48 protein-coding genes and 1 tRNA gene (1 of these 49 running past the window's edge) are annotated in these 57,671 nt (G+C 46.2%); 25 read left to right on the plus strand and 24 right to left on the minus strand.

All coding sequences use genetic code 11. The features are described from left to right. The first annotated feature begins 432 nt into the window (after window positions 1–432). The 14 genes from rsmH (at window position 433) to NBH14_RS18795 (ending at window position 17,708) form a co-directional block, all read left to right on the plus strand. Window positions 433–1,365 carry a 16S rRNA (cytosine(1402)-N(4))-methyltransferase RsmH gene (gene rsmH, locus NBH14_RS18730; RefSeq protein ID WP_009859919.1) on the plus strand — a complete coding sequence of 311 codons (933 nt, stop codon included), beginning with the start codon at window positions 433–435 and terminating at the stop codon, window positions 1,363–1,365. A 65-nt stretch (window positions 1,366–1,430) separates the two neighbouring features. Beyond that, window positions 1,431–1,784: an FtsL-like putative cell division protein gene (locus tag NBH14_RS18735; protein ID WP_009859918.1), complete on the plus strand. Its 354-nt coding sequence runs from the start codon at window positions 1,431–1,433 to the stop codon at window positions 1,782–1,784. A 2-nt stretch (window positions 1,785–1,786) separates the two neighbouring features. Next, window positions 1,787–3,955 (plus strand): PASTA domain-containing penicillin-binding protein, encoded by a 2,169-nt coding sequence (locus NBH14_RS18740; RefSeq protein ID WP_128132985.1) that lies wholly within the window; start codon window positions 1,787–1,789, stop codon window positions 3,953–3,955. Window positions 3,956–3,998: 43 nt separating this feature from the next. After that, window positions 3,999–5,471 (plus strand): UDP-N-acetylmuramoyl-L-alanyl-D-glutamate--2,6-diaminopimelate ligase, encoded by a 1,473-nt coding sequence (locus tag NBH14_RS18745; protein ID WP_128132984.1) that lies wholly within the window; start codon window positions 3,999–4,001, stop codon window positions 5,469–5,471. A gap of 90 nt (window positions 5,472–5,561) precedes the next feature. Further along, window positions 5,562–6,821 (plus strand): phospho-N-acetylmuramoyl-pentapeptide-transferase, encoded by a 1,260-nt coding sequence (gene mraY, locus NBH14_RS18750; protein WP_044215089.1) that lies wholly within the window; start codon window positions 5,562–5,564, stop codon window positions 6,819–6,821. Window positions 6,822–6,836: 15 nt separating this feature from the next. Beyond that, window positions 6,837–8,171 (plus strand): UDP-N-acetylmuramoyl-L-alanine--D-glutamate ligase, encoded by a 1,335-nt coding sequence (gene murD, locus NBH14_RS18755; protein ID WP_128132983.1) that lies wholly within the window; start codon window positions 6,837–6,839, stop codon window positions 8,169–8,171. A gap of 170 nt (window positions 8,172–8,341) precedes the next feature. Next, window positions 8,342–9,646 (plus strand): FtsW/RodA/SpoVE family cell cycle protein, encoded by a 1,305-nt coding sequence (locus NBH14_RS18760; RefSeq protein WP_046146136.1) that lies wholly within the window; start codon window positions 8,342–8,344, stop codon window positions 9,644–9,646. Beyond that, a complete protein-coding gene (gene murG, locus NBH14_RS18765) occupies window positions 9,643–10,752 on the plus strand; it encodes an undecaprenyldiphospho-muramoylpentapeptide beta-N-acetylglucosaminyltransferase (protein ID WP_186960625.1) in 1,110 nt (369 codons plus the stop codon). The genes NBH14_RS18760 and murG overlap by 4 nt, the downstream gene beginning before the upstream one ends. A gap of 10 nt (window positions 10,753–10,762) precedes the next feature. Next, window positions 10,763–12,148, plus strand: a complete 1,386-nt coding sequence (gene murC / locus NBH14_RS18770; protein ID WP_128132982.1) for a UDP-N-acetylmuramate--L-alanine ligase — start codon at window positions 10,763–10,765, stop codon at window positions 12,146–12,148. Next, complete coding sequence (locus NBH14_RS18775) at window positions 12,145–12,873, plus strand: cell division protein FtsQ/DivIB (protein ID WP_186960626.1); 729 nt, start codon at window positions 12,145–12,147, stop codon at window positions 12,871–12,873. The genes murC and NBH14_RS18775 overlap by 4 nt, the downstream gene beginning before the upstream one ends. Before the next feature lie 5 nt (window positions 12,874–12,878). After that, window positions 12,879–14,225 (plus strand): cell division protein FtsA, encoded by a 1,347-nt coding sequence (ftsA, locus tag NBH14_RS18780; RefSeq protein WP_128132981.1) that lies wholly within the window; start codon window positions 12,879–12,881, stop codon window positions 14,223–14,225. A gap of 30 nt (window positions 14,226–14,255) precedes the next feature. Beyond that, window positions 14,256–15,623 carry a cell division protein FtsZ gene (gene ftsZ / locus NBH14_RS18785; RefSeq protein WP_128132980.1) on the plus strand — a complete coding sequence of 456 codons (1,368 nt, stop codon included), beginning with the start codon at window positions 14,256–14,258 and terminating at the stop codon, window positions 15,621–15,623. Window positions 15,624–15,644: 21 nt separating this feature from the next. After that, entirely contained in the window at window positions 15,645–16,097 is a 453-nt protein-coding gene (locus NBH14_RS18790; protein WP_186960627.1) for a GatB/YqeY domain-containing protein, read from the plus strand. Window positions 16,098–16,286: 189 nt separating this feature from the next. Then, complete coding sequence (locus tag NBH14_RS18795; protein WP_186960628.1) at window positions 16,287–17,708, plus strand: carbon starvation CstA family protein; 1,422 nt, start codon at window positions 16,287–16,289, stop codon at window positions 17,706–17,708. Between the two features lie 135 nt (window positions 17,709–17,843). On the opposite strand, the gene rprY is transcribed toward NBH14_RS18795, so the two are convergent. Together rprY and NBH14_RS18805 are read right to left on the minus strand one after the other, a co-directional pair. Next, window positions 17,844–18,575: a response regulator transcription factor RprY gene (gene rprY, locus NBH14_RS18800; RefSeq protein ID WP_005861388.1), complete on the minus strand. Its 732-nt coding sequence runs from the start codon at window positions 18,573–18,575 to the stop codon at window positions 17,844–17,846. Between the two features lie 2 nt (window positions 18,576–18,577). Then, entirely contained in the window at window positions 18,578–20,131 is a 1,554-nt protein-coding gene (locus NBH14_RS18805) for a sensor histidine kinase (RefSeq protein WP_009859905.1), read from the minus strand. 453 nt (window positions 20,132–20,584) lie between these two features. On the opposite strand from NBH14_RS18805, the gene glsA reads away from it, so the two are divergent. Both glsA and glsB read left to right on the plus strand, forming a co-directional pair. Continuing rightward, window positions 20,585–21,412, plus strand: a complete 828-nt coding sequence (gene glsA / locus NBH14_RS18810) for a lyso-glycine lipid O-acyltransferase GlsA (protein WP_128132979.1) — start codon at window positions 20,585–20,587, stop codon at window positions 21,410–21,412. A 12-nt stretch (window positions 21,413–21,424) separates the two neighbouring features. Beyond that, window positions 21,425–22,390, plus strand: a complete 966-nt coding sequence (gene glsB, locus NBH14_RS18815; RefSeq protein WP_009859903.1) for a glycine N(alpha)-acyltransferase GlsB — start codon at window positions 21,425–21,427, stop codon at window positions 22,388–22,390. A gap of 171 nt (window positions 22,391–22,561) precedes the next feature. Here glsB and NBH14_RS18820 read toward each other — a convergent pair whose 3' ends face one another. Then, window positions 22,562–23,155, minus strand: coding sequence for a DUF3109 family protein (locus NBH14_RS18820; RefSeq protein ID WP_128132977.1), 594 nt, complete (start codon window positions 23,153–23,155; stop codon window positions 22,562–22,564). Between the two features lie 121 nt (window positions 23,156–23,276). Continuing rightward, window positions 23,277–24,800: a 2,3-bisphosphoglycerate-independent phosphoglycerate mutase gene (gpmI, locus tag NBH14_RS18825; protein WP_186960629.1), complete on the minus strand. Its 1,524-nt coding sequence runs from the start codon at window positions 24,798–24,800 to the stop codon at window positions 23,277–23,279. A gap of 112 nt (window positions 24,801–24,912) precedes the next feature. On the opposite strand from gpmI, the gene NBH14_RS18830 reads away from it, so the two are divergent. After that, complete coding sequence (locus NBH14_RS18830; protein ID WP_009859900.1) at window positions 24,913–25,611, plus strand: M48 family metallopeptidase; 699 nt, start codon at window positions 24,913–24,915, stop codon at window positions 25,609–25,611. 53 nt (window positions 25,612–25,664) lie between these two features. Here the strand turns inward: NBH14_RS18830 and sov are convergent, their stop codons facing one another. The 7 genes from sov to NBH14_RS18865 form a co-directional block, all read right to left on the minus strand. After that, on the minus strand, window positions 25,665–33,167 hold the full coding sequence (gene sov / locus NBH14_RS18835; RefSeq protein ID WP_186960630.1) for a T9SS outer membrane translocon Sov/SprA: 7,503 nt from the start codon (window positions 33,165–33,167) through the stop codon (window positions 25,665–25,667). Window positions 33,168–33,223: 56 nt separating this feature from the next. Further along, a complete protein-coding gene (gene ruvA / locus NBH14_RS18840; RefSeq protein WP_186960631.1) occupies window positions 33,224–33,814 on the minus strand; it encodes a Holliday junction branch migration protein RuvA in 591 nt (196 codons plus the stop codon). Window positions 33,815–33,907: 93 nt separating this feature from the next. Next, window positions 33,908–34,795 carry an SMP-30/gluconolactonase/LRE family protein gene (locus NBH14_RS18845; protein WP_250817706.1) on the minus strand — a complete coding sequence of 296 codons (888 nt, stop codon included), beginning with the start codon at window positions 34,793–34,795 and terminating at the stop codon, window positions 33,908–33,910. A 12-nt stretch (window positions 34,796–34,807) separates the two neighbouring features. Continuing rightward, window positions 34,808–36,265, minus strand: a complete 1,458-nt coding sequence (locus NBH14_RS18850) for a TrkH family potassium uptake protein (protein WP_186960633.1) — start codon at window positions 36,263–36,265, stop codon at window positions 34,808–34,810. An 11-nt stretch (window positions 36,266–36,276) separates the two neighbouring features. Continuing rightward, window positions 36,277–37,614 carry a Trk system potassium transporter TrkA gene (trkA, locus tag NBH14_RS18855; RefSeq protein ID WP_128132973.1) on the minus strand — a complete coding sequence of 446 codons (1,338 nt, stop codon included), beginning with the start codon at window positions 37,612–37,614 and terminating at the stop codon, window positions 36,277–36,279. A 57-nt stretch (window positions 37,615–37,671) separates the two neighbouring features. Further along, window positions 37,672–39,576, minus strand: a complete 1,905-nt coding sequence (gene dxs, locus NBH14_RS18860; RefSeq protein ID WP_129696837.1) for a 1-deoxy-D-xylulose-5-phosphate synthase — start codon at window positions 39,574–39,576, stop codon at window positions 37,672–37,674. 119 nt (window positions 39,577–39,695) lie between these two features. Next, complete coding sequence (locus NBH14_RS18865) at window positions 39,696–40,268, minus strand: Crp/Fnr family transcriptional regulator (protein WP_128132972.1); 573 nt, start codon at window positions 40,266–40,268, stop codon at window positions 39,696–39,698. A 151-nt stretch (window positions 40,269–40,419) separates the two neighbouring features. Between NBH14_RS18865 and NBH14_RS18870 the strand changes: the two genes are divergently transcribed. Continuing rightward, on the plus strand, window positions 40,420–40,740 hold the full coding sequence (locus NBH14_RS18870; RefSeq protein WP_009859892.1) for a DMT family transporter: 321 nt from the start codon (window positions 40,420–40,422) through the stop codon (window positions 40,738–40,740). 78 nt (window positions 40,741–40,818) lie between these two features. On the opposite strand, the gene NBH14_RS18875 is transcribed toward NBH14_RS18870, so the two are convergent. The 7 genes from NBH14_RS18875 to NBH14_RS18905 form a co-directional block, all read right to left on the minus strand. Beyond that, window positions 40,819–41,664 carry an Rpn family recombination-promoting nuclease/putative transposase gene (locus NBH14_RS18875; protein WP_186960634.1) on the minus strand — a complete coding sequence of 282 codons (846 nt, stop codon included), beginning with the start codon at window positions 41,662–41,664 and terminating at the stop codon, window positions 40,819–40,821. 150 nt (window positions 41,665–41,814) lie between these two features. Continuing rightward, a complete protein-coding gene (locus tag NBH14_RS18880) occupies window positions 41,815–42,273 on the minus strand; it encodes a hypothetical protein (RefSeq protein ID WP_186960635.1) in 459 nt (152 codons plus the stop codon). A gap of 53 nt (window positions 42,274–42,326) precedes the next feature. Continuing rightward, the gene (locus NBH14_RS18885) at window positions 42,327–42,728 is read right to left on the minus strand and encodes a D-Ala-D-Ala carboxypeptidase family metallohydrolase (RefSeq protein ID WP_186960636.1); all 402 of its coding nucleotides are present in this window, start codon (window positions 42,726–42,728) and stop codon (window positions 42,327–42,329) included. Next, window positions 42,725–42,919, minus strand: a complete 195-nt coding sequence (locus NBH14_RS18890; RefSeq protein ID WP_186960679.1) for a TRADD-N-associated membrane domain-containing protein — start codon at window positions 42,917–42,919, stop codon at window positions 42,725–42,727. The genes NBH14_RS18885 and NBH14_RS18890 overlap by 4 nt, the downstream gene beginning before the upstream one ends. 29 nt (window positions 42,920–42,948) lie before the next feature. Then, window positions 42,949–43,158, minus strand: a complete 210-nt coding sequence (locus NBH14_RS18895) for a DUF4248 domain-containing protein (RefSeq protein ID WP_046146147.1) — start codon at window positions 43,156–43,158, stop codon at window positions 42,949–42,951. Between the two features lie 119 nt (window positions 43,159–43,277). After that, on the minus strand, window positions 43,278–43,733 hold the full coding sequence (locus tag NBH14_RS18900) for an HU family DNA-binding protein (protein WP_010800778.1): 456 nt from the start codon (window positions 43,731–43,733) through the stop codon (window positions 43,278–43,280). Window positions 43,734–43,856: 123 nt separating this feature from the next. Next, window positions 43,857–44,321 (minus strand): hypothetical protein, encoded by a 465-nt coding sequence (locus NBH14_RS18905; RefSeq protein ID WP_186960637.1) that lies wholly within the window; start codon window positions 44,319–44,321, stop codon window positions 43,857–43,859. Window positions 44,322–45,305: 984 nt separating this feature from the next. Between NBH14_RS18905 and NBH14_RS18910 the strand changes: the two genes are divergently transcribed. The 6 genes from NBH14_RS18910 to NBH14_RS18935 are packed head-to-tail and all read left to right on the plus strand — an operon-like array spanning window position 45,306 to window position 48,709. Next, window positions 45,306–46,004 (plus strand): amidase, encoded by a 699-nt coding sequence (locus tag NBH14_RS18910; RefSeq protein WP_186960638.1) that lies wholly within the window; start codon window positions 45,306–45,308, stop codon window positions 46,002–46,004. Between the two features lie 40 nt (window positions 46,005–46,044). Then, window positions 46,045–46,530, plus strand: coding sequence for a hypothetical protein (locus NBH14_RS18915; RefSeq protein WP_186960639.1), 486 nt, complete (start codon window positions 46,045–46,047; stop codon window positions 46,528–46,530). Further along, complete coding sequence (locus NBH14_RS18920) at window positions 46,530–46,790, plus strand: hypothetical protein (RefSeq protein ID WP_186960640.1); 261 nt, start codon at window positions 46,530–46,532, stop codon at window positions 46,788–46,790. Before NBH14_RS18915 ends, NBH14_RS18920 begins: the two co-directional genes overlap by 1 nt. Then, the gene (locus NBH14_RS18925) at window positions 46,762–47,082 is read left to right on the plus strand and encodes a putative endonuclease domain-containing protein (RefSeq protein ID WP_250817707.1); all 321 of its coding nucleotides are present in this window, start codon (window positions 46,762–46,764) and stop codon (window positions 47,080–47,082) included. Before NBH14_RS18920 ends, NBH14_RS18925 begins: the two co-directional genes overlap by 29 nt. A gap of 17 nt (window positions 47,083–47,099) precedes the next feature. Beyond that, a complete protein-coding gene (locus NBH14_RS18930; protein WP_250817708.1) occupies window positions 47,100–48,008 on the plus strand; it encodes a DUF4373 domain-containing protein in 909 nt (302 codons plus the stop codon). Continuing rightward, window positions 48,005–48,709: a hypothetical protein gene (locus tag NBH14_RS18935; RefSeq protein ID WP_186960641.1), complete on the plus strand. Its 705-nt coding sequence runs from the start codon at window positions 48,005–48,007 to the stop codon at window positions 48,707–48,709. The genes NBH14_RS18930 and NBH14_RS18935 overlap by 4 nt, the downstream gene beginning before the upstream one ends. A gap of 48 nt (window positions 48,710–48,757) precedes the next feature. Here the strand turns inward: NBH14_RS18935 and NBH14_RS18940 are convergent, their stop codons facing one another. The 6 genes from NBH14_RS18940 to NBH14_RS18965 form a co-directional block, all read right to left on the minus strand. Further along, window positions 48,758–52,027, minus strand: coding sequence for a type I restriction endonuclease subunit R (locus NBH14_RS18940; RefSeq protein WP_186960642.1), 3,270 nt, complete (start codon window positions 52,025–52,027; stop codon window positions 48,758–48,760). Then, window positions 52,014–52,667 carry an abortive infection family protein gene (locus NBH14_RS18945; RefSeq protein WP_186960643.1) on the minus strand — a complete coding sequence of 218 codons (654 nt, stop codon included), beginning with the start codon at window positions 52,665–52,667 and terminating at the stop codon, window positions 52,014–52,016. Before NBH14_RS18945 ends, NBH14_RS18940 begins: the two co-directional genes overlap by 14 nt. Further along, a complete protein-coding gene (locus tag NBH14_RS18950; protein WP_186960644.1) occupies window positions 52,667–53,833 on the minus strand; it encodes a restriction endonuclease subunit S in 1,167 nt (388 codons plus the stop codon). The genes NBH14_RS18945 and NBH14_RS18950 overlap by 1 nt, the downstream gene beginning before the upstream one ends. Further along, a complete protein-coding gene (locus NBH14_RS18955) occupies window positions 53,826–55,388 on the minus strand; it encodes a type I restriction-modification system subunit M (RefSeq protein ID WP_186960645.1) in 1,563 nt (520 codons plus the stop codon). The genes NBH14_RS18950 and NBH14_RS18955 overlap by 8 nt, the downstream gene beginning before the upstream one ends. A gap of 306 nt (window positions 55,389–55,694) precedes the next feature. After that, a tRNA-Lys gene (locus NBH14_RS18960) sits at window positions 55,695–55,767 on the minus strand. A 109-nt stretch (window positions 55,768–55,876) separates the two neighbouring features. Next, a complete protein-coding gene (locus NBH14_RS18965) occupies window positions 55,877–57,013 on the minus strand; it encodes an AI-2E family transporter (RefSeq protein WP_009859873.1) in 1,137 nt (378 codons plus the stop codon). 57 nt (window positions 57,014–57,070) lie between these two features. Between NBH14_RS18965 and dacB the strand changes: the two genes are divergently transcribed. After that, window positions 57,071–57,671 carry the beginning of a D-alanyl-D-alanine carboxypeptidase/D-alanyl-D-alanine endopeptidase gene (dacB, locus tag NBH14_RS18970; protein ID WP_186960646.1) on the plus strand. It continues 875 nt past the right edge of the window, so 601 of the gene's 1,476 nt are visible here — the first part of the coding sequence; it begins with the start codon at window positions 57,071–57,073; its stop codon lies beyond the right edge, outside the window.

The following is a 57,671-nucleotide window of genomic DNA, read 5'->3' on the forward strand; positions in this document are numbered from 1 at the left end:
TAATGCACGGTAAACTCGAGAACGACTTATACACAGTTTTTCTACTATCGCGGCGACTTCCAGGCCTTCTACTACACGAAGGCGATAAATCTCATGACACATCAGATGATGCTCTCTCTCTTGGTAATAATTCTTCTTTTTCATTGTTGATTCTTTAAAGAGTCAACCTTATTTACAAAAAGACACTCCCTGTTTGTTCCATTGCAGAACCACACTATTGTTTGGGTGCAGCCTTGATCTTTTGCCTACTTTTCTGTCAAGAGAAAAGTAGGTCTCCCTTACCTGTTGATAACTTTTTTGTACTTTTCTCATATATTTCTTGGAAGGTAATTTGATAAATGTTTAATTTTACCCACAAATATAGTAAAGTGCCCGTTGCCAACGAAGTAGGGTACTTTTGTTTAAGGGAAAGTTTAACGTGTAAAACAGAAAATGGAAGAGAAAGAGACTAGCTATCATGTACCGGTGATGCTCGATGAAAGCGTGAAAGGCCTGAATATTCAAGAAGGGGGTATCTACGTGGATGTGACCTTCGGAGGAGGTGGACATTCACGCGAAATCCTGAAACGGATGGATAGCGATGGCGAACTTTACGGATTTGACCAGGATGCCGACGCCGAACATAATATTCCTGACGACTCCCGTTTTGTGTTTGTTCGTAGTAATTTCCGTTATTTGTATAATTTTATGCGTTATCACGGCGTAGACGGCGAAGTGGACGGGCTATTGGCCGACCTGGGCGTTTCCTCCCATCATTTCGATGATAAAGACCGTGGTTTCTCTTTCCGTTTCGACGGAGCGCTGGATATGCGTATGAACACCCGTGCCGGCCAGACGGCTGCCGATATCGTAAACAACTATACGGAAGAAGCATTGGCCGACGTCTTTTACCTTTACGGCGAACTGAAAGTTGCCCGCAGGCTGGCCTCATTGATTGTCCGGACACGTGAAAACAAAAAGATAGAAACAATCGGAGACTTTCTGGAACTGGTTAAACCCTTTACCGGAAAAGACAAAGAGAAAAAGTTCCTGGCACAGGCATTCCAGGCCCTTCGTATTGAAGTGAACGACGAAATGCGTGCCCTGAAAGAAATGCTGCAACAAACCCTCCAGGTCTTAAAGCCCGGCGGACGTTTGGTTGTAATCACTTACCACTCTCTGGAAGACAGGTTGGTAAAGAACTTCCTGAAAACAGGAAATTTTGAAGGAAAAAGCGAACAAGACTTTTTCGGAAACGTACAAACGCCATTTCGTATGGTAAATAATAAAGTAATTGTGCCTTCCGACGAGGAGATTGAAAGAAATCCCCGGTCGAGAAGTGCCAAATTAAGAATAGCGGAGAAGAAAGGAAAAAAAGAGAATTGAAAATTATACGAACGCGAAGCTAATTTTCAATTCTTAATTTTCAATTTTCAATTAAAAAGGGAGTTATGGAGGAAAAACAACAACGTAAAAAGTCAAAGAAAAAAGAGAAACGTCTTTCTCTTTTGTATGTGCTGGGCGGTGGTATCCTGAACGAGGATTTTATCGTTAAACACACAAGAATGATTGTGCTTGTTGTGATAATGATATTTTTCTTCATCGGCAACCGCTACACCTGCATGCAGAAACTAAGGGAGATCGACCGCCTGCAACAACGTTTGCGCGACATTCGTTTCGAGGCATTGTCTATTTCATCGGAACTGACGGGCAACAGCCGTCAGTCGCAAGTAGAATTATTGATTGAAGAACAAGGTATTGAACTGGAAGGAGCCAAAACTCCGCCGTATGAATTATACAAATAAATATGGCAGAAGAGAATGAACCAATAGAAATCGCCCCGAAAAGTAACCGTATATTATTCTGTTACTTTCTTGTCGTGCTATTATTGGGGCTTATAGCAGTGGGCATATTGCTTCGCACGTTTGATACAGCTTTTGTGGAGAAGGAGAAATGGGAGAAGGTGGCCGAAAGCCAGAAACGCCCGAACCGTACGATATTACCCGGACGTGGGAACATCTATTCTTCTGATGGAAAGTTGATGGCTACCAGTGTGCCTCGTTATTATACCTATATTGACTTCCGTGCTGACGGATTTTCTGTCGATACGTTCCTGAGTTCGAAGGTGAACGGGGTGGATTCGCTGTCCGTTTATCTGTCACGTAAATTCAAGAACCGTACGCCGGCCGGATATAAGGCGCATCTGCTTCGCGGGCTGAAAAGCAAAAGCCGCCAGTATCCCGTTTATGAGGGGCGTGCTTCTTATACCGATCTGAAAGAGATGAAGAAATACCCGTTCCTCCGGCTGAGCCGTTATAAGAGCGGATTCTATACGAAGGAAATGGTGCAGCGCCAGAAACCCTTTGGGACACTGGCTTCCCGTACTATCGGAGATATTTACGGTGAGATTGAAGCCGGAGGTGTGACCAAGGGAAAGAACGGGTTGGAGTTGCAGTACGACTCTTTGCTTCGGGGTGAACCCGGGGTGAGTTCGGTTCGTCGTGTTGGTGGCGGATGGACGAATGTGGTCGAGATAGAACCGGTCGATGGTATGGATATCCGTACTACGATTGATATCAATATTCAGGATATAACCGAGAAGTCATTGGTCGATATGTTGAAGAAGATTGACGCCGAATCCGGAACAGCCGTTGTCATGGAAGTGGCGACAGGCGAGGTGAAGGCGATCACCAATATGGGCCGTATCCGTGAAGGTGCTTATGCCGAAACCAAGAACCATGCAGTAGCGGATGAGATAGAGCCGGGTTCGACCTTCAAAGTCGCCTCTATGATGGTGGCATTGGAAGACGGAATCTGCCAGCCAAGCGATACGGTAGATGTGGGTAAAGGTATTTATATGTATAAAGGTGCCCGTATGACCGACCATAATATGAATAAAGGCGGTTACGGTCGTATCTCGGCAGAACAGGCTATCTGGTATTCTTCGAATATCGGTGTGGCGAAGATTATTCTGAAAGGGTACGAAAAGAACCCGACTAAATATGTGGAAGGTTTGTATAAGCTGGGCCTGACTATCCCGCTGAACCTGGAAATCCCGGGAGCCGGACGTGCCAAAATACGTATGCCGAACGATACCGCCTTGTACTGGTCGAAGACAACATTGCCCTGGATGTCTTTCGGATATGAAACGCAGATACCGCCTATCTATACGCTGACATTCTTTAATGCCATTGCAAACGGTGGAAAGATGGTGCGCCCGATGTTCACCAAAGAGATTATGCACAACGGAAAGACGGTGCAGAGTTTCTCGACAGAGGTGTTGAAATCTTCCATCTGCTCGGATAACACACTGGCGATTATCAAAGATATGTTGCTGGGCGTAGTAGAGAAAGGAACCGGTAAAGCCGTTCATTCGGATATCATCCGTATAGCTGGAAAGACAGGTACGGCGCAGATTGCTTCGGGCGGTGTTTACCGTACAAGCGGGCACCAGGTTGCTTTTTGCGGATATTTCCCGGCCGATGAGCCGAAATATTCCTGCATTGTCGTTATCCGCCGTCCGCGTATCGGTTATCCGTCCGGTGGAACGATGTCCGGGGGCGTGGTAAAAGCCATTGCCGAGAAAGTATATGCCAGCCATATGTCGTTTGATGTGCGTGATATGGAGCGCGATTCATTAGCCGTGATATTGCCGGCAGCAAAGAACGGGAATCTGGAGGCACTGGAAAATGTATTGGATAAACTCGATGTCAATGTAAATACAGACAGTCTGGAGACGAAATGGGTTGTCGCAAAGCGTGAAGATGGCGAAGAAGAACTTCATCTGCGTGACCTGGCAATCCGTGAAGGCCTCGTGCCGAATGTGATCGGGATGGGCGCTAAAGATGCGGTTTTCCTGCTTGAAAGTGCCGGTTTGCGGGTAGTATTGGATGGAATGGGACGTGTTTCCGCCCAGTCGATGGGAGCAGGCACACGAATTGCCAAAGGACAGTCCATCCGTTTAACATTAAAATAAATAGAGGGAGAGGTTTCCGGACCTCTCCGTAAACAGATAGAATATGGAACTGAAGAAATTGATTCATGCGTTGGATGTACTGGAAGTCGTTGGAACAGATGATGTAAAAATCGCAGGTATCCAGTCTGATTCCCGTAAGGTGGAAGACGGCTTTTTGTTCGTGGCGGTAAGAGGCACGGCAGTCGACGGTCACGCTTATATTGACGGGGCCATAGCCAAAGGTGCCGTAGCGGTAGTCTGCGAGGAAATTCCATCCCTTTCGGAAGAAAATGGAAATCCTTCCGGGAGAAATGTCATTTTCATCCGGGTGAAAGATTCGGCAGATGCATTGGGTAAGTTGGTTTCGACCTGGTATGACAATCCTTCGGATAAATTGACGCTGGTGGGCGTTACCGGAACGAACGGCAAGACGACTATCGCTACCTTATTATATGAAATGTTCCGTAAGATGGGACATAAGGTTGGCTTGCTTTCAACCGTATGTAATTATATCGACGGTGAAGCGATCCCGACCGATCATACGACACCCGACCCGATCACCCTTCATAGCCTGATGACACGGATGGTGGAAGCCGGATGCGAATATGCTTTTATGGAAGTCAGTTCCCATTCGATCGACCAGAAACGTATCAGTGGTCTTTCGTTCGACGGTGGTATCTTTACCAACCTGACACGCGACCATCTGGATTATCATAAAACAGTGGAGAATTATCTGAAAGCCAAGAAGAAATTCTTCGACAACCTGCCAACCGGCGCTTTCGCACTGACGAATGCCGACGACAAATCAGGTCTGGTAATGCTTCAGAATACGGCAGCAAAGAAGCTGACCTATTCATTGCGTACATTGGCAGACTTCAAAGGAAAGATTCTTGAATCGCACTTTGAAGGAACTGAGATGATTATTAACGGCCGTGAGGTGGTTGTTCATTTCGTAGGCCGATTCAATGCCTACAACCTGCTGGCTGTTTACGGGGCTGCCGTTTCTTTGGGCAAAGATCCGGAAGAGACGCTGATTGTGTTAAGCACGCTTCATTCGGTTTCCGGTCGTTTTGAAACGATACAGTCTCCGAAGGGTTATACGGCAATTGTCGACTATGCCCATACGCCGGATGCCTTGACGAATGTGTTGAACGGTATCGATGAGGTGCTGAATGGCAGAGGCCGCATCATCACCGTAGTGGGTGCCGGAGGAAACCGTGACAAAGGCAAACGCCCGTTGATGGCAAAGGAAGCCGCCAAGCTGAGCGACCAGGTCATCCTGACTTCCGATAACCCCCGTTTTGAGGAACCGGACGATATCATCAACGATATGGTGGCCGGACTAAGCAAGGCGGATATGGAACGTACGCTCTGTATCACCGACCGTATGCAAGCCATCAAAACGGCAGCCATGCTGGCGAAGAAAGGCGATGTGATCCTTGTAGCCGGCAAGGGACACGAAGATTATCAGGAAGTAAAAGGTGTGAAACATCATTTTGACGACCGCGAAGTAATAAGAAATATATTTAATAGTTGACAGTTGACAGATGATAGTTGACAGTTAAATGTTCATCACAAATAACTGTCAACTGTCACTTGTCAACTGTCAACTGAAAACGAAGTTTTTATGTTGTATTATCTTTTTAATTATCTGGATCAGCTGGATCTCCCTGGGGCGGGGATGTTTAAGTATGTATCATTCCGTTCCGGACTGGCGTTGATCCTCTCTTTGTTCATCTCGACAGCGATCGGCCGCCGGATCATCGATCGTTTGCAGTTATTGCAGATCGGTGAAACTGTGCGTAACCTCGGACTGGAAGGGCAGATGAGTAAGAAAGGTACGCCGACAATGGGAGGTATCATTATTATCATTGCCATTTTGATCCCGACATTGCTTTGCGCCAAGCTGAACAATATTTACGTAATCCTGATGATGGTGACGACCGTCTGGCTGGGTGCTCTCGGTTTTGCTGACGATTATATCAAAGTCTTCCGCAAGAATAAGGAAGGGATGCACGGCAAGTTCAAGATCGTCGGACAGATCGGTCTGGGACTGATTGTCGGACTGGTGTTGTTTATGAGTCCGGATGTCGTAATTAAAGAGAATATGGAGGTGCGCCATGATAATGTGATTGAAGAAGTACATTATCATACGGTGGAAACAAAGTCGACCAAGACGACGATCCCGTTCCTGAAGAATAATAACTTTGATTACGCCCAACTGGTCAGCTGGGCGGGCGATTATAAGGAAGAAGCAGCGTGGCTGGTATTCGTGCTGATGACTATCTTTGTGGTGACAGCCGTTTCAAACGGGGCGAACCTGACCGACGGGTTGGACGGACTGGCTGCCGGAAGTTCTGCGATTATTGGGGTTGCTCTGGGGATATTGGCTTATATGTCGTCTCACTTCGAGTTTGCTTCCTTCTTGAATATCATGTTTATTCCGGGGGCGGAAGAACTGGTGGTCTTTGCTGCTGCCTTTATCGGGGCGACAGTCGGTTTCCTGTGGTATAATTCATATCCGGCACAGGTATTTATGGGCGACACGGGTAGTTTGACGTTGGGAGGTATTATAGCAGTGTTTGCCATAATTATCCGTAAAGAGTTGCTTATCCCGATTCTTTGTGGTATTTTTCTTGCTGAAAGTATTTCGGTGATGGCACAGGTTGCTTACTTTAAATATACAAAGAAGAAGTATGGCGAAGGTCGTCGCATATTTAAAATGACGCCATTGCATCATCATTTCCAGAAAGCAGGGAATGCAGGAATACAGGCGTTGATACAAAAACCGTTCAATGTAGTGCCCGAATCGAAGATCGTGGTGCGCTTCTGGTTGATCGGTATTATTCTGGCGGTTATTACGATCGTCACATTGAAGATGAGATAATAAATATATATAAACGTGGAAAGAATTGTTGTATTAGGGGGAGGAGAAAGCGGTGCAGGTGCTGCCGTGTTGGCGAAAGCGAAAGGATTTGACGTGTTCGTTTCCGACTTTTCGTCTATCAAACCCAAGTATAAGGAGATGCTGGACACCCACGGAATCCGTTGGGAAGAGGGACAGCATACTGAAGCCGACATTCTGAATGCCGACGAGATCATCAAGAGCCCGGGAATACCCGACAAGGCTCCGATCATCCAAAAGCTGAAAGCGCAGGGGACGCATATCATCTCCGAGATCGAATTTGCCGGACGATACACCGACTCGAAAATGGTCTGTATCACCGGTAGCAATGGGAAAACAACGACCACCATGCTGACCTACCACATCCTGAAAGAAGCCGGACTGGACGTCGGGTTGGCAGGAAACGTCGGTAACAGCCTGGCCTTACAGGTCGCAGAAGAACCGCATGCGGTCTATGTCATCGAACTGAGTAGTTTCCAGTTGGATAACATGTACGACTTCAAAGCGGATATAGCTATCTTGCTGAATATAACGCCCGATCATCTGGACCGTTATAATTACGAGATGCAGAATTATGTGGACGCCAAGTTCCGCATCATTCAGAACCAGACGTCTGAAGATGCATTCATCTTCTGGAACGACGACCCGATCATTGCCCGCGAGATCGCTAAGCACCATCCTGCGGCTACTCTTTACCCATTCGCCGAAACATATGAAGACGGCGTGAAGGGATATACGGATAATAAGCAAATAGTAATTGAAACCTCAAACGGAACATTTACAATGGATCAGGACTTATTAGCATTAACGGGTACACATAACCTGTACAATTCGTTGGCTTCGGGTATCGCCTCCAAGGTGGTCGATATCCACGATGAGAATATACGGGCTTCACTGAGTGACTTTACCGGGGTGGAACACCGCCTGGAAAAGGTTGCCCGTGTACGCGGAGTAGATTATATCAACGATTCGAAAGCAACAAACGTAAACTCTTGCTGGTATGCCTTGCAAAGTATGACTACCAAGCTGGTACTGATACTGGGCGGGACAGACAAGGGTAACGACTACTCCGAGATTGAAGAACTTGTGAAACAGAAAGTACGTGCCTTGATCTTCCTGGGTGTCGACAATGCCAAGCTACATGCCTTTTTCGATGGGAAAGTAGCGCAGATAGAAGATGCCCGCTCGATGGAAGAAGCGGTAAACAAAGCGTATAAAATGGCAGAAAAGGGAGATACGGTCTTGTTATCCCCGTGTTGCGCCAGCTTCGACCTCTTCAAGAGTTACGAAGACCGCGGCGACCAGTTCAAGGCCTGCGTGCGCAGTCTTTAATTTCCGGTTGTCGGAATAACGCTTTTCCGATGGTCGGAACAGTGCTCTTCCGATGGGTGGAACAACACTCTTCTGATGGTCGGAACAGTACTCTTCCGGTCATCGGAAATATAAATATCGGGAATCCGGAGATTGCCGTAGTTTTAATTTGAATAAAAGACAAGTATAGAATGGATCTGGCAAGTAAATTATTTAAGGGCGACCGGGTGATATGGATCATCTTCATGTTCCTGTGCCTGATTTCGGTTGTTGAGGTGTTCAGTGCCACGAGTACGATTGCCTACAAGAACGCGAATCATTGGGCGCCGATCGTTCGTCATGCCACTTTCCTGCTGGGCGGGTTTGTGCTGGTTTTGCTGTTGCACAATGTCCCGTGCCGGTTCTTTCCGGCGTTTATATTGTTGCTGCCCGTCTCGGTGCTGATGTTGCTTGTCACGCCCTTTGTCGGGATCAATGCTAACGATGCACACCGCTGGCTGGAGATATTCGGCATACAGTTCCAGCCTTCGGAGTTTGCCAAGCTGGCCTCCATTGTGTTTATCGCCTTCCTGCTCAGTAAGCGGAGCAGGTTTACCGACGACCAGATATTCAAATACATACTGATCGGGGTGGGGGTGACCTGTGTGTTGATTCTTCCGGAAAACTTCTCGACGGCGTTTATGCTGTTCGGGGTCTGTTTCCTGATGATGTTCATCGGCCAGTTGCCATTGATGAAGTTGGGGAAGCTGGCGGGTGTCCTGATATTGGCACTTATCCTCTTCGTTGTCTTGCTGCGGTTTACGCCGGCTGGGGTGACCCAATATTTGCCGGACCGTTTCAGCACTTGGCAGGGACGTTTGGAGCGTTTCTTCGACGGGCATGAATCGGATACCGACGAGAACGGAGTCTATAAGATTACCGACGATAATTACCAGGTCTCCCATGCAAAGATCGCGATTGCACGCGGAGGGGTGTTCGGACAGTTGCCCGGTCATGGTCAGCAGAGGGATTTTCTTCCGCAGGCCTATTCCGACTTTATTTATGCGATCATTATTGAAGAATTGGGTGTGGTAGGCGGTGTATTCGTGCTGATGCTTTATATCATGTTATTGGTGCGAGTCGGGATGATTGCGCGAAAGTGCGAGAAAGCCTTTCCCAAATACCTGGTGCTCGGGTGCGGCCTGTTGGTCGTCGTGCAGGCGCTTGCCAATATGGCGGTGGCCGTCAACCTGATACCGGTAACCGGCCAGCCGATGCCGTTGGTCAGCCGTGGTGGTACTTCGACGGTGATATCCTGTATTTATTTCGGGATCATCCTGAGTGTAAGCCGTTTTGGAGCCAATATGGGTAATGAGGAAGATGAACTTCCGGAAGAAGATGAAACCGAAGGCGCCGGTGCAGCCCCAGCCATCACGGAGGAAGAAATCTCCAACTGGGTGCCCGACACACAGCCTGAGACAGAAGAAGTAGTAACAGAGACAAAATCAAGAGAATGAAGGAACAGTACCGTATAATAATAAGTGGTGGCGGAACCGGAGGACATATCTTCCCGGCTATCTCCATTGCCAATACTTTCAGGAAACGTTTCCCTGATGCGGAAATCTTATTTGTAGGTGCGGAAGACCGGATGGAAATGGAAAAGGTTCCGGCCGCCGGCTATGAAATAGTAGGTTTACCGGTGAGCGGTTTCGACCGTGCCCACCTGCTCAACAATATAAAAGTGCTCAACCGTCTGCGTAAAAGCCTCGGACTGGCGAAGAAGACGATCCGCGAGTTTCGTCCGGACATTGCTGTGGGAGTGGGCGGCTATGCCAGCGGCCCGACATTGTGGATGGCGGCTTCGCTGGGCATTCCGACCCTGATACAGGAGCAAAACTCTTATGCCGGAGTAACCAATAAGTTGCTGGCAAAGAAGACCTCGAAGATATGTGTCGCCTACGACGGTATGGAGAAGTTCTTTCCAGCCGACAAGATTGTGATTACCGGAAACCCTGTCCGCAAGGACCTGGAAGAAGCGACCGACAAGAAAGAGGAAGCGCTGGCTTTCTTTGGTCTTTCTCTGGAAAAGAAAACGATACTGGTAGTCGGCGGTAGCTTGGGAGCCCGCACGATCAATCGCAGCATACAGGGCGACTTGGATAAATTGTTCGCTTCCGACGTGCAGGTGATTTGGCAGACGGGGCGTTATTATTACAGCGAAGCCACCAAGCATTTGAAAGCCTATCGCGGCATGCCCATCTGGTGCTCCGACTTTATCACCCGTATGGATTATGCCTATTCGGCTGCCGACCTGATCATCTCCCGTGCCGGAGCAAGTTCTATTTCTGAACTTTGCCTGTTGAAGAAACCTGTCATCCTGGTTCCTTCCCCCAACGTGGCGGAAGATCATCAGACGAAGAATGCCATGGCTTTGGTAAACAAAGATGCAGCGATCATGGTTTCAGATAAAGATGCTGAACAGCAACTGGTAACGAAAGCCCTGGAGGTTATCCACGATGACAAACGTCTGGCTCAGTTGAGCAGTAATATCGAACAGTTGGCCCAGCATCAGAGTGCAGACCGTATTGTTGACGAGATAGTAAAGATTATAGAGAAGAAATAAAGAAAACGATATGAATATAAATACGATAACGGCCGTTTATTTTGTCGGAGCCGGAGGAATCGGGATGAGTGCCCTGATCCGTTACTTTCTTTCAAAAGGAAAACAAGTAGCCGGATATGATAAGACTTCGTCCGACCTGACTGCGCAGTTGAACCGTGAAGGTGCCGTTATTCATTACGAAGATAATATCTCCTTGATACCGGATGCTTTTAAGGACCCGGCTAAGACTTTGGTTGTCTATACGCCCGCCGTTCCCGAGACGCATACGGAGCTGGCCTGGTTTCGTCAGAACGGTTTCGAGATCATGAAACGCGCCCGTGTCTTAGGCGAAATCACCAATTGTTCGCGTGGACTTTGCATTGCCGGAACACATGGTAAGACAACGACCTCTTCCATGCTTGCCCACCTGCTGAAACAATCACATGTCGATTGCAATGCTTTTCTGGGAGGTATCCTGAAGAACTATGACAGTAACCTGATGTTGTCCGATAAAAGTGACCTGACCGTGATCGAGGCAGACGAGTTCGACCGCTCTTTTCACTGGCTGACACCCTATATGGCTGTCATCACTGCCGCCGACCCGGACCATCTGGATATCTACGGCACGGCAGAAGCCTATCGTGAAAGTTTCGAACATTTCACCTCGCTGATCCGTCCCGACGGTTGCCTGCTCATGAAGAAAGGTATCAACGTAACGCCCCGGCTGAAAGAGGGGGTGAAACTCTATACTTATACCGGAGCAGAAGAAGCCGATTTCTATGCTGAAAACATCCGTATCGGAAACGGTGAGATCCACTTTGACTTCGTTGGCCCGGATATCCGTATTGCCGACATTCAACTGGGTGTTCCTGTTAAAGTAAATATAGAGAATGGGGTTGCCGCTATTGCTCTTGCCTGGCTGAACGGCGTGACTCCGGAAGAAATAAGAAAAGGCATGGCTTCCTTTGCTGGTCCGAAACGCCGTTTCGACTTCCATCTGAAGAAAGATGCTATCGTCCTGATCGACGATTATGCCCATCATCCGGCTGAACTGGCTGCCAGTATCCAATCTGTGAAGGAACTTTATGCCGGACGCAAGGTAACGGGTATCTTCCAGCCGCATCTGTATACCCGGACACGCGACTTTGCTCCCGACTTTGCCGCCAGCCTGTCGTTGTTGGACGAACTGATCCTGCTGGATATTTATCCTGCACGTGAAGAGCCTATTCCGGGGGTGACTTCGGAAATCATATTCGATGCTGTCACCATCCCAGCCAAGAAGCTGATTCGTAAAAGCGAACTGCTCGACCTGGTGGAGAAGGAGGCAAATACGTTTGAGGTTGTATTGATGGTTGGAGCCGGCGACATCGACCGGCTGATCGAACCTGTTAAACAAATATTGGATAAGAAATTGTGATTCGTATAGTTTCCATAGTAGTCGCTACACTGTTGTTTTGTTACATCGTGTTTGTATCCTTCTTCTTCCGTGAAATGAGGCAGGATAAGGTATGCCAGGACCTTCAGGTCGTGGTGAAAGACAGTCTCGACAAACATTTTGTAAGCGAAAGCGATCTGGTGACGATCCTTAAAAAGGCTGATCTGAACCCGATCAAGAAGCCTATGGATGCAATCAACACCGACAGGATAGAAACCGAACTTAAAAAAAACGAAATGATTGCCCGTATCGAAGCCTATAAGACACCTTCGGGGATCGTAAAGCTTGAAGTTGAGCAAAAAATACCTATCTTGCGTGTGATTAGCTCCCGGGGAAACTTCTACGTGGATAACCTCGGCACTACGATGCCGGTCAGTTTCCGTTACGTCGCCGATGTCCCTTTGGTAAGTGGATATGTCGAAAAAGAGCTGGCGGTAACCGACTTATACAAATTTGCATTATTTTTGCAGGAGAATGAGTTCTGGAATAATCAGATAGAACAGATTTATGTTCATCCTGACAACGAAGTGGAACTGATTCCCCGGGTGGGGAACCACCGTATTGTACTGGGTACTTTCGACGATTTCCAGGAAAAGCTGGATAATCTCCGGCTCTTCTATGACAAGGTCATACCGAAAGTCGGTTGGGAGAAATACAGTATAATAAATTTAAAATACAAAGATCAGATTGTTTGTACTAAAAGATAGATGATATGGCATACACAGACTTTATAGCAGCCATCGACCTTGGCTCTTCTCACATGGTCGGTATGGTAGGAACGAAGAGCCCGACGGGGGCCCTCTCGATTATTGCCTACGAAGTTGAGAACTCCGCTACCTGTATACGAAGAGGATGTGTATATAATGTGGAAGAAACAGCAAATAAGATCAAACGACTCATCCTGAAGCTGGAAAATAAACTTGGCGGTGCCCGCATCGGAAAGGTTTATGTCGGCATCGGCGGGCAGTCGTTGCGCTCTATCGACCATACCGTTCCCCGGATATTGGGTACCGACGGGGTGGTGACGGAAGAGGTCATCAGCGGCCTGTATGAGGAATGCTGCAATTATCATCCGGATATGCTGGATGTGCTGGCTGCCGTTTCTCCTACCTATTTTTTAGACGATAAACCTGAACCTAATCCGGTTGGCATTCCCTGTACCCGGATTGAAGCTCGCTATAAGCTGATTGTCGGACGGCCTTCGTTGAAACGTTATGTAATCAACAGTATTGCCGACCGTGCCAGAATAGAAATTGCCGACATTGTCGTTTCGCCGCTGGCTTTGGCCGATGTGGTGCTGACTGACAATGAAAAGGACCTGGGCTGTGCCCTGATCGGTTTCGGTGCCGGAGTGACTACGCTGACGGTCTATAAAGCCGGACAGCTGGTGAACCTCTCCGTCATTCCTTTCGGAGGCCATTTGATTACCCGCGATATCACCAGTCTCCATCTGGTTGAAGCCGAAGCAGAACGCGTAAAGCTGACCTACGGCAGTGCCTTGATGGAGAAAGACAACGACCTGAGCATTCAGGTAAGTTCTGCTGATGGCATGGGATTGCGCGAGATCAAACTCGCCGACCTCAATAATGTAATCGAGGCGCGTATGAAGGAGATTCTCGAAAATGTATATGCCCGCCTTGAAGCAACCGGCCTGATGAACTCGCTCGGTGCGGGGATCATCATCACCGGTGGCGGTGCCGCCCTGAAGAACTTGCCGGAGGTGATTCGCGAACGTTTGAAGATGGACGTGCGTTATTCTGCCGTGCGTAAGGGTATCGTGGAAAGCGGGGAAATGATTGCCAACAATCCCGAATATGCCGTTGCTGTCGGTTTGCTGGCAAGAGGAACAATAAACTGTGCCCTTTATATACCGCCCAAGGTAGATCCTATACCGGAGAAGAAGGTTGAGGAACCGGTTGAAGAGGGACCAAAGAAGGCTCCCGAGCCTCCTAAGAAGAAACCGGAAAAGAAGAAAGGCCCCGGATTGTTCGGACGCCTGACTAAGGGAATAGATACGTTTGGTAAAAGTCTCTTTGATGACGAAGACGATATAAAGTAACAACAGCGAATGTAATAAAACCGGAAGACAATGGACGACACAATATTAAGTTTCAATTATCCGACAGATACTCCTAAGATCATCAAAGTAATTGGTGTTGGAGGCGGTGGTGGTAACGCTGTTACCCACATGTACAAAGAAGGTATACATGATGTTACATTCGTTCTGTGTAACACCGACAACCAGGCGCTGAACCGCTCGGACGTGCCGGTCAAAGTTCCGCTGGGGCGTAACATCACCCAGGGACTGGGAGCTGGAAACAAACCTGAACGGGCCATGATGGCTGCCGAGGAAAGTATGGAAGATATCCGCAAGATGCTGAGCGACGGTACCAAGATGGTCTTTATCACTGCCGGTATGGGTGGCGGTACGGGAACGGGAGCCGCTCCGGTAATCGCTCGTTTTGCCAAGGATATGGGAATACTGACGGTCGGTATCGTTACAATCCCCTTCGTCTTTGAAGGTGAACGCAAAATCATTCAGGCGTTGAACGGGGTGGAAGAGATCAGTAAGAACGTAGATGCTCTGCTGGTTATCAACAACGAACGTCTTCGTGAAATATATTCCGACCTGACCATGACGAATGCTTTCGGAAAAGCCGATGATACCTTGACGATTGCCGCTAAGAGCATTGCCGAGATCATCACTCTTCCGGGTATTATCAATCTCGACTTTGCCGATGTCAATACCACTATGAAAGACGGTGGCGTAGCTCTTATGAGTAACGGTTTCGGTGAAGGGGAAGGTCGTGTGCGCCAGGCAATAGAAGATGCTCTGAACTCTCCGTTGCTGAACAACAACGACGTGTTCAATGCTAAAAAGATATTGTTCAACGTATCGTTTGGCGAAGAGGCTGAGTTGCGTATGGAAGAAATGAATGACGTACACGATTTCATGTCACGTTTCGGACGTGATATCGAAGTGATTTGGGGTACGGCAATCGACAATACATTAGGGGCGAAAGTCAAAATGACTATCCTTGCCACCGGTTTCGGTATGGAAGACATTCCTCAGATCGCCGAAAAACGTCAGATCGAGCAAGGCCGCATGACCGAAGAGGAGCTGCGTCTGGAAGAAGAACGCTTGAACAAGGAACGTGCCGAAAAAGACCTGATCGACAAATATTACGGAGCTTCCGGCCAGCGTATGCGCCGTGTGGCCGCCCGTGCAAAAGCGGTCGTGTTGAATCAGGATGAACTGGACGACGATGCCCTGATCGCCCTGATCGAAGATAATCCTACTTATAACCGTGACCCGAAAGTGATTGCCCGTGCCCGTTCCAAAGTGATGGGCGACGAGATCCCGGTTCCATCTTCTGCGACAACGACTCCTTCGGCGCCGCGTAGCGAAGGGAAGAAACCCGATACGGGCGGTAAGCAGGTGATAAGTTTCCGATAATTCTTAAAAAAGAAATTAGATATGGATTTGTTTGAAAAAGTCAGCGAAGACATTAAAAACGCAATGAAGGCAAAAGACAAAGTTGCCCTCGAAACATTGAGAAATGTAAAGAAGTTCTTCCTGGAAGCTAAGACAGCTCCGGGAGCCAACGATACCCTGACGGATGCCGATGCGTTGAAGATTATTCAGAAGCTGGTAAAACAGGGCAAAGACTCAGCTGAAATTTATACTCAGCAAAGTCGTGCCGATCTGGCTGAAGCCGAACTGGCGCAGGTAAAAGTGCTTGAAACTTACCTTCCGAAGCAAATGACAGCCGAAGAACTGGAAGTTGAGGTGAAGGCCATCATTGCCCAGGTAGGTGCCGCCGGCCCGAAAGACATGGGTAAGGTTATGGGCGTAGCTTCTAAAGCTCTTGCCGGTAAAGCGGAAGGACGTGCTATCTCTGAAACGGTAAAACGTTTGCTGAATAGCTGATATAGAAAATGTGAGTTATCAGTTTATAGTGATGGGAGTAACTGATTCCCCTCTTGAGAGGGGAACCGATTACAACCAGTTTTTAAATCAACACTCATATCTTATACTAACTAAACCATCAGGATATCCCGTTTGTGTATCGATAAATATCCTTTTCTGAATAGACCAACATTCTAATAACTCTTTATAATGATAACCTTTATCTGCTGCCTGGCAACTCTTATTGCCGGCTATTTTATCTACGGTTCTTTTATAGAACGTATCTTCGGGGTGGACCCTTCCCGTACAACCCCAGCTTACACCCATCAGGACGGAGTCGATTATATTCCGATGTCTTCCTGGAAAGTTTTTATGATTCAGTTTCTGAACATTGCCGGCCTTGGTCCGATCTTCGGTGCTATTATGGGCGCAAAGTTCGGTACGGCTTCTTTCCTGTGGATTGTCTTGGGGACGATCTTTGCCGGAGCTGTCCATGACTATCTGGCGGGAATGCTTTCATTACGTCATAACGGGGAAAGCCTCCCGGAGATTATCGGGCGTTATCTTGGAAATAACTTCAAGCAATTCATGCGCGGCTTCACTGTGGTCCTGATGATATTGGTCGGTGCCGTTTTTGTAGCCGGTCCGGCCGGTTTGCTGGCGAAACTGACACCGGAGTATCTTGATGCTACATTCTGGATATTCGTGGTATTTATCTATTATATCCTGGCTACATTGTTACCGGTTGATAAAATCATCGGAAAAATTTACCCGTTGTTTGCCGCAGCTCTGCTGTTTATGGCAGTCGGCATTCTGGTGATGTTGTTTGTGAACCATCCGCCCCTGCCTGAGTTGACGGACGGGTTAGCCAATAAGCATCCGGAGAATCTTCCTATTTTCCCGATTATGTTTGTAAGTATTGCCTGCGGAGCTATTTCCGGGTTCCATGCGACACAAAGTCCGTTGATGGCCCGTTGCATCAAGAGCGAAAAGATGGGACGTCCCGTCTTCTTTGGTGCGATGATTACGGAAGGTATTGTTGCCCTGATCTGGGCGGCTGCCGCAACTTATTTCTATCATAATAACGGAATGGGAGAAAGTAATGCTGCTGTAATTGTAGATAGTATCACTAAAGAATGGCTGGGTACGGTCGGTGGTATCCTGGCTGTCCTGGGAGTTATTGCCGCTCCGATCACTTCCGGTGATACGGCATTCCGTTCGGCTCGTTTGATTGTAGCCGACTTCCTGCATAAGGAACAGAAAAGCATGGTAAGCCGTCTGGTGATTTGTATACCTTTGTTTATTGTGGCGATCGGTATACTCCTCTATAGCCTGAAAGATAAGGACGGTTTCGATATGATCTGGCGTTATTTTGCCTGGACAAACCAGACGTTGGCTGTATTTACCCTTTGGGCACTGACTGTCTTTCTGGCACGTTCCAAAAAACTGTATATTATCACTCTGATTCCGGCCCTGTTTATGACAGCCGTTTGTTCGACTTATATCTTTGTCGCCCCTGAAGGTCTGGGAATGGATGTTACTGTTTCACAAACTATCGGTTGTATCATCACCGCTATAACTCTAGTGGCATTCCTTTGGTGGAAAAAGAAAAATAAAACAGTAGAGTATTAACTCAGACTGTTGCTTCCGGAGCAAGTATTCAATCAACATAAAAAAGGCATTGCCAACTCTTTCGAGCAGCAATGCCTTTCTTATTTTATCTTCCGAAGAACTGCTTTTGGCTAGTATTTCTTCGGGATATGTTCATTAAAGTACCTGGATACCTTCTTCGCGGGCCTGTTCTTCTCCTGAAGGAGTGATCAGTTTGTAACCCTTACCGTGGATGTTGATGATTTCGATTCCGGGATCATCTTTCAACAGTTTACGAAGTTTAGTGATATACACATCCATACTACGGGCATTGAAGTAGTTATCGTCTACCCAAATAGTTTTCAGTGCATAATTACGTTCCAGAATTTCATTCGCATGAGCGCATAACAGGCTCAGCAGTTCGCATTCTTTAGTAGTCAGCTTAGTCACTTTGTCACCGATAGCCAGTGTTTGTTTCTGCGTATCGAATAAGAAATTACCCAGCTTGTAGAAAGGAATGTCTTTCATCTTCTTGCCTTTCACACGGCGAAGGATTGCTTCGATACGAAGCAAGAGTTCTTCCATGCTGAACGGTTTTGTCAGATAGTCGTCTGCACCGATCTTGAATCCTTCCAGAATGTCTTCCTTCATCGTCTTTGCTGTAAGGAAAATAATTGGAATATCAGGATTTATAGAACGGATCTCCTGTGCAAGAGTGAAACCGTCTTTTTTCGGCATCATCACGTCTAATACGCAAAGATCATATTTGCCTTTGGTGAAACCTTTGTAACCAGCTTCTCCGTCAGAGAAAAGATCTGTTACATAACCTTTTGCCTGTAAGTATTCTCTTAATAGCATACCCAGGTTTTCGTCGTCTTCACAAAAGAAGATTTTCAGTTTTTCTTCCATAACTAACTTTTTATAAGAGGTAAAGTAATAATAAATTTTGTTCCTACATTTCCGGGGCCCATTTCAGCACGGATCGTACCTTTATGGTCCTCGATAATCTTACGGACGTAAGCCAGTCCCAAACCGAAACCTTTTACGTCGTGTACATTCCCTGTCGGTACGCGGAAGAAGCGGTCGAATACTTTCTTAAGGTATTCTTTCTTGATTCCTATACCATTGTCTTCAACGGAGATCAGCAACTTTCCGTTGTTGTCGTTCCAGGTTCTTACCATCAATGTAAGCGGCACTTCCGGACGGCGGTATTTCACTGCGTTGTCCATCAGGTTAAACAATACATTGGTGATATGCATTTCATCTACGTAGATGGACGAATCGGTTGCCTGCAAGTCAATGTCGAGTGAGCCATCATACTTTTCTACTTTCAGGACGAAGGTGTTCGCTACGCTGATCACCAGGTCGTTTGCATCTACTTCTTTCAGTTTGAATGCTGCTTTCTGCCGTTCGAACAACGACATTTGAAGCACTTTTTCAACCAGGAAGCCTAATCGCTTCGTTTCATCATTTATCACGCCTGATATATGTTTGAATACATCGGGGCTTTTCGTTATATCCGAGTCTTTCAACATCTGTGCTGCCAGCGAGATAGTGGAAACCGGAGTTTTCAGCTCGTGCGTCATATTGTTGATAAAGTCGTTCTTCATTTCTGACAGTCTCTTCTGGCGGAATACAATATATATGGTAAAGATAAATGTTACCAACAGTATCAGCGAGAAAAGAACAGACGGTACAATAAATGTTACAGAACTTGAAATATAGTCACCTTTTGTAGGGAAGTATACTTTCAGATAATTCAGCTTTGAGGGAGGATCGTTCGGGAACAATACGTACGTAATTATATCAGACGCAATAGGTTCCTTCTTTATTTCCCCACTCTGGTACACGGTTTTCCCGTCTTTGTTTATAACAAAAAATATGAACGGCAGGTTCAAACCATTGTTAATAAATTCTGATTTTAAGTAATTGTTCAACTTCTTAAAATCGACACGCTCCTGAATCGGTTTAAGGTTTGCCGTATTTAATATATTCACCAAAACTTCCTGCATCAAAGCATTCTGATATTTAAGACGGCGCATAAGCGTTTTTTGCAGATCCTGGGAAGTACTGATAATATTATTGGACGTTTGTTTTTTGTCCAGCGATGACAGCGGTTCGAATTTCTGACTGAAACTGTGTAGCTGATCTATTTGCAGTATATTACCGTTGGCGTCCTTTATTTGTAATTTCTGCTGGGTGATTGTCTGAGCAATCTCTTGGGGATCCTGGTTATTTTGCAGATAATAACTCTCGTCACGCTTAAGATCTTCTTCCAGATATCTCTGCGTTTCATCCAACTCCAGGTTTTTTGAGACCTGGTGCAGGCTTCTTTTGACTGTTTCATTGAATTGCTCGCTGCTTTTTTTGAGTATGATGCTCACGTACTTAACCTGTAGGAAAAGCAAACCAGCAAAAGCAAATGCCATCACAACTGCGAGTAACCAAATCGTAGATTTCCTCATTCTAAATACTTTCTCTTTTTAACAGAACAAATAACGCTCATTTTAGTTTAATATTTACACAAAAAAGGTAAAAATAGCAGGTTGTTTGTATTAAAAAAAGTTTATCGGGTGATCCCGTTTTCTTCTTATTGGCTTTTAAAACAACCGTTTATGCTAATTAACATCTGTCTGTGTATATATCTGCATCTTCATTCCTGTTTATAAAAACATAATTATTGATTATTTTGTTTCAACTTATGCAAAAAATATGAATTTAGATGGAAGAATTCGCATCTCCATATTCATGCATACGGGATAGATAATATAATGTATAACGGATACAGATACCCTTTTATTTTATGCGGCAGTAAAGAACATATGGCCTAAGTACTTGAAACTTCTTAAAAACTTTTGCCGAATGCATTCAAATTTAATTATTAGCTATATCTTTGCTGCTGACAAGAGTTATGCAAGATGGCACAAGAAGGTATTACACAAATTGATGTAAAACAGGTATTACAACAGAAAGCGCCCTCCGTGGCCGGTAAAATACCCGGTTTTATTGTCAATTATCTGATCCGTACCATTCATCAGGACGAACTGAATGATATCCTAACCCGTTATCATGATAAGGATGGGGTTGATTTTATGCAGGAACTGATCGGTTATTTTGACCTGACCCTGGAACTGGTGAACGAAGAGAACATCCCGGCGGAAGGCCGCTATATTTTTGCTTCCAACCATCCGTTGGGAGGGCTTGACGGTATCTGTCTCTCGGCAGTGATCGGACAGCATTATGACGGAAAGATCCGTTACCTGGTCAATGACCTGCTTCTCTACTTGTCAAATCTAAGGTCCATCTTTGTCCCTATCAACAAACATGGTGCGCAGGGTAAAAACAATGCACGGCTGATCGACGAGGCTTATGCTTCCGAAAATCAGATCGTGACGTTCCCCGCAGGACTTTGTTCGCGTAAGATAAACGGACAGATACAGGATACCGACTGGAAGAAATCGTTTATCCAGAAGGCAGTCGAACATCAGCGGGATGTCGTTCCAGTATATTTCGAAGGAAGAAACTCTAATTTCTTCTACCGGTTGGCAAATCTGCGCAAGAGGTTGGGTATAAAGATGAACTATGAAATGATTTATTTGCCGGATGAGATGTTCCGGTCTAAGCATAAAACGTTCCGTATCCATTTTGGCAAGCCTGTCCCGTGGCAGACTTTCGATAGCAGCAAGAAGCCGGTCGAATGGGCTGAGTGGGTGAAGGGGCTTGCTTATAATCTCAGGAAAACATAGACTCTATAATATATGCAAGACATTATTAAGCCGATTGATCGTGCTCTTCTGAAGTCGGAGTTGACGAAAGAAAAGAAACTTCGCAGCACGAATAAGTCAAACAATGAAATATATATTGTTACAGCCCACGACGCTCCCCACGTGATGCAGGAGATCGGGCGTCTGCGGGAAATCGCATTTCGTTACTATGGTGGGGGAACGGGGTTCCCGGTAGATATCGACGAGTTCGATACGATGGAGGACGCTTATCGGCAGTTGATTGTCTGGAGTCCGGAAGATGAGCAGATTCTGGGTGGTTATCGTTTTCTGTGCGGTTCGGATGTCAAGTTCGATGAGAACGGGAAGCCGATGCTGGCTACTTCGCATCTGTTCAATTTCTCGGAAAAGTTTAATAAAGAGTTCCTTCCTTATACGGTCGAGTTGGGCCGTTCTTTCGTTACCCTGGAATATCAGTCTACACGTGCCGGCGCAAAAGGATTGTTTGTGTTGGATAATTTGTGGGATGGATTGGGAGCCTTATCGGTAGTCGATCCGAGTTTGCAATATTATTTCGGGAAGGTGACGATGTATAATACGTATAATACGGAAGCACGTAATATGATTCTTTATTTTCTGGGGATGCACTTTCCGGATGCGGATAAACTGGTGACTCCGGTATATCCGTTAGAGACAGATACGGATATCGAGAAGATGAAGGAGTTGTTCCGTTATGATAACTTCAAGGACAATTATAAGGTGTTGAATCAGGAAGTACGTAAATTCGGTATCAATGTGCCGCCGCTGGTGAATGCCTATATGAGCCTTTCACCGAAGATGCGCGTGTTCGGGACGGCCATCAACCATGAATTTGGGGATGTGGAAGAGACTGGCATTCTGATTGCGATCAATGAGATCCTGGAAGACAAGAAAAAGCGTCATATAGAAACTTATCTGAAAGAGGAAGGCCAGACGGCTGACCTGATAAGAAAAGCGGAATAACCTAGGGATGATTTCTGTTCACGAGGGCCTCATAAATATTTTTGACGCCCTCGTGAATATTTATGAGGTCCTCGAAAATGTTTATGAGGACGTCAAAAACAGTCTTTATACTATAGTCTGACAGAAGACACGTTATCCGTGTTCCATAGACAGGCACATCTATTGTTGGCACTAACCCAATTTTTCCTGTTCCTTTTGTTTTCTCCACTCCTCAGCTACTTCGACCAGGCTTTCATACCATTTCTCGCCGAACTTGCGGATAAGCGGTTCTTTCAGAAACTTATATAAAGGTAGTTTCTCTTTTTGTCCTAATATTTCTGCCGCTTTACATATTTTCCAGCGGTCGTAGTTGACAGCCCGGAAGTCTTTGTATTGGGTTACACGGACAGGGTAGAGATGGCAGGATACCGGCTTGTAAAAGGACAGTTTCCCTTCACGATAAGCTTTCTCGATAGCACATTTACAAGTACCGTCGCTGTCATAACAGGTAAATACACAATCTTTGTTGTTAACGATGGAGGTGACGATATCACCTTCGCAGTCGATATAGGCTACGCCTTGTTTGTTGATAATTGCTTGGGCTTCGGGTGACAGGTCGTTCCATACGACCGGAAGCGCTTTCTCCAGTTTGGCAATCTCGCTTTTCTCAAGCGGGGCACCGGAATCACCTTCCACACAGCAGATACCTTTGCATTGGGCAAGGTCGCAGATGAAATTTGCCTCGATCAGGTCCAGGCTGACCAGAGTGTCGTCTATTTGGATCATTTTGTTATCAGGGAGAGGTAATAAATACCCCTCTTCAGGGAGGACATGAGGGTTTGTTATTGAAGTTTACACACCCTCTGCCCCCTCTCAAGAGGGGAAAAGTTACTATTGGTTACAATACTTATTTGATCAATGATTTTCCTGTCATTTCTTTCGGTTGCTTCAGACCCATGATATGAAGGATTGAAGGAGCAACGTCTGCCAGGATACCGTCTTCTACTTTAGCGTCTTTGTTTTCTGTTACATAAACGAATGGAACAGGATTCAAAGAGTGGGCAGTGTTGGGTGTGCCGTCTTCGTTCAAAGCGTGGTCGGCATTACCGTGGTCGGCAATGATGATTACTTCGTAACCATTAGCCTTAGCAGCTTCGACTGTGTCGTTCAGGCAAGCGTCGATAGTAACAACAGCCTTTTCGATGGCTGAGTAAATGCCGGTGTGGCCTACCATGTCGCCATTTGCATAGTTACAAACGATATAGTCATATTTCTTTGTGTAGATGGCTTCAACCAGTTTGTCCTTTACTTCGAAAGCACTCATTTCCGGTTTCAGGTCGTAAGTGGCCACTTTCGGAGACGGAACCAGGATACGGTCTTCACCTTCGAACGGAGTTTCGCGTCCGCCGTTGAAGAAGAAAGTAACGTGTGCATATTTTTCTGTTTCGGCAATGTGCAGCTGTGTTTTACCGACTGATGCCAGAAATTCGCCCAGTGTATTTTCTACATTGTCCTTGTCGAACAGGATATGAACGCCTTTGAAACTAGCATCGTACGGAGTCATACAGAAATACTGCAAGTTCGGAATAGTCTTCATTCCGGCTTCCGGCATATCCTGCTGAGTCAGGACGGTTGTCAGTTCTTTGGCACGGTCGTTACGGTAGTTGAAGAAGATCACAACGTCGCCTTCTTCGATAGCCGCTACCGGCTTGCCGTTTTCTACGTGTACGATCGGTTTGATAAATTCGTCTGTTACACCTTCTGCGTATGACTCTTCCATTGCCTGAACCATATCTTCGCAAGGTTTACCCGTGCCGTTCACGATCAGGTCGTAAGCCTCTTTTACGCGTTCCCAACGTTTGTCACGGTCCATTGCATAGTAACGGCCGATGATGGAAGCGATCTTTCCGCCTGTTGTTTGCAGGTGGTTTTCCAGCTGTTCGATAAAGCCTTTACCACTTCTCGGGTCCGTGTCGCGACCGTCCATAAAGCAATGAACATATGCTTTGTCGATTCCGTATTCTTTGGCGATGTCGGCCAGTTTGAACAGGTGTTCCAATGAGCTGTGTACACCACCGTCGGAAACCAGTCCCATGAAATGGATCTGTTTGCCGTTTTCTTTGGCGTAGCTGTAAGCACGTTTGATTTCCGGATTATCGAGGATTGTGTTCTGGCGGCATGCGATATTGATCTTCACCAGGTCCTGGTAAACGATGCGGCCGGCACCGATATTAAGGTGGCCAACTTCCGAGTTACCCATCTGTCCGTCAGGTAAACCAACGTTTTCGCCGGAAGCCTGCAACTGAGAGTTTGGGTATGTTTTCAACAGTTCGTCCCAGTAAGGAGTGGGAGTGTTGTAGATTACATCATCTTTACCACGGTCGCCGATTCCCCAGCCATCGCAGATTAGTAAAAGTGCTTTCTTGCTCATGATTGCCTTGTTTATATTGTTTATACTTATTAAATATCTAATACCGGGCGCAAAGATAAGCATTTCTGATGTAATATTATTTGCCTTTAAAGTATTACTTTTGCAGGTAGATATGGAAAAGAAGATATACGACAACGATCTGGGAACCATCCTTCTCCGTACTGCCCCGCGAGCTACCCGTTATACGCTGAAAATATCAAAGGGAATGATCACTGCCACTATGCCGGTCGGGGGTGATGAGGGGAGAATGTTGTCCTTTATTGAAGAGAACCGGCAAAAACTTCTGAACGCTCTGAAAAAGCATCCGGCACGTCCGTTGCTGAATGAAACTGCCAGATTGGAAACAACAACTTTCCTGCTACATATTTTCCGGACGGAACGTGCAAATTTTTATATGAAATTGGACAACAGCATCCTGCATATCGCCTGCCCTCTGGAAACCCGGTTCGAATCGGACGAGGTTCAGCTCATATTGAAAGGTTTTCTGGAGAAGGCATTGCGGCATGAGGCAAAACGTCTGTTGCCAGACCGTCTGAAGACGTTGGCAGACCGGTATAAATTGACTTTCACGAGCGTACGGATCATGAACAGCAAAACCCGTTGGGGAAGTTGCAGTACGCGTAAAAGTATCAATCTCTCCCTTTCGCTCATGTTGCTTCCCTGGCATCTGATCGATTACGTCCTGCTTCACGAACTTTGCCATACGGTAGAGATGAACCACAGCGACCGTTTCTGGAAACTCCTGAATGAGATAACGGAAAACAGGGCGTTAATGCTCCGTCAGGAGTTGAAGAAATACTCTATACTGTAACACCTTCCTCCTTCGCACCTTATGTGCCGGGAGGCACCGGTGTTGTATTGCGTTTACTGTGCCAGTGAGAACCGTAATGCAACACCGTAGTTGGAATTGGATGTCGGATAAGATGCATTTGAGATCAGCGGCTCATTGATCTGCAAGTCGTAGAAAGCACGCAGTGTCAGTGCACGGCTCAATCCGTAATCGGCTGAGAACTGGATCGTTTTGGCAATGTTACCGCTGGTTGCCTGTGTGAAGCTATCCTCGATCTTACGGATCAACGACTGCATCTTGTTGTATGAGAAGTCCAGACGCACGGTCAGGTCATTACTGAAATCACGCGTTTTCTTCATCTTCAATATCTTGTTGAACTCGGCGAACTTATATCCCAGTCCGATGGTGTACTTATTCGAAAGTGCTTCCACAATCTGGTAAGACGAGATATTCAGGTTCAGATTACGCGTAGTCGTGTAATCGGCACGGATCGTGATATTGTTCAACATGGTCGCATCCACTCCCAGCAACGGGCTGAAACTCTCCGTCAGACTGACGGAAGAGATGGAGTAAGGTGAAGACGGGGTAGGAGCTTCGGAAGCATTCTGTGTAAATCCGAGGTTATCACCCAGTCCGGCATCCACCCAGGTCGAATAGGTTTCGTAGGCACCGACATTGTAAGTACAGCGATACTGATGGGTCAGCATGACCGACTTGAAATGTTTCTTTATGGCCGGAATGCGGATCAGTCCGTCGTAGGTGATACGCCAGTTCGGCAGCATGCTGCGGATGGCCGGGAACGGGGAGGATGAAATCTTATTAGGATCTTTCCCTGTATAAGCGGCCAGGAAGGCCGGGATCAGCACATCGGCCGAGTTATGGCTGACTCCGCCGCCATGTTCTTTATTATATTCTTTACCTCCGTATTGAGATTGTCCCAAGAAACCGGAATTCGGATAGGTTGTTCCTGTATAGCGGCTTTCAAGGCGGTTCGCAATAGTCTCACGGTATTCGATGAACTTATTGAATGTTTCCGATGCATAGTTATTACTTGCATTGCCGACGCCTTTGAAGAAACTACCCAATGCGACAGTCGTCATCGTAAAGTTACCTCCGGCCAGTTCCGGCATACCGGGATACATATATTGTATATCGGTGTTGCGGGTATCGACGCGGTTGGCATTCAGGTCGATCTTCAGTCCGGTGATAGGCTCCAGGTTTGCCCGGATATTCAGGTTTTTGGCACTGCTCATGACGGCCGGGTTGACATTGCTGGTGTTTTCAACCAGCCAGCCGCGGTCTTTGGCATCGTAGAGGAAGTCACGGTTTACGGCTCCGAAAGCAAAGCCAAGTCCCGGTGTCAGGCCGAAAGGCGAGCGTCCCTGTCCGAAGATATCACCGATCATCGGGGAGAATCCCGGAACCGACATACCGTCGGTCGTCGCATACTGGATATTGATACGGCGTATCATCATCAGGAAGCGGCTGCCATATTCTGCCGTTTTGTACAAGAAGTCTTCTGTCGCTTTCGGACCCGGCTTGATAGTCAGTTTCAAATGGGCCGTATCCTGGTTCAGGATCATTACCTGTGCGAAGTTGATCGGTTTGTATTTGATGGCATAGACTTTGCCGTCGGCTCCACGGGCGGTGATGCGCACCTTCTTGGTGAACATACCGTGCTGTACGACTGTTCCGCTGTCCATATTCAGTTGGATATCTCTTTCCAGTTTGATCTCTTTCTGTTCTTTCTTTTTGGTCGTGGTACGGGTGGCCGAGAACTTCTGGTTCACTTTCTTCAGGAACTTGTTCTTGTTGTAAAGCGATTGCAAGTTCAGGCTACCCTGCCAGTCGATCTGGCGCTGGTTGGTAATCGTGTTACCGAGCTCATATTCGGTGTCGGTAATGGCTCCGCGGTCCCAGTTGTACTGTGCGTTATAAGTGATAGAACTGTTTACCCAATCCAATACCGGGATATACTGCAACGGCATGTTCCAGGTCACGTTGAATGTCTGGTCGTATTTCAAAGGCGTACCCAGGTCGGCGATGCTTTGTTTTACGGAATCTTTCCAGATCTGATACTTATCAGGGGCGAGTTCTTTGTTCACCTGTACATACGGCTCTTCGATCCGGGCATTTGTTCCGGAGGTAAAGGTCATGTTCAGGCTGTTCGTGAAGTCCCAACGCAGGCTGAAAGCACGGTCCCAGTAGAACTCGGAGCTGAAGGTCACTTCAGGTTTGTAGCCGGTGTTTTCCAGGTCGCGCAGCTGCATTTCGTTATAGTTACGCATCATGGCTGTCTGGAAACTGATGTTCGACGGCAGGTAGTTCAGGCTGAACTGCTTGATGTAACGGGTGTAACCGTTGTTCTTCTTCAGCTTCTGGAACGGGCGGAACGGTTTCGCATACGGTGTGTAGTTGTAGGCGAAATTACCGCGGTAATCCTTTGTCGTTTCATATTCCGTTTCCGGATTCTGCGTTTTCGTCTGGCTGAATGAATAACCGATCGAGAAGTTCGCTGGGTCGTAAGGCATCGGGGTCTTACTACGGATATCCGCTCTTACGTTATTGAATGAGATACTCTTGATGACGGTCTGGTCGACAGCCATACTCTTGATAGAGTCTTTTTCGGCTTTCGTGTCGACAGCGTCCAGGGCGTCACTCAGTTTAATATCCTGATCGAGCGGGTTATATTTTGCTTTTGTCTGATCCTTGGAGTAGGCATAATACATCGGGATGCTGACCTTCGCTTTTTCCGGGAAGAATTTACCCCATTCGATGGTAGTAGCCACGTTGTATTGTGTGAAGTCGTCGATGCGGCGTTCTGCCAGTGACTGGTCGAGGGCACCGAAACCAGCTGTTTCGATACGTCCGCCCACATTGACCGTACCCAAGTCGGAAACAGCCACGTTCAGGTTGGCGTTGGCCGCCCAACCACCTTCTTCGTTAAACTCGCTCAGACGGAGTTCGTTTATCCAGACTTCACCGCTTTTAACTACATTCTGTCGGTTACGGACACCGATCATGATCGTTTTCACTTCCGAGAGGCTCGGGTTACCTACGATGCTGATCGTGTTGCCATTCACCAGTTCCGAATAGACTGTGTTGAACGTAATGCCTTTTTCTCCCGCCCGTTTCTTTTTGTTTCGGTTTAGTTTGATAGTAGTCAACTCTTCGAGACTGAAGTCAAGCGTGTTTTGGGTTGGCCAGATAGACTCTGCGGTGTATGGTTCACCGTTTGGCTGAGTAACCTGCAACGGAACTTCATATTCATAGTAATTATTCTTATAGTCGGAACCTAAACGGATGAATACAGACAAATCGCCGTTGGCAAGCGATGTGTAATTATCTGCATCTTCAGGCAATGCTTCTGCGTGAGTAAACAGTTGTAGCCGTTTGTATTGACGCAGGTCGTAATATGTACTTTTGTAAACGGCACGTGCATCCTTGGCGGCCAGGTTGCTGACCTTCATGGATAATGCCTGTTCGTTCTGACGGGTCAGCTGGGGTTGGCTGGGGTCTGCTACACGGCTTACTCCCGGAGGTGTCATATAAGGAATAGGAGTCCGTCGGCTGTTTTCTTCTATATTTACAGAAGATACTTCAAGTGTGCCATTGAATAATGGCGGAACTTTCGGGTCGGACAGATCCTGCTCGTATGAACGCCATTCACCGCGTACCAGTTCGAATGTTCCGAAACGCAGTACGGTCGGTTTAGAGAATTGGGTCATATACATGCGCATAAAGCGAATGCTCTTGAAGTCGCTGATGGCTCCGACAGTACGATTGTATTGCTTAACAGGGATTTTGAACAGGTACCATTTGGCCGGATTGTTTCTGTTGTTGACGCTTGCGTTATCCCCGTTTGGTAAGCTGGGATAGGTTGTCTTCATATCCACGATGAAGTTCTTTCCTACTTTCAGGTCTTCCGGACGAACAGATACTTTGTATTCGAAATACTTTTCGTTCTTGTTCATGGTGTTATCCTGATTCAGGTCTTCCACATCCGGATTCTTGGAGGCGGACGTGTCGTAACGTTCTCCTGAAGTTCCGCTTTCGGCGGAGTTGCCTTCAGTACCATTGTAACGTTTGTAACGATCGAGGATACTAACTTCTTCGACATCCAGATTAGAGCCACGGAAATAACGGTATCTATCAGTTCCAGGGTTCCGTAAAGGCGAGAATTCATCCTGCATCATTGAATCAATTCTTGTCGGCGATAACTTTGTCATAAGTTTATCGATAAACTCCTTGTATGCCGGATAGTCCCGTTCTTCCTCTGCCGACAAACCGTTGAGTCCGACGTCCTGTCTTGCACGTGCGCCTGACGTATTGTCGAAGGCATAGACCGTGCTCTGCTGTTTCGGAACAAGTCCCCAGACGGTAGAATCGACCCTGCTTCTGTCACCGTCGATAGGTAATCCGTTTTCATAGAATTTCTTTCCGTCTTTCAGGACGTCTTCCGATATTTCACCCAGGTTGAAATACAGGTCACCGCCTTTAGCCGTAATACCTTCCTGTTCTTCATAGAGATAAGGGTCGAGCATCCAGAACTCGATGTATTCGATATTGGCCGTTTCGAAGTCGCTTTGGTCGATCTTACGCATGATACCGCCCCAGCGATTTTCCGGCTTTTGTAATGTTCCGTCAGGATTGACAAAGTCGGCATCCAAGTTGTACGGACCACGTTCATTCGGGTAATAAGCCAGGTTGAGCGCCTGGATCGTACTTGTTTCATTGTAACCCTGGTCTCTGTCCGGGAACAATTCGTCTACATAAATGGCACGGACGTAATGGTTGGATAATTGTTCTTTATCATTACGGATATGCGTCGGAGCCTGACTGGAATTTTTACGGTTGAATAACCCGTCCACATAATACCATGCCAGCAGTGCACGGTTTTTACCATATTCTATATCGTTTGTTTTGCCTGCTTCAGGGAAAAGGGCATTAGCGCTATTATCCCAAGGCACGCTGGCGAGTTTCCACGGATACGGATTCAGCAGGTCGAAGCCGCTTTGGGTCGATTCGAAATCGTCCAGATAAGAGTAGCCTCCGCTATATTTGTTCTCATAATGGCCGGCTATCAGGTGGGCAAATTCTCCGGTGAATGCTATCTGGCTGGGTTTTGTCAGGTTCAGCAACGGCAGTTTGTCAAATGTGTTTGTCAGCCATTGGCTTTCCGATTTGTAGGCGATGTTGAATCCCCACAAGGTGTTTTTGATGGATTCGTCACCAAATACCGTTTTAGTAGTCAACGGCATTTCAGACATGTGCATAATGGTGGCCCCCAGCGAGAAGTCGGGATTGAACTGGTAGTTGAGGTCCAGTCCCATCATCGTTTTTCGCTGCATATTGTAGGCCGTCTGGTTTTCCAGCGAGACACTGACAGGAGTTCCGGCAGCAATGATACTTTCATTCAGGATAGTAACAGTTCCCGACGTATAATCGACCGTATAGTCCACATTTTCCGTTAGTGTGGCACCTGCTGCCGTTACGCGTACCGAACCGCGTGCCACGTTGCTGGCTCCCAATTGTATTTCGGATGCGGAAGAGGCCTTATATTCTCCCCGCATGATGAATTTGTTCTTTTCAGCGATCTGACGGGCGGCAGTTTGGGTCGTATCGTATAATTCTTGGAATACATATTTATCAGCAATTGCCGGACTGACAACTTTCTCCAGTTTCTCTTTCAAGCTGGAGCCGAAAGGCTCGATGGTCGGGAAAATCACCCTACCGGTGGACGCCTGTACGGTGTATCCTTCCACAAAGTCGAAATATCCGTCCGGATGCGATTCGTTCTGGGCGTTCAGGCGGTCTGCTCCCATCAGGCGTATCCAGATTTGTCTGGACAACGTGTCGGTACGTGCTTCCGGCAGATAGTTTATATAGGTACCGGTCGTATCGCTTTGGTACATGACATCCAGGCGGAATTTTTCTTTCTGGACAGAGTAAGCGCCCAGGGAATAGATATTCTTCATCATCAAATCCCAATACTTCATGGGGGGAGACATATTCGTGCCTCTCAGTAACTTCACATACAGACAGTTGCTGGGGTTTGTCGGATTGCTGTCGGAAAACTCGCCGACTCTTCCTGTCCGTTTTCCACTGGCATCGGAATATTCATATTCAAAGGCCACGGCCAGCATCTGTCCTTCCTGTAAACTCATATTCAAAGACAGATATCCCAGTTGTTTGTCGTAGATATATTCGGAGTTCGGATCCAGCAAGCGGGCATTCTCTATGGCTTCGTATTCGGAACCTCCGGTGAATCCGGTTAATACGCTTTCTACATCGCTGATTTGACGGGCACCGGAATAGGTGGTGGTCATTTGGTTGTATAGGTCATTCGCATTATTGGCAGGATATGATCCGTCCTTAATCGGGAATGCACCGGGATTTGCCATATAGGCTGCGTCGTTTTCACCGATGTCGGTAAAAGCAACGATGTTACGAGCCTGATCGTAGTTGCCTCTTGTGTTGGTCACCCAAACTTCCAGTCGGGTAATATTCAGAGTTGCTTTTATCTGAGGCAATTTGCTGACAGCATCGTTATATCTGTTGCGGAAGTAGTGCGCCAGGAAGAAGTGACGGTTCGCATCATACTCGTCGATCTTCAGTTCAAAATCCTTGGTCTGTACGCCACCTTTGGAGTTTACCGTTTTTGATTCCGAGTTCTGCTGTGCGAACAACGCGTTCACCCTCAGTTTACCGAACTGAAGGTCTGCTTTCATACCGAACAGGGCAGCTCCGCCGTTGATCAGCGAGTTGCTTGTCGTCATCGACACGTTACCGGCTTCCAGTGATTTGATGATCTCATCCTCTTCGCCCGTATAAGCCAATTTCAGCTTTTTGGAATCGAAGTCGAAAGAGGTTTCCGTATTGTAGTTCATGTCGAAATTCACTTTCGAACCGACGGAGGCCTGTACATTCAACTGCACACTTTCGTCGAAGTTGAAAATGGTATTGCTGCGGGCGCGTTCAGGGAGTGAAGGGTCTTTCGTGCTGTTCCGCTTCAAGCCTAATGTGACTTCGGCCGACCCTTGTGTCTTGACACGTACACCTCCGGGACCGAATATACGTTCTGCCGCACCGATACCGAACTGCATATCTGCCAGGTTGAACTGCTTGTCTGCTTCCTTCTGAAACTCTTCTTCGTTTTTCTGGCGGTAGTAAGAACGGAGCGATTCCTGCATGCTGTATTTCTGATATTCTTCCGGACTCAGGTCGATCGGAGTGATCAGGTCTTTTTCCCCTAAACGGGAGCGGACAACATATCGTCCGGTCCTGATATCGTATTCAACGAAGGTTTTCACGTTTTCCGGATCGCGTAAATCTACCGGGGATTTTTTCAAGAGGTCTTTATAGGTTTCATCACCCTCCGGCACGGTTTTGGATACCGGATAGCGGGTTGCCGGGACAGTATCCTTCCCGTCGGGCATGTCGTCTTGTCCTTCAAGCAACTGGATATCCGGCAAGGACGCCGTATAAGTCAGGTAATTGGCATTCAGCGAGAGCATGCCGATCCCGAATAGCAGTATTGTAACCCAGATAAGATATTTAAGAGTCTTCTTTTTCATTTTAAACTGTCAACTGTCACTTGTGTAGGGGCTGTTCGCGAACAGCCCCTACAAGTCTAGAGCATTCTGAGTGCACTTTTTATCACTTGTTCCACAGCCAGCATCGGCGAGGTTTTCAGTATTGAACTGACTGCTTTTTGTGAAGCAGCCTTTTGGAATCCCAGCATAACCAGGGCGGCCACCGCTTCTTCGGCCACCGCGCCGTTTCCTGCCGTGGCAGCTGTTCCCGTCCCAACCATCGAATCGCCGGCTTTCACCTTGTTTTTCAAGTCGACCAGGATGCGCTGGGCTGTTTTCTGTCCGATGCCTTTTACCGAGGTCAGCGCCGTTTCGTTTTTGTTGGCGATAACCTGGATCAGTTCGGAAGGAGGAAGAGATGACAGGATCATACGTGCCGTATTAGGACCGACACCGGATACCGATGTCAGCAATAAAAACAACTCGCGTTCAGCCTTTTGGGCGAAACCGAACAGCAGGTGGGCATCTTCACGTATTACTTCATATACGTAAATTTTCCCGGTTGGTTTACCGCCGAATGCGCTGTATGTGGTCAGAGATATGTTAAGTACGTAGCCAATCCCTGCACATTCGATTACCATCTGTGTGGGAGTCAGTTCTACGATATCCCCCTTAATATATTCTATCATTTTGCGTCTCTTCTAGTTATTCGTACCTATTATAACGCAAAATTAAGCAAAAGCGTATATCAGACCTAAAGAAATATTCAAATAGGTGAATAATTATTCTCTTCCCGGATGTTCGGCAGTGAAGGTTTCGAAGCAGCCGCGATCTTGCAGGGTGACATAGCAGCGGCGGTTGTCAGGACCTCCGAATGTGATGTTTGAGGGCTTTTTGCCTTTCAGTTGTATTTCGCGGATCAGCTTGCCCTTCGGATTTATAACGGCTACCGTTCCTTTGTCGTAGCGGCAGAGATACAGGTTGCCTTTCACATCGCAACGGATTCCGTCCATGCCGAAGCCTTCGAAGGTGTGGAAAAGTTGTTTGTTTTTGAGTGTCCCGTCCGGCTTGATATCATAGACCCATACTTTGAGTTGTGCAGACTCGTTAACATAAAGTTTTTTACCGTTCGGGCTGACATCGATACCGTTGGTCGTCCCCATATTGCTTTCCAGCAGGGTCACTTTACCGTCGGGAGTGATCAGCCAGAGTTGCCCTTTCTGGTTCGGCCAGTCCGGATCGCTGGCATAGATATTGCCGCTCGGAGCGAGGGCGATGTCGTTGGGCTGGTTCATCCGGGACTCATGTGCATACGTGCTGATCGCTTTGGTCTGCATGTCGACTTTCAGGATATTATGACCGGTATAATCGGCAACCAGCATGTCTCCGGCCTTGTTGAAGCGGATGCCGTTGCCTGTCGAACCTTCGGGGAGCGTCACGAAACATTCGTGCGAGCCGTCCGGACGTACAATGCCTATCGTTCCTTCTTTTCCGTAGTTAACGGCATACAGATTGCCGGCTTTGTCGGTGGCCGGACCTTCTATTCCGTTGGTGAAAGTACCTTCCGGCAGTAAATCGGCTGTTTCCCGCTGTGCGGAGGTCTGTGCGCCGGCTGCCAGTCCTACGAACAGGTAACTCATGATTGTAAGGAACATTGTACGTGTTTTCATATCAAATCTATTTTATTGTTTCCAGAATCCCGGAACAAGTAATGTCAATACAGTAAATATCTCCAAACGTCCTGTCATCATCAGTAAGGAAAGGAACCATTTGGATACCACCGGAACTTCCGAGAAGTTGTCTACCGGCCCCAGTTTGCCAAGTCCCGGTCCGACATTGCTGATGGCTGAGACGGCAGCACCGATCGACTCTTCAAAACCCAACCCGTCGAGCATCAGCACGATACAGCTGAGTACGATCAGTGACATATAGGCAAAGGCGAAAGCCAGTACGCGGTGTACGACCTCGCCGGATACGATATGTGAATCCATCCTTACCGGGATAATGGCATGTGGATGGGTTTGTTTCTTGAATTCGTTGAACAGGTTTTTGGAAAGGATCACGAAACGTCCCATCTTCAGCCCTCCGCAGGTCGAGCCAGCGCAACCGCAGATGAACATCAGTATCAGGGCGATCATCCAGAAGAAAGGCCCCCAGGGAATATAATTCTCTGTCGCAAATCCGCAGGTCGAAACCAGCGTAACCACCTGGAATGCAGCCTGCCGGAAAGCTGTCGGGAAGTCTGTAAAGAATCCGTGATACATGATCCAGCCGGTTGTTATTCCCGTCATGATCAGGACGAACCAGAAGAACCAGCGAAACTCTTCATCGAAAAACAACTTCTTTATATTCCCGTTCAGACAGAAATAGATCAGGGTGATATTAGTCGCCCCGATAAACATAAATATCGTGATAACATATTCTATATAAGCCGAATGCCAATAAGCGATACTGGCGTTCTTGGTGGAATAACCGCCGGTAGAAATCGCTGTCAGGGCATGGTTTACCGCGTCATATAAATTCATCGGGCCTATCCATAACAACCCGATCAGCAGGACGGTAAGGAACACATAAACACCCCACAGGCGTTTCGCTACCTGTGTTACACGCGGACGGAACCGTTCGTGTGTGATCCCCGGCGTTTCGGCATTAAACATCTGTGTCGCTCCGCCTCCCAGGATAGGCATCAACGCTACGGTAAATACGATCATACCGATACCTCCCTGCCATTGGGTGAGACTTCGCCAGAACAGGACGCCTTTAGGCAGTGCCTCTATATCGGTGAGAATGGTCGATCCGGTGGTTGTGAATCCCGACATGGTCTCGAAGAAAGCATCCGTTATATTGTCGATATATCCTCCCAGGTAGAAAGGCAACATTCCCAGCAGGGAGAGCAATATCCAGGTTAATGAAACCGTCAGCATCCCTTCCCGGCGGCCGGCAGTGTATTCGTTTGCACGGAAACCGATGGCATAGAGCGATATGCCGACCCCGAACAGGATTCCGCTGGAGATAAGCAACGGGTAGAAATCGCCTCCTTTGTACAGGAAAGCGACCACTGTCGCCATCAGCATAAACAGTGTTTCGAGGATGCACATCATCCCCAGCATTTTTATTATGAAACGTATATTCAGTAACATACTAAAACATACTAATTAAAATAATCTTCCAGTTTACGCATGGCAGTCTCCAGGCAGAATACCACCACGTGGTCGTATGCCTGTATCTGTGTGTCACCCTTAATCATCATCGGTTCGCCGTCGCGTATCAGTCCGCCCAGCGTCAGGTCTTTCGGCAGGTGCAAGTCTTTCACCTGTTTGCGGGTGATCTTCGAATCGGGGCGTGCCACCAACTCGGCCACGTCGGCATTGGCAAAGGTCAGGAACTTCACGTTCGACACATCGGCATCCAGCAGGAACTGATAGATATGACTGGCGGCAATCAGCTTCTTGTTGATTACCGAACCGATATCCATATTCTCGGCCAGCGGGATATAGTCGATATTCTCGATCTTGGCGACTGTCTTGAATACGCCGAAACGTTTGGCAGCCAGGCAAGCCAGGATATTCGTACTCGAATTCTCGGTGAGGGCGACAAACGCCTGTGCGTCTTTGATCCCTTCCTGCATCAGTAACTCCGTGTCGCGTCCGTCTCCGTTGATGATCAGGACATTACTTGGTACTACTTCGGCTATGCGGTGACTTTTCTCTTTGTTTGTTTCCAGTATCTTTACGCGGATATTGTTCGGCAGGTACTGGCTGGTGCGGATAGCGATGCGGCTGCCTCCCATGATAAAGATCTTCTTTACTTCCGGGTCTTTTTTGCCGGCATGCATCTGCACGTCTTTGATATGTTCTTTGGTCGTCGTAAAGAAAACGATATCGCCGGGCAGGACAAGGTCGGTACCGCGGGGGATAATCGTTTCATATTGCCTTTTGATGGCAACGATATGGTACAGCTTTTGTTCGTTCAGCAGTTCGGCCAATTGTTTGTTCACCAGGCGGGAGTTTTCGCGAACCTTCACCCCGATCAGGATCAGGGCTCCTCCGAACAGTTCCCAGTACTGGCGTGTCCACGGGCGGCGTATCGCGTTGACGATCTCTTTGGCTGCCAGCATTTCCGGATAGATCATCGAGTGGATGCCCAGCTTCTCGAACAGTTCTTTGTTTTTAGGCAACAGATATTCGTAGTTGTTGATACGTGCCAGAGTTTTGCGTGCTCCCAGCTTGGAAGCCAGGATACTTGCCGCAATATTCGTTGTCTCTTCCGGAGTAACGCTGACGAACAGGTCTGTTTTTTTTATGCCGGCTTCTTCCAGGTCGCGGATCGAAGTCGGATTACCAACCATAGGAAGTATCTCCATATTGGTGTTGGTGATGTTCAACCGTTCCTCACTCGGGTCCATCAGGATGATATCCTGTTTTTCCTGAGATAACATCTTAGCAAGATGCGTACCCACTTCGCCTGCCCCGGCAATAATAATCTTCATTTTATCAATTGTTACTCATTCCACCTGCCGCATCGTCCGGCAAATCGTCATTAATAATTAATCGTTCATCATCTTTCGGATTTCTCCGGCTATGCTGCCGGCATCCAAGCCGCACAATTTGTATAACTCGGGGATCGACCCGTGTTCAATGAATGTGTCGGGTATACCGATGCGTTTCACCCGCGGAGTATATCCGTTGTCTGCCATAAATTCAAGAACCGCACTACCCAGTCCGCCCTTTACTACACCGTTCTCTACGGTAATGACGCGTTTGAACTTTTTGCCTATTTCGTCCAGTAATTCTTCATCGATCGGTTTCAGGTAAATCATGTCATAATGTGCAACCGATATTCCTTCACCGGCTACTTCTTCAATTGCTTTTATCACTTCGTTTCCAATCGGTCCGATAGATAAAACAGCTATATCGTCTCCTTCGCTCAATTTCTTTCCTTTTCCGATGGGCAGGACATGCATTTCGTTACGCCAGTCCTTTTTCTCGCCTTTCCCTCGCGGATAACGGATCACGAACGTGCCCGTAGCCTCCTTGTAACCCGTGTACATCAGGTTCCGCAAATCCAACTCGTTGAGTGGCGAGGCAACCGTCAGGTTGGGTATCGGACGGAGGTAAGCCAGGTCGAACACTCCGTGGTGCGTGGCGCCGTCTTCGCCAACCAGTCCGGCACGATCCAGGCAGATCACCATATGCAGTTTTTGCAGGGCGACGTCGTGTATCAGGTTATCGTATGCCCGCTGCATGAAAGAGGAGTAGACATTGCAGAACGGGATCATTCCTTCTTTCGCCAGTCCGGCGGAGAAAGTCACCGAGTGACCTTCGGCTATCCCGACATCGAAGGCCCGTTGAGGGAATGCCTTCATCATATAGATCATGGAACTTCCGGTCGGCATGGCGGGAGTGATACCCACGATCCGCTCATCCTTTTCCGCCAGTTCCACCAGCGTATGTCCGAAAACGTCCTGATACAATTGCGGCTCATCCAGGTTGTGCACGATGATGCGCTGGCCTGTTTCCTTGTTGAACTTGCCCGGTGCATGCCATTCGGTAGCCGATTCCTCGGCAGGCTTGAACCCTTTTCCTTTCTTTGTCTTGATATGCAGCAGCTTGGGGCCCTGCAAATCTTTTATATCGTTCAGTAGCTTTATCATGTAGTTCACATCGTGCCCGTCTACGGGGCCGAAGTAACGGATGCTGAAACCTTCAAACAGATTATGTTGTTGGGTGAGCAGTGCTTTCAGGCTGTTGTTGAAGCGCAGGATATTCCCCCGGCGGTCATTGTTGATGAGCTTCATCTTCCGCAGGCCGCGGTACACATCGTAACGCATTTTGTTGTAGGCCTGGCTGGTTGTGATGTCAACCAGATACTGGCTCAATCCTCCGACACAGTTGTCGATAGCCATATCGTTGTCGTTGAGGATAATCAGCAGGTTGTTGGGGTTGGCAGAGGCATTGTTCAGCCCTTCGAAGGCCAGTCCTCCGGTCATTGCCCCGTCGCCGATCACAGCTATTACGTGGCGGTCGTGTTCCTCCTTCAGCTCCGAGGCGACCGACATACCCATGGCTGCCGAAATGGAGTTGGAGGCATGTCCGGCAATGAAAGCGTCATACTCACTTTCTCCCGGGTTGGGGAAACCGCTGATTCCTTTGAATTTCCGGAGCGTATGAAAAGCCTCCCTACGTCCGGTCAGGATTTTGTGCCCGTAAGCCTGATGTCCGACGTCCCAAACGATCCGGTCGTAGGGCGTATTGAAGACATAATGCAGGGCGACGGTCAGTTCGACAGTACCGAGGCTGGCTCCCAGATGGCCGGGGTTTTCAGAAAGTATATCTATTATGTATTGCCGCAACTCTTCACATACCTCGCCCAATTTCTCCTGAGGCAACTTGCGTAAATCCTCGGGATAATTAATGACGTTTAATATATGTTCATCCTTGCAATCTATCATGTCCGCTAATTTTTGTGGCAAATGTAAAGAATTAACGGCACATAAAATAGTTTTGGCAGCGCATTTTCTATTTCCCGTAGCCGGATTGGGGTAATTCGTCGAATAAATTGAATTTTATTTTAATACTCTCGTTTTAGCTTCGCCCTTATCCGGCTAAGGCTTACCGGGGTGATTCCCAGATAGGAGGCGAGGCATTCCAGCGGCATTCTTTGCAGTAAATCCGGATTGTCTTTCAGCAGTTCCCTGTAACGTTCGGATGCGGTTGTAAACAGGAGGGAGATAAGCCTTTTCTCTGTTTGCAGGAATTCTGTTTCTGCAAATTTACGTCCCCAGTTGGCAATATGTATATCTTCTTCGAATAACTCATAGAGTTCTTTGCGTTTCAGCATATACAGCACCGAGTTTTCCATCAGTTCGACAGTTTCATATCCCTGCTGGTTGTTCACGTAGCTTTTCAATGAAACGATGGTGCTACCTTCCCGGCCGATCCAAAAGGTTACTTCTTTGCCGTCGACAGGGATATAAGCCCTTGCAATCCCTTTCTCGATAAAAAACAGATTTGTCTCGGTTTTGCCCGTTTCCAATATGAGGTGGCCTTTAGGATATGTAACCTTTGACAAGAGCCTCTTCAGCTTGTCCACTGAAGATTCCGGCATCGGGTATATTTTGTTTATGATCTCATGTATATCCATCGGGTATCCAATTGTTTTTACAAAAGTACTAAAAGTTACCTTTGAAAAAGGAATTTGTTTGCAACCTTCTGCCGTTATTTCTTATCAAATGTAAAGAGCCGGTGAGAGGGGGCAGCTTAACTTTGCAGCCAAATTTTAAATGTCGGAGTTTATGAGTTGGATTATATTGATTGTTGCGGGATTATTGGAGGTCTGTTTTGCCTTTTGTCTGGGTAAGACCAAGGAGACGGTAGGGAATGAATATTATCTGTGGGGAATAGGATTTGTGGTCTCCGTAACTCTGAGTATGTATCTTTTGGCAAAAGCGACACAGACTTTACCGATAGGTACTGCTTATCCGGTATGGACCGGTATCGGAGCTGTCGGTACGGTGTTGGTCGGGATTCTTTTTTTTCATGAACCGGCTACTTTGGGACGGTTGTTTTTTATTACGACTTTAATCGTCTCCATCATAGGGTTGAAGATGGTTTGATTTCCTGAATTTTGGTTATCAGCAAAGTTTTCGGGTGCACCGCGAACTTTGCTGATCCATATAAATAAAGTGAGTGGATTACAAGTTGTCTATTTCTTCAATTGACAGACCTGTACACTGGGCGATCATTTCTGTGTTGACTCCCCGCTTTTTTAAGTTGGCAGCGATAAGGCGTTGTTCCTCAGTCTTACCTATTTTGATCCCCTTTTCCACACCTTTCTCTTCCGCATAGTCAATCGTATTTTTATAATCGCGATAGCGTTTCAAGGCTTCATCATACAGGATACGTTCATCCTTGCTCAGATTAGCCACATCCGCCACTTCAAGCAATTTGTCGAAGACGGCTTTGCGTGCCTTGAAAGGCATTCTTTCCAATGTATCCATATGTTTTAATAAATATAACCAACGTTCAAAATCTGTTTCGCAATCATCCGGCTCTTTTGTAAACCAGGGGAGTTCCAAATAAACCTGGCGAATCTTGTCGCTAAACATACGCCCCGTATCACGGTCTGCCAATATAACATCAGTACGGAATTTGGAGTTTATCCCCATCTTATAGTTTAACAGAAATATGCCATACACCGGACATAAGCTAAACTTCCAGTCTTTTCCCTTTTCCCCTTGATTACTGATAGCCCGTGACAAGTAATAAATACCCCGGTCGTAAAAATAGGGTTGGGCTCCGTTTTGCATTTCGACCACAAACCAACCTCCTTTGTCATCTCTGCAATGAATGTCGAATATCACTCCCCGGTCCTCTATGGTTTCCGGTTGTTGGATAGGATTCAGGAAAGTGATGTCAATGATATGACGTTCATCTTTCAATAATTGATTCAGAAAATCAATTAATAACTCTTTGTGTACCTCTTGACCGAAGATACGGTGAAAACCGAAGTCGGTAAAAGGATTTATAAATTTTCCCATAACTAATGAATTTTGGTCGTCGTCCAATAACAGACGATGTGACAAAGGTAAAGATTATTTTAATAAACAATCGTTCTGAAGGGACTTTTTTCGTATCTCCGTCCGTTTTTGTGGTTCGGTGAAGGCGAGTATGACCTCTGATATGACTGGTCAGGCAGATTTGTGGGGAGAAAATTTGTAGAGTATGATTAGTGCGATTATGAGGGAAAATAATGCAGTCAGGTATTTGGGTAAGTCTGATTTCCTCTCTGCCTCTTTTCTGATCTCTTTTGTTTGTTTTGACTGCCTCTCCAATTGTTCCTCATATTGCCAGACGAGCGTTTGCAGACTATCGCAGGTAGCAGCGACAAATAACGTGTCATGCAGGAAACGGATTTCAGCGGTTGCCTGTCCGCTTTTTTGGATAAAGGCGGCGCCGGCTGGCAACTCTTTGAGGGCTGTGACCGGAATGGAAAGGTTGGCACGGCTTTCGGGGATTCGGGCCGTTTGAACTGTCAGGCGGCTGGTTTGCAGCAGGCTGTCGGTCTGCTGGTAAAAGGAAGCGGTGTGTTTGCGGCTCGAACAATTTGCGAAAAATAAGAAGATGAAAATGAATAGGCTGAATTTCATGGAGATTTTTAATGGTATGAATTTATGGGGTGTGTTTTGCAGTTGTCTCTTATTTATCTGTAAAGTACCTGCCAGCGGTTAAACCCTTCGCGATAAGACAGATGGAGGAACTTTTTGCGGCGGTAGAGGATTGCCTGGTCGAAAGGCAGGCCGGATTCTTTCAGTACTTCCAGCAGCTTTTCCGGCCCTTCGGCGATGTAGCAGTCGGCCGCTTCGCCTTTCGTGTGCTGTGAGTTTTTAACGCCGCCGGCCAGCAGGTTGACCGTTTCGTTGCGGTAGCCGCTTGTGATGGCGATTGCACTGCCGTAGCGGTTGCGAAGCGGTTGGAGCAGGTCGGCTACAAGGTTTTTCAACGCTTGAAGCGCTTGTGGGTTCGGTACGTTTTCAAGACCGTTTTCGACGGCAATCCGGCTGTATGTGAGTTCTTCGAAGGTGAAATTTCTACTAAGGTTCATTGATTTTGTTTGTATTTATAATCGACTCCGAACAGCGCTCCGGCAAACGTTGCAGTCTCACCGAAGGCCACCAGCACACTGTTATGAATCTCTCCCAGCGGAGCCGTCCAGAAGCCGAAAAATAAAAGGAGGATGCCGGCTGCGGTCAGCAGCACGGCAATCCAAAATTGTACACTTTGTTTAATTTTCAATTCTCAATTTTCAATTTTCAATTAACACGCTATGGTTCGCCCAGATATTCAAAGACGAGCGTCACCTGTTTAGGAGTTAAAATCTTTTGTCCGTTGTAATAGCCCGCATCTGTGAGGGCCTGCATGAGCGGTTTGTTATACACGAGCCAGCGTTTCAGTTGTACGCCGGCGCTGCGGATGCTGCTGTGCGGAAAATACATCGCACTCAGTTCTTTAATAGAAAGCGTTGTTGGTTTCATCGTGATAACAAAGATAATGAAAATTGAAGATTAAAAATTGAAAATTGAAAATTATTTTGACTTTCAATCCGATAATTATACTGATCGCGAAGCCTAATTTTCAATTTTCAATTAGCACGTTACTCGATTTCCGGTCTGTCGCTGCCTCCGCCGCCCCCTTCGGAGCCGCTGCCTTCGTCTTCCTTCTTTTCGGTAGAGGTGAAGGCGACCAGCTTTTTGGTATTACGCAGGGAGGCGCCGGGTGTGAAGATCACACGTGCCCCTTTCACGTCTGCCTGGGAGAACGACTTCTTGTCGCTTGCGCCGTTGCTGGACAACGAGAGGCGGAAATTACCGAACTCGCCTAACTGGACGATACGTCCTGCACGCAGCTCCATGTCGAGGATGAAATTAAGGTTATCCAATACCGCTTTTACGTCGGCGCTGGAAACGGTAGATCGCGCTCCGATCATGACACACAATGTATCCATGTCGGTATGCCCGTTGTAGTCCGGTATCGCATAAATTTTTTCCTGTGCTGCACCGCCTTTCAGGTCGGTCACTTTTCTTGTTACTAATTTGTAGCCCTGGGCCATCGTTTAATTGATTGTTTTTAAAGTTGATACTTTGTTGTTTCGTCTGATTGACAATGCAAAGTTACGACCGGTCGGATAGGCGGAGTTGAGTTGTGTGCAGATAGATGCAGATAAGTCGTTTTTTCAGATAAATTCGAACAAATAACTATCGTTGTTTTCGTCGAGGATGCCGTTTTGACGGAGGACGTCGTAGACGTTTTCGAATGATTTTGTGCCGAAACCTCTGAGACGCCTCAAATGATACATCTTTAATACTTTGATTTCAACCAACAAGTCTTTGAGCGTACGTATCTCTACGGCACAGAAAGAAAACAGGACACGGGTGTTGAAATTAAACTTGTGAACGGGTTGCAGGAGTATGCTCATCATCTCTTCCAGAAGCTTCGGGGTAAGTTCATACCTGTCGACTTCTTCCGGAGGAATATTGCCTTTGTTACGCCATGACTCATAAAGTAACGACCGTAACCGATTGTTATCATACTCCAGGGCCATATTTTTTACGGTCAACTGATTTACTAACTCTGTCTGCGCGGAGAGTTGTGCTTGCAACTCGTCTTCCGATGTTTCGTTTTTACTGTGTTGTGTCATAACGTTATTATATTTAAAATGAACTGCCTATCCTCACGGACGGGCAGTTCTTACTTAACCGATATTAAATTAATCAGGCTATCACCTGAAATTTATACCCCTCTTTTAAGTATAGTGAGTTCGATAAAGTCAAAAACAATGATCTTTTGTGTAAGATTATAAGATTGAAAGACGGCAGTTTAGGGCATAAAAAAAGCGTGTGACTGCGTCATGTTATTGATTACACAGGTATTTCCAGACCTACATCACTCAATAATAGACAACAGCCCACGCCATATTTTATACACATAAGTATATACAACTAGCATGGGCATTTTGTTGCTATTATTCTGAGTGATGTCTAAAACTGGAAATTTCGTATAATCAGAATAATATCTTAAAATGCTTAACTTATAATTTATATCATCGTAAATCCGTCACCGCTGTGACTGACCTTCATACGATGTTGCAAATATAACCTTTATTTATAAACAAACCTTGTTTATCTAGACTTTTTTCAATCTGACACCTTATTTCTGAAAGCCAGTCTCGAATTTTACATTATCTTCCCTTCCCTGTTTCACCACATCCGAGTCCGTTTTCGATTTCTCCCGGATGAAATTTGATTTTCTTCCGAAAGAAATTATTTTTTCTCCCGGAAGGGTGTTTTCCTATAAAAAACAACAGCTTTCGCCGGAATGGGGAAATTTACAATAAGTATTTTGGCGATGGCCTATTTTTCGCCGTTGGAATTTAGTGAAAATATATGTATTTAGCACTGGTGTAATAGTTAATGTTAATAAATATTCAACGAATAAAAATATTTTCATAAAATCGCGTACAAATATTGATTATTACTTGCTCATGTGAATTTAAACCCTTACTTTTGCATCGGTTTAATCAATCAACACCTGGTTAAATCTTAACTATTGTAATTTAATTATTTTAATTTTAAAGTAAACAATGACTAAAAGTGAAAAAGGCGTTTTAAAAGCCGGCCTACCTATGGAAAATTGCGTATCGACTCTCCAAATGAATGCGGAAAGCAGTGTCTTGTATGCCGGAAAAGGTCGTCAACTGTTGGAACAGATCGGGCGCGAAGGAATGAACGAATTCTTTGCGGGCGAAATCAGAGCCTACATTGCCGAATGTACATGCGAAGTCGGGCGAATGAACTGTATCCGTAAACCTTTCACGACCGAACTGGTCAAGTGGCAGAAGCAATTTGTCGCTTTTGAAAAAGGTATCGATCCCGCAGAAAAAGGCAGTCCTGCCTACGAAGCCTCCCGTATCCTGCTTGCTTATATGAAGAAGCAGATGAACGAAGCTGAAAACCGTGCCCTGCAACTGCAAAAGAACCGCGACCGCACCGAAAAGCGTATTGCCGGGCGTGATGACCTCTCCGATGAACAGAAGTCGCAAGCCTTGCAGAAGGCCGATTCGCGATTGCTGGCTGGGCAGGCTGCCCTTCAATTGACTGCGGTGGCTACCGATCTTATCCCTGTCGTGACCGAACCCGAAGGTTATATCGACCTGTTGCGTTTCTGGTGGGAGGAGCTTGGCCGTAACCTCTCGGATGATGATCTGGAACGTATTTTCCGCCCGATGCTGTCGTATGCCAAAAAACAGGCGCGCAAAGGGGTGAGAGTGAAAAGCGTTTATGTAGAATACCGCGAGGAACCGAAAGGGGGGCGGGCGGCGTGAATTTAGAAATAAATCTAAACGATACCATTTTAATAAAGTAATGAACAAAACAGAAAAGACTTTTTCCTTAATCTCTGTCAAAGACAGTTTTTTCAAAGCCCGCTATGAAGTGTTAGACGAAAGTACAGGCGACAACCATGTGATTACATATGAAAACAAGGCTCCGGTGCATCCCAGTCTCTCTGAAGCGTTGCAGCGCATGGCGTATCATGTAGTCAATTTTACCGGATTGGTGGCGGTGGATGACAATTTCCAGATCACCGGTTATCAACGTCAGAACTGCGGCGATGCGCAACTGCTGACCATCTATGCCCGTGTGGGAACCTCCGAAGAGTTTTGTGGAAATGTGGTGTCGCGCTTTCATATCGGCCGCGACGAATATGCTTCCATTGACCTGCTGCTCGAAGACCTGTCAAGCTGCGAACGTGAAGCGCTGGCTTATATCGAAACCGGCAAGCGCTTAGAATATGATGCCTTCATCCGCCTTGACAACGATGATTTACAAACCCTTCAAACTGCCGCCTGATGAAAAAGCATACCCTTACCATCGGTTGCCTCCTGGGAGACCAGGCGGCAGCCTGCCTGATGCGCCTGATTACGGGCGAAAAAGGTTCGCGCGGTTACACCTATTCGTGTGGCGAGGAATACGGGTATTTTTACGACCCGTTTCTGAAAAAATGGATGGCGTTCGACAACCGGCACAACACCTGTCTGGTCGAACAATGCAACACCTCGAAAGAGGCCGAAAACTTTCTCTATGACGACACTGGGGTATTCGCCGCTTAGCGCGTTGATCCTGAAGCATACGGGCGAGGAGGTGGTGGCGGAATACCGTTTCCATCCCGGGCGGGACTGGCGGTTCGACTTCGCCATCCCTTCCCGCCGTGTGGCTGTCGAGGTGGAGGGCGGCGCCTTCAACGGTGGCCGCCATATCCGCCCCGAAGGCTATCTGCGTGATATGGAGAAATATAATGAGGCGGCGGTCTCAGGCTGGTGCGTGATACGCGTGCTGCCTGGAGAACTGCTGATGCTGAAAACGTTACGGCTGGTTATCCGTGCGGTACAAAATCATAATTGAAAAAGTTTATAATAATCATGGCTAGACCTATCAAAAAAGGACTGGATTATTTTCCGGTCGATACCGATATATTTGAAAATATACAAGTACGTAAACTGAAAAGCCGCTACAAATCGTTTGGTTTCCTGGCTTACTTTACGCTCCTGTGCGACATTTACAAAAAAGAGGGGTATTTCCTGCAATTGTCGGATGATTATGTGTATGACCTTGCTGATCGTTTGGGAGATACGGAAGAAAAGATTCAGGAAATAATTGCTTATTGTTTGCAGCTTGGTTTGTTCAATCAACAAAAATATGACTGTTATCATGTATTAACGTCTAAAAGTATTCAGGAAAGATACATTTTAGTTGTAAAACGATGCAAAAATCCCATTTCCGAAGAGTTTAATTGCATTAACATCGTGGAAAATGCTGTTAATGTATCAGAAACGGGGGTTTCTGTTACAGAAATGCGACAAAGAAAAGAAAAGGAAAGTAAAGTAAATATACAACAGCAACAACACGCGTGCGAGGAGCCGAAAGAAGAACCGCAGAATTTGGATGAAGAGCGTGAGCAATGGAAAGATGTTTTGCTGGCAGACGAAGACTGGCAGGCCACCATCGTGCGTTATTCCGGAAAAGGCACAGCCGTCCTGCAATATGTGCGGGGAGCCATGGCCGTATTCGATGATTTCCTGCGCCTGAAATTCAGCCTGGATACGATCCGGACGAAAAAAGATTACAGCCAGAGTTTCATCGGCTGGTGGCGATACCACAATTTCAATCTGAAAACGGAGGAACTTTCCGGCGGCGCGCAGCAGCATATTCCTAAAGTGGTCTATTCATCCGGCCGGCCGGAACGCTCTTCGAAAGTAGAGGAATTGATGGAAACAGGGAAACGTGCGACGGAAATAGCCATGAAAATCTATAATTCGCAAGCCGTATGAGTTTGGAAATCAGACTGCAACATGCCATTGCCGACCGCCGCCTGATGACGTACCGGCCGGAGGAAATTCTTCCGGCGGTAAATCAAATATTATTCCAGACCTATGTCTTGCTGGGTTTTTCGCCTCCTAACGACCGTGATCTGGGTATTTTGATCGCTAAACTGGCAGCCGACCTTCAGGAGTCATATCCGAGCCTGACCTTGCAGGAGGTTGCCCTCTGTTTTGAATTGGGGGCCAAAGGTGAATACGGGGATTTCATGGGATTGAACCTGCGCACGATTACCCGCTGGCTGAAATGTTATCAAACCAGTGATTTGCGATACCGGGCTGTTGTGGAGCGTGAGCAAGCGAAATCGCTGTCTGCCCTTCCACCCGTCTCCGAGGCTTACAAGGAGGAGCGCGAACGGGTATTTCTGCGGCGGGTGTTTGAGCAATACCGGGCAGGCTGTCCGATCGAGCGGCTTTATCCGGCGCGGGTGTATCTCTCCCTGCAAGCGCGGGGAATTATCCGCGACAGTCCGGAGGCGAAACGGACTGCCATGCGGCAAGCGGCCGGTTACCGGCCTGCCGGGAATATGGTGATAGACGAAGATATGCGGCTGGCGATGGTTAAGCAGCAGGCGATGGGGATTTGTTTGAGGCGGTTTTTTGATAGATTAATTGATGGAGATGATGATTTGTTCTTAAATAAAAGAGCCTGAAAAAAAGCTGCTTCCAAGTTACATGGAGGCAGCTTTAGTTTAATATCATTAATTACCTTTTGTCAGTTCATCTGCTATTTTTGTGGCTTGTTTTAGTACTGTATCCGTGGCTAGCATTTGCATATCGGGGGGATAACCGTATCGCCTTAATAAACGTTTTACAGCAACGCGTAGTTTGGCTTTTACACTTTCCTTAATTGTCCAGTCGATAGACGCATTTTGCCGGATCGTGTCTGTGAGTGCTACAGCCAGCTCGCGTAGTTTGTCTTTTTGCATCAGCTCGCGGGCACTTTCATTATCTGCTACGGCGGTGTAAAATGCATATTCATATTCCGTCAACCCGAGAGAACGAGCTTCACTGTCCATTTTAGTGATATTCTGGCTAAGTTTTATCAGTTCTTCGATGACTTCAGCGGCAGTCAGAATCTTATTGTGATATTTCTTGATGGTACTTTCCAACATTTCCATTAATGAACGCCCTTTAACAAGGTTTGTTTTTGAACGAGCTTTTATTTCATCGTTGAGTAGCTTTTGTAATACTTCAAGAGCAATATTTTTATGCTTCATATCTTTCAACTCCAGCATAAAATCTTCTGAAAGAATGGATATGTCGGGTTTTTTTATTCCGGCAGCATCGAAAATGTCAATGACCTGTTCGGTTACAAGGGCCTTGTCTATTACCTGGCGGATAGTCGTTGCAATTTCCTCGTTGGTTTTGCCTGCTTCATTAGTTTCAAACTTTACCAATCGAGCTTTTACCGCTTGGAAAAAGGCAACCTCGTCTTTTACATCCATAGCCTGATCGTGCGGAATGGCAATAGCAAAAGCTCTGGAAAGGGCTGTTACTTCATTGATGAAACGTTTCTTACCATTTTCAATACTTAAAATGTGCTCTTCCGCTTCGAGAATAAGACCTAGTTTGCGGGATGTATCTGCTGCGAAGTATTCTTCATACGGGAATCCGTGTAACATGGCTGAAATTATCTCCAGCTTTTCCTGCATCAATTGAACCGCTTTTTCTTGTGCAACGGCTGGGTCGCCTTTTCCTCCGGAGTCGGAATAAAAGGAGAGTGCTTTTTTTAGGTCGGAAGCAATACCGAGGTAATCAACGATTAATCCGCCTGGTTTATCTTTGTATACCCGGTTTACACGGGCAATAGCTTGCATTAGGTTATGCCCTTTCATGGGTTTGTCGATGTAAAGAGTATGCATACTCGGAGCATCAAAACCAGTGAGCCACATATCACGAACAATCACCAGTTTTAGTTCATCGTCAGGAGATTTCATTCTTTCGGCCAGCCTCCGTCGTTGCTCCTTAGTGGTATGATGTCGGGCTATTTTTGAGCCTTCATCGGAACTATCGGAGGTCATAATTACCTTTATCGCTCCTTTATTCAGATCGGGCGAATGCCACTCGGGACGGATTTTTATAATAGCTTCGTAGAGATCAGCGGCAATGCGGCGGCTCATGGCTACGATCATTCCTTTTCCTTCAAATACTGACTGTCGGTTTTCGAAATGAGTAACAATATCTTGCGCGATCTCTTTTATACGATCCTCACTGCCTACCAGTCCTTCGAGTTGTGTCCATTTGGCTTTTAGCCTCTGACTGTGGCTCAACTCATCGTCTTCTAGTTCGCTGTCAAGAGCTTTGATAAGTTCTTGACCTTCTTTACTCAGGTTGACTTTAGCCAAACGACTTTCGTAATAAATGCGCACGGTGGCTCCGTCTTCTACAGCCTGCGAAATATCGTAAATATCCACATAATTGCCGAATACAGCCGGAGTGTTTATATCGCTGTTTTCAATAGGTGTTCCTGTAAAGCCTAAATAAGTCGCGTTGGGCAATGCGTCGCGCATATATTTAGCAAAGCCATATACGATTTTTTTTCCTGTAATTATTCCTTCTTCGTTCTTGGTATCCACAGTCTTAGCTTTGAAACCGTATTGAGTTCGGTGTGCTTCGTCGGCTATCACTATGATATTCTTTCTTTCGGAAAGTGTAGGATATACATTGCCTTCTTCCGGCTGAAATTTCTGTATGGTTGTAAATACAATACCTCCCGAGGCAACTTTCAGCCGATTTCGTAAATCTTCCCGGCTCTCGGCTTGTACAGGTTCTTGGCGTAACAATTGTTTGCAGTTACTGAAAGTATCGAACAGCTGGTCGTCGAGGTCGTTACGATCGGTAATAACAAGTAAAGTGGGGTTATCCATAGCCAGCACTATTTTTCCGGCATAAAACACCATCGAAAGTGATTTCCCGCTTCCTTGTGTATGCCATACAACTCCTCCTTTATGATCGCCTTTAGGTTGTTTTTTCGTTCCGGGAAGTCCATAGCTCACAGGGTCTTCACGTAACACACTACCTTCCTCTATCTCCATGTAATCGGGAATGGCGTACGGCACATGTGGAACATGATGATGGAAATCGGAAGCACGAAGGGTTGACTCTACTGCGCGATTCACTGCATAATACTGGTGATAGGCCGCTATTTTCTTTATCGGAACCACATTGATAATTCCGGTTTGAGGATCTTCTATTTTTGAATTTTCAAAAACAATAAAATGACGTATATAATCTACAATCGTTTCGGGGTTGAGCATTCCGCGTACCAATATTTCCAACTGGTTCATCAGATTGGACGCTTCTGCTCTTCCGTCGGCCGACTTCCATGCCTGAAAACGACTATATCCGGCTGACAGAGAACCTGCTTTTGCTTCCAGACCGTCGGATATCACAATAATGGCGTTGTAGATAAAGAGTGACGGGAGCATTGCTTTGTAAGTGTCTATCTGCCGATAGGCTGATTGCAGAGTTGCTTTTTCAAGAACTGCGTTTTTCAACTCCAGAATTACAAGCGGTATTCCGTTAATGAAAAGCAATACATCCGGTCGTTTGGTTTGTCCGTTTTCAATAATGGTAAATTGATTGGTTACGACAAAATTATTATTGGCGGGATAGTTAAAATCCATCAGCCATACGCGTTCGCCCCGCTCGTCGCCATTGACATAATGCGTTACAGGTATTCCTTCAGTCAGATAGCGATGAAAGGTTTCGTTGTTGTTTATCAACTCGGTAGAAGCGATATGGGTAATCTTTCGGATCGCTTCTTCCCGCAAATCTGCGGGAATATCCGGATTGATACGACGCACAGATTCACGTAAGCGTTCCATCAGCAGAACCTCTTCGTAACTTTCCCTTTCGGGGTTAAGACTGTCGGGAGCCGTTTCGGATGCAGGAATGTATTCGTAGCCAATCCACTGGAAAAGGCGGACGGCGAATTCTTCGATTTTACGTTCACTAATTTTTGTCATCGCTATTCTCTTTGAAATTTTTATATTCCTTTAAAAAAGCCTCTTCGTCAACATTATATAGAATTTCGCTGGCGGCATAAGAGTATTCAGCCATAGTGAATTCTCCGTATTGATCATCCCAATACTCGTTGAAATCTGCGGCTTCGAAATATTCCAGTTTTGATTTCTTTTCTTCAAGAACTTTTTCTATCCGTTGATTTTCGAACATGCGTATAAGGAAACAACAGGTTAATTCTGTACTGTCTATCAATAAATCTCTGGAAACTTCATCAATCAGGTTGTTCCTTTCTTCCAGTTGATCCAGTGTTTTTCCATGAGAATTGGTTCCGACCTGATTTCTTATGGTGGCTACGTGTTGTGCAATTGTGCCCAAAGCAGTACTAATTTGAATGGCATAATGATCGTTAGAATATCCCATAGCAGAGAAGGCATTTTTTACTATGCCCTGAACAGTGGATCTCTTTACCAGTTCTTTTCCATGGTATTTGCATATTTCTTTGCCTACAGCCTCCAATAATGATTTTGTGTTTTCCATGGATATGCTGAAATCCACAGCCAAATTCATTTCGATTCTTTCAATAAAAACCGAGAGCTTTGACCAGTATTTATATTGCTCTATGAGTTTCTTTAGCTTTTCCATTAGTCTGTCACTTTTATTTCTCCACTCATTAGTTTGGGGAGAAGGGTGTCACGAAGTTGGGTTAAGATTTGAATTTGTTGTTGGTTGGATTCGATTTTTTTGAAGAAACAAGCTACTCTTTCTTCAAATTTATATATAATTACCTCATCTTTGGGGATAGATATAGAATGTTCTTTAAAAGTTTTTGTGGTAATTGTGTCAAAAACACTTCCATAAACAGATGATTGTAGCAAATTTACGGAATGATTTATTACCAAATAAGTGAAAAAGAAACAATTAGGATAACGAGGCAATATACCATAATTAGATTGGCTAAAAGCCATTGGCTCGGCTAAAATACAATATTTACCTACGGTTCCACGCGCAGAGATAACAGTTGCGTATTTGGGTAATAGTTTTGCAGAACTATTAGTTAAGCCTGTTTGGGTTATGGATTTTTCTGAATTAGTAATAATTGTTTTATGATTATTGGCTATATCACCTCCAGATAACCATTTTATATTACCATTCCAGTATTCAATAATGGCTGTTTTGGGTGTACCACCTCCAACTAATTCTATTATTTCAGAAAGTTTTTTTTCTTCCCAATCATCTTTTGCTTCTTCAATAAACCACTGCCGGAATATCGTTTCAGCCATTTTTTCAAGGGTGGCGTTTTGGTGATGGAGAAGATTTATTTTATCATCTAAAACACTTAAAATTGAAACGATATTTTTTTGAATAGATATCTCTGGTAGAGAAAGATATAAATCACTGAATGCCTCTTTTGGAACTCTCTGTCTTCCTGATGTTCCATCCATATTTTTTTCAGCGTGATTTCTTACTTCTTCCCAGCGAGATAGGTAATAAACGAAATCAGTGTCAGATAGATTTTTCTTTCCTCTAAATACATAAAATTCAGTAGAGCCAAAACCTTTTCCATTCTTGAGACCTTTCACCTGACATATTTTTCCATTTTCTAAACATGGTGTTATTCTGGCAAAGAGGGTGTCACCTTCTTCAAATCGACTTCCTCCTGATAATGGACGTTCTTGAGAAGGCATACAGTACCTAGTACTTTCGTTTAAATCTTTCATTTCAACGAAAGATATATTTTCTTTTGGCAATTTGACTGTAGGATTAATACAAACAAAATCAGAAAACCGATATTCTTTCCACTCACCCATCTATCCCAATTCTTTTAATATTTTCCGCAATCAGTTTATTCAATCTCTCTTCTTCCTTCATTTGTTCTTTCAACTCAGCAGTCAGCTGGGTGAATCTTTCTTTGAAGTCAAAATCATCTTCTTCATCCGGTAGTCCGACATACCGTCCCGGAGTAAGCACATAATCCAGTTCTTTAACCCGTTCGATCGGTGTGGAGGAACAGAAACCCGGAATATCTTCATAATCTCCGGCCGGATTACGCCAGTTATGATATATCCCGGCTATTTCTGCAATATCATTATCATTTGGATTTTCAGAACCATTTGAAAGTTCACGTGTACGGCGATTGATAAGATGTCCCATATTACGTGCGTCGATAAAAAGAATCTCTTTACTGCGGTTGCGGAATTTTCCATTGGCGCGGTTACGACTCAAAAACCATAAAGCGGCAGGAATTTGTGTATTAAGAAACAACTTCGCTGGGAGATTTACAATGCAGTCAATCAGTCCTGCTTCAACAAGTGCTTTGCGTATTTCTCCTTCACCGGATGTTTTGGAGGTCAGTGCACCTTTGGCAAGTACTACGCCTGCCTGTCCGTTGGGCGAAAGATGATAGAGGAAATGTTGCATCCAGGCAAAGTTTGAGTTTCCTACCGGAGGAAGGCCATAACGCCAGCGGCCATCTGTGCGCAGTAAATCACCGCCCCAGTCGCTCATATTAAATGGAGGATTAGCGAGAATGTAATCAGCACGGAGGTCTTTGTGTGCATCGTTAAGAAAAGAACCCTCATTGTTCCATTTTACTTGCGAACTGTCGATACCGCGAATTGCCAGATTCATTTTACAAAGACGCCAGGTTGTCTGGTTGCTTTCCTGTCCGTAAACAGATATATCATGGACCCGTCCCTGGTGTGCAGAAACGAATTTTTCTGATTGTACAAACATTCCCCCCGAGCCACAGCAAGGGTCGAACAGGCGTCCGCGGAAAGGTTCGATCATCTCTACCAATAATTCGACTACACTGCGTGGAGTATAGAACTGACCTCCTTTTTTGCCTTCTGCTAAGGCGAATTCTCCGAGGAAATATTCAAAAACATGTCCTAAAACGTCGGCACTTCTTGATTTTACGTCGCCCAGAGCAATATTGCCGATAAGGTCGATTAATTCTCCCAACGATGTGGGGTCCAGATTCTGGCGGCCATATACTTTAGGAAGTACATCTTTGAGTGAATTGTTTTCCTTTTCGATAGCTATCATTGCATTATCAAGGTGTTTACCAATAGTTGGTTGTTTTGCTACAGAAAGCAAATATGACCAACGGGCTGTAGGAGGAACGAAAAATACATTTTCTCCGTTGTATTCATCTTTATCTTCCGGATCGGCACCCAGATGCTCTTCTTTCTTGAGTTTATCATATAGCTCCTCGAAGGAGTCGGAAATGTATTTGAGAAAGATCAGACCTAAAACAACATGTTTATACTCAGCAGCATCTATGTTTTTACGTAGCTTATCTGCTGATTTCCATAATTGTTTTTCGAGCGATTCTTCTGTTGCTTTATTGCTTTTTTTTGCCATTATTTTTCATGTTTATTTCTAATTTGCCAAAGTTAAAAATATTTCTGTTGCGGAGAAAGTAAAAATGATGTAAACGAGGATTATAAATCTGTTTTAAAGTGAAATTTTAATTTTGTGAATTATTTACAGTTTATGAAGTGTTTATTTGATTTATCAACAAAGTTATCAACACGTTAATTGATTAGAAATAAAAATATTAGGCGTTTTTGTGTGAAGATGTAAACACTAGGAACTATTCTATTGTGAATAACTTCGGTAGGCTATAAAAATAAAACAGCCTCAGAATAAATCTGAAGCTGTTTTCAGTGATCCGCCTGGGGTTCGAACCCAGGACCCCATCCTTAAAAGGGATGTGCTCTACCTGCTGAGCTAGCGAATCATCCTGTGCATACTCTGTATTGCGGTGTGCTTTACTTCTGTATTGCGGGTGCAAAGGTAGGGTTTATTTTTGAATTTGCAATAGTTGGAGGAAGTTTTTTTGAAAAAAGTTACTTTTCTTTCTTTTTCTCCGGTTGAATATCAGCAGGGGGAGGAGCGATAATGTCCTCTTCCAGCAAGATAAAACGCTTATAATAAGATAGACAGAGTGTCGTGAGCGGTAATGCGATGATTAAGCCGATAAAACCTAACAAAGTTCCCCAGATGGAGAGCGAAAGAAGGATGATGGCCGGATTCAGTCCCATTGCTTTTCCCATGATACGCGGTGTAAGGTATAAATCCTGGATACATTGTACGATTCCGAGTATTAATAATCCCGAACCGAAGATAATCCAGAAATTCTGTCCGGTCTCCGCCGACTTTAGCAGGCTGAGGATGACCATCGGGATAAGGCCGATCGCTTGCAGGTACGGAATCAGGTTCAGCACGCCGATAAATAACCCGAGTGTCACGGCCAGCGGGAAACCGACGATTTTGAAACCTATCGAAAGTAAAACTCCGACACATAGCGCAATCAATGACTGTCCGCGGAAATAACGGTTCATGCTCTGCTCCACATCGTCGGCCAACCCTTTGGCGAAAGGACGGATGCGTGCCGGAATCAGGTTTATCCAGCCGTTGGCTATCTTTTCGTAGTCGAGCAGGATGAAAATGAAATATAACAGAATCACGAATATAATCGTTATGCTGAAAAGGATGGAGAATGTGTTCGACAGGATGTTCCAGACCTTCGGGGCGAGCTGCTTGATTGCATTCTGTATGTTCTCCCGGCTGAGGAGTTCCATCAGCTGGTTTATGTCTACATTGTTTTCAAGATACTCGATCCATGAAGCTGGTATAAGCGGAACATGGCCTTCTCCCGGATTATGCGTGCGCATCAGGTTCAGGGTCCGCTCGGCTTCCTGGGCGACAGACGGAACGACCAGTGCGGCGGCAATCCCGATAATCAGCGATGCGGAGATGATGACTGCGACGATGGCCAGGATGCGGCTTTTCAGCTTCAGCTTATACTGGAAGAACTTGACGAAGGGTTGCATCATATAGGCGAGCAGCCAGGCAATCAGGAAGGGGAGCAAGGCATTACGCAATACGGTAATCAGGTAAAGCAATACGCCGATGATGACGATGCTGAATACGATACGTGTCACCCGGTCGAACGTAAAAGGTCTTTCAAACAATGAGTTCATATTATAATTTTTATCTTTGCTGAACAAAGATAGAATAAAGTAGAATAGTATAATAAGATGATAAAGAAAATATTATGTACCGCCCTGCTGCTCGGCTGTTTTTTACAGCCACAGGCACAAACTCCGCAGCCTGTCAAACAGTTACTGAATGCTCCTTATATGAAAGGGGCTACTTTCTCCATCGTGGTGAAGGACCTTCAGGATGGGAAAACCGTCTATAATTATGATGGGGACCGGGAGGTTTCGCCTGCTTCCGTGTTGAAAACCGTCGCTACGGCTACGGCTTTGGAGATTTTGGGGGACGATTACTGTTTTCCGACTTCGCTGGAGTATGACGGTTCCATAAAAGAGGGTGTGCTGAACGGCAATCTGTATATCAAAGGCAGTGGCGACCCGTCGCTGGGTTCGGCTCATTTCGCTCCGGACAGGAATGCGTATACGCCTGCGAAAAACAAATTCGTACCGGAATGGATTGCCGCTTTGAAGAAGGCCGGTATCCGGAAGATTGCCGGGGCGGTGGTGTCGGACGAGCGAATCTTTGACACGGAAGGTGCTTCCATCAAATGGCTGCGGGAAGATATGGGTAATTATTATGCGCCAGGCAGCTACGGGGTTTCCGTGTTCGATAATATGTATAAGTTGTATCTGAAGTCGGGGG

It is taken from the genome of Parabacteroides caecihominis (assembly GCF_023656785.1).
Classification (GTDB): domain Bacteria; phylum Bacteroidota; class Bacteroidia; order Bacteroidales; family Tannerellaceae; genus Parabacteroides; species Parabacteroides segnis.

Excerpts from the sequence above, each read along its gene's own strand:
- NBH14_RS18895 (WP_046146147.1), bottom strand. The coding sequence starts at position 43,158 with ATGAAACCAACAACGCTTTCTATTAAAGAACTGAGTGCGATGTATTTT.
- ftsZ (WP_128132980.1), top strand. The coding sequence starts at position 14,256 with ATGGACGACACAATATTAAGTTTCAATTATCCGACAGATACTCCTAAG.
- glsA (WP_128132979.1), top strand. The coding sequence starts at position 20,585 with ATGGCACAAGAAGGTATTACACAAATTGATGTAAAACAGGTATTACAA.
- NBH14_RS18905 (WP_186960637.1), bottom strand. The coding sequence starts at position 44,321 with ATGACACAACACAGTAAAAACGAAACATCGGAAGACGAGTTGCAAGCA.
- mraY (WP_044215089.1), top strand. The coding sequence starts at position 5,562 with ATGTTGTATTATCTTTTTAATTATCTGGATCAGCTGGATCTCCCTGGG.
- NBH14_RS18760 (WP_046146136.1), top strand. The coding sequence starts at position 8,342 with ATGGATCTGGCAAGTAAATTATTTAAGGGCGACCGGGTGATATGGATC.
- NBH14_RS18940 (WP_186960642.1), bottom strand. The coding sequence starts at position 52,027 with ATGACAAAAATTAGTGAACGTAAAATCGAAGAATTCGCCGTCCGCCTT.
- NBH14_RS18915 (WP_186960639.1), top strand. The coding sequence starts at position 46,045 with ATGAACAAAACAGAAAAGACTTTTTCCTTAATCTCTGTCAAAGACAGT.
- NBH14_RS18930 (WP_250817708.1), top strand. The coding sequence starts at position 47,100 with ATGGCTAGACCTATCAAAAAAGGACTGGATTATTTTCCGGTCGATACC.
- NBH14_RS18950 (WP_186960644.1), bottom strand. The coding sequence starts at position 53,833 with ATGGGTGAGTGGAAAGAATATCGGTTTTCTGATTTTGTTTGTATTAAT.
- murC (WP_128132982.1), top strand. The coding sequence starts at position 10,763 with ATGAATATAAATACGATAACGGCCGTTTATTTTGTCGGAGCCGGAGGA.
- NBH14_RS18865 (WP_128132972.1), bottom strand. The coding sequence starts at position 40,268 with ATGGATATACATGAGATCATAAACAAAATATACCCGATGCCGGAATCT.
- dxs (WP_129696837.1), bottom strand. The coding sequence starts at position 39,576 with ATGATAGATTGCAAGGATGAACATATATTAAACGTCATTAATTATCCC.
- NBH14_RS18945 (WP_186960643.1), bottom strand. The coding sequence starts at position 52,667 with ATGGAAAAGCTAAAGAAACTCATAGAGCAATATAAATACTGGTCAAAG.
- NBH14_RS18735 (WP_009859918.1), top strand. The coding sequence starts at position 1,431 with ATGGAGGAAAAACAACAACGTAAAAAGTCAAAGAAAAAAGAGAAACGT.
- NBH14_RS18965 (WP_009859873.1), bottom strand. The coding sequence starts at position 57,013 with ATGAACTCATTGTTTGAAAGACCTTTTACGTTCGACCGGGTGACACGT.
- ruvA (WP_186960631.1), bottom strand. The coding sequence starts at position 33,814 with ATGATAGAATATATTAAGGGGGATATCGTAGAACTGACTCCCACACAG.
- NBH14_RS18920 (WP_186960640.1), top strand. The coding sequence starts at position 46,530 with ATGAAAAAGCATACCCTTACCATCGGTTGCCTCCTGGGAGACCAGGCG.
- NBH14_RS18740 (WP_128132985.1), top strand. The coding sequence starts at position 1,787 with ATGGCAGAAGAGAATGAACCAATAGAAATCGCCCCGAAAAGTAACCGT.
- NBH14_RS18850 (WP_186960633.1), bottom strand. The coding sequence starts at position 36,265 with ATGTTACTGAATATACGTTTCATAATAAAAATGCTGGGGATGATGTGC.
- NBH14_RS18830 (WP_009859900.1), top strand. The coding sequence starts at position 24,913 with ATGGAAAAGAAGATATACGACAACGATCTGGGAACCATCCTTCTCCGT.
- NBH14_RS18795 (WP_186960628.1), top strand. The coding sequence starts at position 16,287 with ATGATAACCTTTATCTGCTGCCTGGCAACTCTTATTGCCGGCTATTTT.
- NBH14_RS18875 (WP_186960634.1), bottom strand. The coding sequence starts at position 41,664 with ATGGGAAAATTTATAAATCCTTTTACCGACTTCGGTTTTCACCGTATC.
- NBH14_RS18925 (WP_250817707.1), top strand. The coding sequence starts at position 46,762 with ATGACGACACTGGGGTATTCGCCGCTTAGCGCGTTGATCCTGAAGCAT.
- sov (WP_186960630.1), bottom strand. The coding sequence starts at position 33,167 with ATGAAAAAGAAGACTCTTAAATATCTTATCTGGGTTACAATACTGCTA.
- gpmI (WP_186960629.1), bottom strand. The coding sequence starts at position 24,800 with ATGAGCAAGAAAGCACTTTTACTAATCTGCGATGGCTGGGGAATCGGC.
- NBH14_RS18900 (WP_010800778.1), bottom strand. The coding sequence starts at position 43,733 with ATGGCCCAGGGCTACAAATTAGTAACAAGAAAAGTGACCGACCTGAAA.
- NBH14_RS18845 (WP_250817706.1), bottom strand. The coding sequence starts at position 34,795 with ATGAAAACACGTACAATGTTCCTTACAATCATGAGTTACCTGTTCGTA.
- NBH14_RS18805 (WP_009859905.1), bottom strand. The coding sequence starts at position 20,131 with ATGAGGAAATCTACGATTTGGTTACTCGCAGTTGTGATGGCATTTGCT.
- glsB (WP_009859903.1), top strand. The coding sequence starts at position 21,425 with ATGCAAGACATTATTAAGCCGATTGATCGTGCTCTTCTGAAGTCGGAG.
- NBH14_RS18820 (WP_128132977.1), bottom strand. The coding sequence starts at position 23,155 with ATGATCCAAATAGACGACACTCTGGTCAGCCTGGACCTGATCGAGGCA.
- NBH14_RS18880 (WP_186960635.1), bottom strand. The coding sequence starts at position 42,273 with ATGAAATTCAGCCTATTCATTTTCATCTTCTTATTTTTCGCAAATTGT.
- NBH14_RS18885 (WP_186960636.1), bottom strand. The coding sequence starts at position 42,728 with ATGAACCTTAGTAGAAATTTCACCTTCGAAGAACTCACATACAGCCGG.
- NBH14_RS18745 (WP_128132984.1), top strand. The coding sequence starts at position 3,999 with ATGGAACTGAAGAAATTGATTCATGCGTTGGATGTACTGGAAGTCGTT.
- rprY (WP_005861388.1), bottom strand. The coding sequence starts at position 18,575 with ATGGAAGAAAAACTGAAAATCTTCTTTTGTGAAGACGACGAAAACCTG.
- NBH14_RS18955 (WP_186960645.1), bottom strand. The coding sequence starts at position 55,388 with ATGGCAAAAAAAAGCAATAAAGCAACAGAAGAATCGCTCGAAAAACAA.
- ftsA (WP_128132981.1), top strand. The coding sequence starts at position 12,879 with ATGGCATACACAGACTTTATAGCAGCCATCGACCTTGGCTCTTCTCAC.
- trkA (WP_128132973.1), bottom strand. The coding sequence starts at position 37,614 with ATGAAGATTATTATTGCCGGGGCAGGCGAAGTGGGTACGCATCTTGCT.
- NBH14_RS18870 (WP_009859892.1), top strand. The coding sequence starts at position 40,420 with ATGAGTTGGATTATATTGATTGTTGCGGGATTATTGGAGGTCTGTTTT.
- NBH14_RS18935 (WP_186960641.1), top strand. The coding sequence starts at position 48,005 with ATGAGTTTGGAAATCAGACTGCAACATGCCATTGCCGACCGCCGCCTG.
- rsmH (WP_009859919.1), top strand. The coding sequence starts at position 433 with ATGGAAGAGAAAGAGACTAGCTATCATGTACCGGTGATGCTCGATGAA.
- NBH14_RS18910 (WP_186960638.1), top strand. The coding sequence starts at position 45,306 with ATGGAAAATTGCGTATCGACTCTCCAAATGAATGCGGAAAGCAGTGTC.
- murG (WP_186960625.1), top strand. The coding sequence starts at position 9,643 with ATGAAGGAACAGTACCGTATAATAATAAGTGGTGGCGGAACCGGAGGA.
- NBH14_RS18790 (WP_186960627.1), top strand. The coding sequence starts at position 15,645 with ATGGATTTGTTTGAAAAAGTCAGCGAAGACATTAAAAACGCAATGAAG.